This is a genomic window from Rhizobium mesoamericanum STM3625, assembly GCF_000312665.1.
Classification (GTDB): Bacteria; Pseudomonadota; Alphaproteobacteria; order Rhizobiales; family Rhizobiaceae; genus Rhizobium; species Rhizobium mesoamericanum.
This window is the reverse complement of record NZ_HF536772.1, coordinates 3,662,359-3,720,029: the sequence shown is the minus strand read 5'-3', so window position 1 is coordinate 3,720,029 and position 57,671 is coordinate 3,662,359. Positions and strand designations below refer to the sequence as shown.

The following is a 57,671-nucleotide window of genomic DNA, read 5'->3' as shown; positions in this document are numbered from 1 at the left end:
ACTGTACCCGCCTTGCGAGCGAGCCGCGATGCTCCGTTATGATCGAGGCGTGGTCCATGCCCAAATCCATCGCCACCATCATCGCTTGGCCGATAAATCCCTCGGTGCCGGCGATATAGAGCCTCGTGCCCATGTGAGCCGTCGAAAGCGAGCCTCTCAGGCGGAAGAGCAACGTGGCGATCGTCGGCGCCGTGAAGAACATGTCGGCGCCAAGATTGCGCAAGGAAGCATCATGCCCCTTGCCCTGCGAGCCGCGTGCAACGTAAAGGATCTCGCTACGCGACAGCGTTGCGTCATCGAGCACGGCGCCTTGATCGAGAAGAGCAAGGGCGCCTTCCCCTTCGAGAACGAAGAGGTGTCGCCGGGCATGTGGCTGAATGGAGAGACCACGGTAAGCCGGTCGGCTCTTAATGCCTTCGACAAGCATGAGCGCCTCCTTTAGCCGATGGCCGTCCTCTTCTTCTTTTCCGGATCGTCGAATGGCAGCGTATGGGCAATCGCGCTCGCCTTGCGGTTTTGGCCGCGGACTTCCAGCTTCGTGCCTTGCACAGCCTTGTCGACATCGAGACGGGCGATCGCCATCGACTTCTTGGTAAGCGTCGAATAGCAGGGGCAGGTGATGACCCCGACCTTTTTGCCCTCGTAATAGACTTCGTCGCCGAGATCGGCCGGACCGTCAGCATCAATCAGCATGCCGAAGATCTTGAATCGTTCCTTGCCCTTGAGACGTGCATGTTCCTCGGCGCCGCGGAAACCGGTCTTGCCGGGGCTAACGGTGAAATCCAGGCCGAGCTCCCACAGGCTGTCGCCGGGCGGCTGGTCGGCGAAGGGATACATTTGCGAGTTATCATAGGGATAGAAGAGCAGATAGCTTTCGACGCGCAGCATGTCGAGGACGCTGAAGCAGCAGGGAATGATCCCCATCTCTTCACCTTCCGAGACGATGCGGTCCCAGACCAAGGACGCATCTTGTCCGCGCACGAAGATCTCGTAACCGCGCTCGCCGGTATAGCCGGTGCGCGAGATCATCACAGGCGCGCCGAACAGCGTCGTTTGCATATGATGGAAGTATTTGAGATCGCGGATGCCGGGCACATATTTGGCGAGATAATCGACAGCGATCGGTCCTTGCAGTGACAGATCGTGTAGGTCATCGTCGAAGAGGACGGCGCAGTTGCGGCCGGTCGCCTGCTTGAGCACTTCCTCGTGGCCGGACCCAGAGCCATGCACCAGCATCCACGAGTTCGGACCGGTGCGATAGACGATGCAGTCGTCCGTGAAGTAGCCGCGGTCGTTGAGCATCGCGGCATAGACCGAGCGGCCGGGATAGATCTTCGACATGTCGCGCGTCGTGATATAGTCGAGAACGGCAATGGCGTGCGGCCCAACCAGATGCACCTTTTTGAGGCCGGAAACGTCCATGATGCCGGCCTTGGTGCGGATCGCGACATGCTCCTGCGAGATGTCCTTATCGTAGGTCCAAGCGGTTCCCATGCCGCTCCAGTCCTCGAGTTTCGATCCGAGAGCACGGTGCCGGTCCGCCAGGGCGGAGAAACGCCATGATAATGCCATTCGTTCCCTCTTTTTCTTCTATGGAATATTTATTTCCTGAGTATAATTATCTTTCACGCCTTGGCAAGCCGATCCGAAGGGTTTTTCTCACTCTCGAGATAGCATTTCGCTCAAAACTTCGGCGGCCTTTTGCCGGCGGCGCGATGGGCTGCGATAACGGTATTGGCCATCAACATGGCAATCGTCATCGGCCCGACACCGCCAGGAACCGGCGTGATCGCGGCAGCTACATCGGCAGCCTCTCCATAGGCGACGTCGCCGACCAGCCGGCTCTTGCCCTCGCCCCGCTCCGGCGCATCGATCCGGTTGATGCCGACATCGATAACGGTGGCGCCCGGCTTCACCCAATCCGCTTTCACCATTTCCGGGCGGCCGACGGCCGCCACCAGAATATCGGCACCTCTTGCGACGGAGGCGAGATCCTTGGTGCGCGAATGCGCCGTCGTAACCGTCGCATTGGCAGAAAGCAGCAATTGCGCCATGGGCTTGCCGAACAGGTTGGAGCGGCCGATGACCACAGCATTCAGACCTGACAGATCCTCACCATGGATGGAGCGCACCAAAAGCATGGCGCCGGCCGGCGTGCAGGAGATCAGTCCGGTTGCCAGATCGCCGGTCGCCAGCTTGCCGGCATTGACGACATGCAGGCCGTCGACATCCTTCTGTGGCTGGATCGACTGAATGATCGCATCGGAATTCAGATGTTTCGGCAGCGGCAGCTGAACGAGAATGCCGTGGATCATGGGATCGTCGTTCAGCGCCGCCACCAGGCCGGCAAGCTCTTCCTGCGTCGTTTCGGTCGGCAGTGTGTGTTGGATGGAGTTGAAGCCGCATTCTTTGGCCATGCGACCCTTGGCGCCGACATAGGTGTGGCTGGCCGGATCATCGCCGACGATGACGACTGCAAGCCCGGTCTTCACCCTGGCCTCTTGCTCAAGTCCTGTCGCTGCGGCCTTTACAGCCTCGATTACCGAAGCCGCCGCTTGTCTCCCGTCGATCACTGCCGCAGACGTCATCGCTCACCCCATGCGCTCGGAGGCATAGGAACCAGGGCTTGCCGGGAAGACGACGGTACGATTGCCGTTCAGGAAGGTGCGGAAGTGGATATGCGCATGGATGGCGCGGGCCAGCACCTGGCTCTCCACATCGCGGCCGATCGAGACATAGTCGTCGGCCGACTGCGCATGGGTGATGCGCGCCGTGTCCTGCTCGATGATCGGACCCTCGTCGAGATCGGCCGTCACATAATGCGCCGTCGCCCCGATCAGCTTCACGCCGCGCTCGTAGGCCTGCTTGTAGGGGTTCGCTCCCTTGAAGGACGGCAGGAAGGAATGATGGATGTTGATGATCCGGCCCGACATCTTCCGGCACAGCGCATCCGACAAAACCTGCATGTAGCGCGCCAGAACGACGAGTTCGGTGCCGGTCTGGTCGACGATTTCCATCAGCTGAGCTTCGGCCTGCGGCTTGTTGTCCTTCGTCACCTTGATGTGGTGGAAGGGGATATCGTGATTGACGACAACCTTTTGGTAATCGAAATGATTGGAGACGACCCCGACGATGTCGATCGGCAGCGCGCCGATCTTCCAGCGATAGAGCAGGTCGTTCAAGCAATGGCCGAAGCGCGAGACCATGAGCAGCACCTTTATGCGCTTCTTGGCATCGTGGATTTCGGCATCCATGGCGAACTTGCCGGCGATCGGCTTGAAACCTTCGACAAGCGCTGGGCCGCCGATGCCTTCTTCTGAGATGAAGGAGACGCGCATGAAGAACTTGCCGGTATCGAGATCGTCGAACTGGCTGGAATCGACGATGTTGCAGCCCTGCTCGGCCAGATAGTTCGAGATCGCCGCAACGATCCCACGCGTCGATTTGCACGTCACTGTCAATACATAGCTCGTCATGCTGATCTTGATCCGCCGTCCATGGTTGGAAATCCGCCTCTGCGCCGGGTATGTCCCGGCGCATTGGTCATTTCAGGCATCTTTTGGCTCTGCACTCAGATATCGAGCGTGCTGTCGCGCTCCCACTGCGTGAAATGCGAACAGTAGGCGTTCCATTCCTGATGCTTCAGCTTCAGATAGGCTTCGGAGAACTCCAAACCGATCGCCTGCTTCAGACCCTCGTCCTCGTCATAGGCTCGCAGGGCGTCGAGCAGATTGAGCGGAAGGCGCGGTGCATTCTTTACCAGGTGGCCCTCCGCATACATGTCGATATCATGATGAGGTCCCGGATCGGCCCGGCTGCGCAAGCCGTCGAGGCCTGCAGCGATAATGACCGCCTGCAAGAGGTAGGGATTGACCGCGCCATCTGGCAGGCGCAGCTCGAAGCGGCCCGGGCCCGGCACACGCACCATATGGGTCCGGTTGTTGCCGGTCCATGTCACGGTATTGGGGGACCAGGTAGCACCCGATGTCGTGCGCGGCGCGTTGATGCGCTTATAGGAATTGACCGTCGGGTTGGTGATCGCCGCCAGTGATGAAGCATGCTTCATGATGCCGCCGAGGAAATGCTTACCCTGGGCCGACAGACCGAATTCGGCCTCTCTATCTGCAAAGACGTTGATCCTGCCGTCATTGTCCCACACTGAGATATGGCAATGGCAGCCATTGCCTGTGAGGCCCTTGAAGGGTTTGGGCATGAAGGTGGCGCGAAGCCCGTGCTTCTCAGCGATCGACTTGACCATGAATTTGAAGAAGGAATGCTTGTCGGCCGTCTTCAGTGCATCGTCGAACTCCCAGTTCATCTCGAACTGGCCGTTGGCGTCCTCGTGGTCGTTCTGATAGGCGCCCCAGCCGAGTTCCAGCATATAGTCGCAGATTTCCGAGATGACGTCGTAGCGCCGCATAACGGCCTGCTGGTCATAGCATGGCTTTTCCGCCGTGTCGTATTCGTCGGATATCTTGCTGCCATCGGGAGTGATCAGGAAGAATTCCGCTTCGACGCCGGTCTTGACCCGCTTGCCTTCGGCCGCGGCCTGCCTGACGAGCTTCTTCAACACATTGCGCGGCGCCTGGCCGACGAGTTCGCCTTCCATCATGCAATCGGCCGCGACCCAGGCAACATCCTTCTTCCACGGGAGCTGGATGACGGAGGATGCATCAGGCACGGCGAAAAGATCGGGATGGGCGGGCGTCATGTCGAGCCAGGTCGCAAAGCCGGCAAAGCCGGCGCCCTCTTCCTGCATACCGGCAATCGCCTGGGCCGGCACCAGTTTGGCGCGCTGAGCGGAAAAAAGATCCGTATAACTGATCATGAAATATTTGATGCCTTTGTCTTTTGCAAAGGCAGCAAGATCCAGTGTCATTCTCGTTCCCCTTTGGATTTCTTCGAGACACTTCGATGATGCATGCAGCGGCCGGGCCCCTCGGCCCGGCCGGAATCTTAAAAGCCTCCCTTACCTGGATACCAGTTGGTGCCGGCAAGTGGAATCTGCGCCATGGCGGCAGCTTCCATTGTTAGCGCACACAAGTCCTCCGGCTCCAGGTTGTGCAGATGATTTTTGCCGCAAGCGCGCGCGATCGTCTGCGCCTCCAGGGTCATCACCTTGAGATAATTGGCAAGGCGCCTGCCGGCCGCAACAGGATCGAGGCGCTTGGCAAGCTCCGGATCCTGCGTCGTGATGCCAGCCGGGTCCTTGCCCTCGTGCCAGTCATCATAGGCACCGGCCGTCGTGCCGAGTTTCTGATACTCTTCCTCCCATTTGGGATCGTTGTCGCCGATTGCGACGAGCGCCGCCGTGCCGATGGCAACTGCATCCGCGCCAAGCGCAAGCGCCTTTGCCACATCCGCACCGGAGCGGATGCCACCGGAAATGATGAGCTGCACCTTACGATGCATGCCGAGATCCTGCAGCGCCTGGACGGCGGGTCGAATACAGGCGAGCGTCGGCATGCCGACATTCTCGATGAAGACGTCCTGTGTCGCAGCGGTGCCACCCTGCATGCCATCGAGCACGACGACATCGGCACCGGCCTTGACAGCGAGGGCCGTGTCATAATAGGGCCGCGCACCGCCGACCTTGACGTAGATCGGCTTCTCCCAATCGGTGATTTCGCGCAATTCCATGATCTTGATTTCGAGATCGTCCGGGCCGGTCCAGTCTGGATGGCGGCAGGCCGAGCGCTGATCAATGCCTTTCGGCAGATTGCGCATGTTGGCGACGCGATCCGAGATCTTCTGGCCGAGCAGCATGCCGCCGCCGCCAGGCTTTGCCCCCTGCCCGACGACCACTTCGATCGCATCGGCGCGGCGCAAGTCTTTTGGATTCATGCCGTAGCGCGAGGGGAGATACTGATAGACCAGTGTCTGCGAATGGCCGCGCTCCTCGTCCGTCATGCCACCGTCGCCTGTCGTGGTCGACGTGCCGGCAAGCGTTGCGCCCCGCCCGAGCGCTTCCTTGGCGTTGCCCGAAAGAGCACCGAAGCTCATGCCGGCGATAGTAATCGGGGTCTTCAACGTGATTGGCTTCTTGGCGAAACGGCTGCCGAGGACGACGGTGGTATCGCATTTCTCGCGATAGCCTTCGAGCGGATAGCGTGAGATCGAAGCGCCGAGGAACAGCAGATCATCGAAATGGGGCACCTTGCGCTTGGTGCCGGCGCCGCGAATATCGTAGATGCCGGTCGCCGCCGCACGGCGGATTTCAGCGAGCGTATGATCGTCGAAGGTGGCCGACTTGCGCGGCGGCGTGTATGGATTGTGGTAGCTCATGGGGTCCCCTTCGTCTCAATACGCGTCGGCATTATCGATGTTGAAATTATAAAGTTTGCGGGCTGATCCGTAGCGCTTGAACTCCCTGGGCGCGATGCCACGCACGCCGGCCTTTTCGAGAAGCTCAGAGAGCTTTGCCAGATGCTCCGGACGCATTTCCTTTTCGACGCAGTCTGAACCGAGGCTTTTGACCGAGCCACGAACAAAGAGCTTGGCTTCATAAAGGCTATCGCCCAGCGCATCGCCGGCGTCACCGAGCACGACCAGATGGCCGGACTGCCCCATGAAGGCGGACATATGGCCGATATTGCCGTAGACGACGATATCGATGCCCTTCATCGAGATGCCACAGCGCGACGCTGCGTTGCCCTTGATGACGAGCAAGCCTCCGCGGCCGGTCGCCCCCGCATATTGGCTGGCGTCACCTTCGATGATGACGCTGCCGGACATCATGTTCTCGGCGACACCAGGACCCGCCGAGCCATGCACGGTGACGATACCGCCATCGTTCATGCCGGCGCAGTAATAGCCGACGGACCCTTTGATATCGACGGTGACCGGCGCGTCGATGCCGGCGGCGACAGCATGGTGGCCGCGCGGATTGATGACTTCGAAGGCCGTGTCGTTGGCGCCTGCCGCAAGGCCATGGAGTGTGCTGTTGAGTTCGCGCAGCGGCGTGACGGATAGGTCGAAAACTGGCATGAAAAACTCTCTCGATTGCAGCGCGCCGATCAGGCAGCCTTTTCGTGATCCCAGAAATAGACGGTTGCCGGCTCCGGCTCCCATATGCGGGCATTCTCGATGCCCGGGAGATTGACCAACGCGCGATATTCGGAGCCGAAGGCGACATATTGATCGGTTTCCGCCATGACCGCCGGCTTGCAGGCAATTGGATCGCGGACGACACCGAAGCCCGACTTGGTGCCGACGACGAAAGTAAAGAAGCCATCGAGATCGTCGACCGCGCTTTCAAGCGCCGCCCCGAGATCCTTGCCTTTGGCCATCTCTGCCGTGAGATAGGCGGCGGCGACTTCGGTGTCGTTTTCCGTTTCGAAGATCATGCCCTCGCGCTTCAGCTCGCGGCGCAGGTTATTGTGGTTCGACAGAGAACCGTTGTGAACAAGGCACTGGTCCGCGCCGGTGGAGAAGGGATGCGCACCGAGCGTGGTAACGGCCGATTCCGTCGCCATGCGGGTATGCCCAATGCCGTGCGTGCCGGACATGTCGGTCACGCCAAAGCGCGAGACCACATCTTTCGGCAGGCCGACTTCCTTGTAGATCTCGACGGTATCACCGCTGCTCATGACGCGGATCTCCGGCCGCAGTGCCGTCAGGGCCGCCCTGCCCTCGTCGAGCTTGTCCTTGGCAAGGGTGATGACCGCGTGCGTGTACTTGACCACCACGGTCACCGGGACCTCGAGCGCCCGCCGCAGTGCATGTTCCAGCCCCTCGAAATCCTTGGCCGGATCGGCCGACTGAACGGTTATCTTCGCTGTATTGCCAATATCGTTGCCGTAGATCGCAATGCCCGCGCTGTCAGGTCCGCGATCGGTCATCTTGATCAGCATGGAAGACAGAAGCGCGCCGAGTTTCGGCTCCAGCGCCTTATCCTTCAGGAAAAGACCGACAATTCCGCACATGCCCGAACCCTCCGTTTTTGCATCTGCAAAATGGCTATCAGGTCCGCCGCCGTCTTTCAACTCAAAAGAATATTTTTTTCTTTTAAGGCAAGTCAGTCGGTCTTGCCGCGTTGTGGGTAACTGATGATCGACAGATATTTTGCCGGGAGTTTCACCAGCACTTCCGGTCCATGCGGCGCGTCGGCATCGAAGAAGAGACTGTCGCCCGGCTGCATGGGATAGAGCTGATCGCCGTGTCGGTACATCACCTCGCCCTCGAGCATATAGAGGAACTCCATGCCCTCATGCTGGAAGGTGGGGAAGACATCCGAATCTGCCGTCAGGGTGATGAGATAGGGCTCGACGATGACGCCGCTCGAATTATTGTCGATATGCCCAAGCAGATTATATTGATGACCCGCGCGCGTGCCCCGCCGCTCAAGCTCCACACCCTGGCCGGCCTTGACGAAGACGGCATTGTGCGGCTCCTCGTAGCGGCGGAAGAAGGCTGTCAGCGGAACGCCGAGCGCGCGCGACAACGATTGCAGCGTCGTCAGCGACGCCGATATATTGCCGTTCTCGATCTTCGACAGCATGCCGAGCGAGATACCCGTCGCGGCTGCGAGATCCGTCACGGTGATGCCGAGCTTCTTGCGATAGGCGCGGACCTCGTGGCCGATCGCCATTTCGAGATTGTTTTCTTTTGGTTCGCGAAGCGCATGTGGATTCTGCGAGAAGGCCGTGCGTCCGGTGTGGGATTGGTCGTCGGTTGCTATCTGGTCTGCCTTGGTTTTCATTCTTTATCCTTTTGCCGGCAGGGCTTGCATGGAAGAACTCTATCCTCGCAGTGAAATTATCTCAACTGCCGCGAAAATCAGGCGCGACGGGTTTCGCCGGGCGTAATCCCATACAAAGAGCGATAGGCTCGGGCAAAATGTGCGCCACTGGAAAAGCCCGTAGCAATGGCAATTTCTGAAATCGAAAGCGGGCCCTGTTCCAGAAGCCGCCTGGCATGCCGTAGCCTTATTTGCCGATATTGCTCAAGGAATGTCGAGCCGAGATGACTGGCAAACAGTCGGTCGAGGTGACGCGGCGTGACCCCGGCAATTCGCGCCATGGCCGTGCGGTCGAGCGGCATCTCGATCGTTTCCTCCATTTTTTCAAGCACGCTCAGCAAACCCGGGTGATACACGCCATAGCGTTCGGCGAGCGAGCCGCGCTGCGGCGCCGTCGGTTCGCCAACTTCGGTGTGCAGATACCAGTCGCTGACGCGCCGGGCAAAATCAGCGCCCATGCGCTCGGATATCAGCACATGCAGCATGTCAAGGGGTGCAACGCCACCGCCGCAGGTGATTCGATTACCGTCGATGACAAAGCGTGCCTGACGCGGTGACAGCGCGGGAAAAGCTTCAAGCAGCGCCGGCGCGTGCTCCCAGTGGATGGTGAAATCGCGCTCGGCCAGAAGGCCGGCCGCGGCAAGCAGATAAGGTCCCCCGGAAATACCCCCGATACGCACGCCCTCACGCGCGAGTTGGCGTAGGCAGGCAAGTACCGAAGGGTATTGCCAATCGCGCGGCGATCCGCCGGCGCAGACGAAGACCGTCCCGAGACCAGAGCCGCGACCCGGAAGCGGCTCGGCCGGCACCGGCACGCCTCCTGACGAGACCGCCGAGGTGCCGTCCGGCGAAAACGTCGACAATCGATAGATTTCCCGCCCGGCCAAGAGGTTGGCGGCGCGCAACGGCTCGCTTGCCGACGCAAAGGACATCAATGCGAAGCCCGGGATCAGAATGAAGCCTATCGCCTGGGTATTTCTTGGGTCGATCGAGATCATGTCCTTTTTTTATTGAAGTAGGTCCCAATTAGGCAAGTCGGTATTTTTCACTCTGTCATCATGAGTGGAATTCAAGCGGACCTGACCATGCGCTATTCGGCTTTCTCAGTTTTCCTAAATGGCCTTCGCGGCAATAGCGGCTGGGGGCCTGCATGGCGGCAGCCACAACCGAAGCCGCATTATGATGTTATCATCATTGGTGGTGGGGGCCACGGACTAGCGACAGCCTATTATCTGGCCAAGACCTTCGGCATCACCAATGTCGCCGTTCTGGAAAGGGGCTATCTCGGCTCGGGCAATATCGGCCGCAATACCACAATCATCCGCTCCAATTACCTGCTGCCCGGCAACAATCCTTTCTACGAACTCTCTATGAAGCTCTGGGAAGGACTGGAACAGGACTTCAACTTCAACGCCATGGTCTCGCAGCGCGGCGTACTCAATCTCTTTCATTCCGATGCGCAGCGCGATGCCTATACCCGCCGAGGCAATGCCATGCGCCTGCACGGCGTCGATGCCGAGTTGCTTGATCGCGAAGCTGTGCGCAAGAAGCTGCCCTTCCTCGATTTTGAGAATGCTCGCTTCCCGATCATGGGCGGCCTGCTGCAGGCGCGCGGCGGCACGGTTCGCCATGATGCTGTTGCCTGGGGTTATGCCCGCGGCGCAGACAGCCGCGGCGTCGACATCATCACTGGCTGTGAAGTCACAGGCATCCGCACCGACCAAGGCCGCGTCACTGGTGTTGAAACCACCAAGGGCTTCATCGGCTGCGGCAAGCTGGCGCTTGCGGCCGCCGGCAATTCCACCGTCGTCGCCAACCTGGCTGGCCTGCGCCTGCCGATCGAGAGCCATGTGCTGCAGGCATTCGTCTCAGAGAGCCTGAAGCCTTTCATAGACTGCGTCGTCACTTTCGGTGCTGGACATTTCTACGTCTCGCAATCCGACAAGGGCGGCCTCGTCTTCGGGGGCGATATCGACGGCTACAATTCCTATGCCCAGCGCGGCAACCTCGCGACCGTCGAACATGTCGCCGAAGCAGGCGTGGCGATGATCCCGGCACTGACCCGCGTGCGCTATCTGCGCAGCTGGGGCGGCGTCATGGACATGAGCATGGACGGTTCCCCTATCATCGACCGAACCCATCTCGATAATCTCTATCTGAACGCCGGCTGGTGCTACGGAGGCTTCAAGGCGACACCCGCGTCGGGCTACTGCTACGCCCATCTCATCGCCCGCAACGAGCCGCATGAGACGGCAAGACAATTGCGCCTCGACCGGTTTCAGCGCGGCTATCAGATCGACGAAAAGGGTGTCGGCGCCCAACCGAACCTGCATTGAGGACATGAGACGATGGCAAGCCTGATTTCCTGCCCTCACTGCGGCACGCGTCCCAAGGAAGAGTTCACTATCAAAGGAGATGCAAGCCTTAGCCGCCCGGCCGCGGATGCCGGCACGCATGATTGGTTCGATTACGTCTATCTACGCGACAACCCGAAAGGGCAGCACAAGGAATATTGGCATCATTCCTCCGGGTGCCGCCGCTGGCTGATCGTCGAACGGGATACCGTCAGCCACAAGGTCCATAGCGTGCGCGATGCGGCACTGGCCAAGCTTGGAGGTGGCGCATGAGCAGCTATCGTCTCTCATCCGGCGGTCTGATCGACCGCTCCAAAACCATTGCCTTCAGTTTCGACGGCAAGGGCCTGACTGGCCATCCCGGCGACACGCTTGCTTCCGCCCTGCTTGCCAATGGCATCCAGCTCGTCGGCCGCAGCTTCAAATATCACCGGCCGCGCGGCATCCTGACAGCGGGTGCCGCCGAACCCAATGCGCTTGTTACCACGGGCATGGGCGGGCGAACGGAGGCCAATAGCCGCGCCACGATGATCGAGCTCCATGATGGGCTGATCGCGCGCAGTCAGAACCGCTGGCCTTCGCTTGCCTTCGATTTCGGCGCAGTCAACGGGCTGCTCTCGCCCTTTCTGAGTGCCGGTTTCTACTACAAGACCTTCATGTGGCCGGCAGCCTTCTGGGAGAAGGTCTACGAACCGCTGATCCGCAAGGCAGCCGGTCTCGGCAAGGCGTCCTATGAAGCCGATCCCGACTCCTACGAGAAATGCTGGGCCCATTGCGATTTGCTTGTGATCGGTGCTGGACCTGCAGGACTTGCCGCAGCATTGACGGCGGGTCGCGCCGGAGCGCGAGTTCTTCTCGCGGACGAAGGCTTCGCTCTCGGCGGCAGCTTGCTTCTGGAGGACGGCTCGACCCTTGACAGCATTTTGAACGAGCTTGCCGGCTTACCGAACGTGCAATGCCTTGCGCGCACGACCGTGATCGGCTGGTACGACGATAACGTCTTCGGCGCAGTCGAACGCGTCCAAAAGCATGTGGCAATGCCTAACCCGCGTCAGCCGATCGAACGCCTTTGGCGCATCATCGCCAAGCAGGCGATCCTCGCCACCGGTGCCGAAGAACGGCCGATTGTATTCGGCGGCAACGACATTCCAGGCGTCATGATGGCCGGCGCCATGCGCAGCTATCTAAACCGGCAGGCAATCGCTCCCGGCAAGCGCACCGTGGTCTTCACGACCAACAATTCCGGCTACCGGACCGCCGCTGACCTCGAAGCGGCAGGCGTCGAAGTGTTCGCCATCGTCGATACGCGCGCTGATGGCGAACAATGGAACGGCAATGCGCGGGTCCTTCCCGGCGCATGCATCATCGATGCGATTGGCACCAAACAAGTCCGCGGGGTCAGCATTGCGAGCGGGTCGGTCACCAAGAAGATCGATGCGGATGCTTTGGCCATGTCCGGCGGCTGGAGCCCGATCATCCATCTTGCCTGCCATCGCGGTGCCAAGCCGATCTGGTCCGAACGGCACGCAGCCTTCCTCGCGCCGGAAAGACAGGATGGCCTACTGATTGCGGGCTCCGCGGCAGCTCTTGCTTCCACGAATAGCTGCCTTGGTGACGGAGCGCTCAAGGCTGCCGAGGCATTAAAGGCAATCGGTTTTGGCAAGGTTGAACCCGCCTTTGCTTCAACAGAGGAAACATCGGCTGCCGCCGCGCCGCTCTGGCATGTCAAAGGCGGCGAGGGAAAGGCCTTCATCGATTATCAAAATGACGTGCATTTGAAGGATCTCGGCCTTGCTGTGCGCGAGGGCTACGGAGATGTGGAGCTTGCCAAGCGCTATACGACCAACGGCATGGCGACCGACCAAGGCAAGCTTTCCAATATCAACGCCATCGGCCTGCTGGCAGAGGCTCGCCGCGTCTCGCCGGCCGAAGTCGGGACCACGACGTTCCGGCCCTTCTATACACCCGTCTCCTTCGGGGCATTGACAGGTACCTCGCGGGCTAAGCACTTTCAACCAGTGCGCAAATCTCCCTTGCATGAATGGGCAAAGAAGAACGGTGCGGTCTTCGTCGAGACCGGCCTCTGGTACCGCTCCTCCTGGTTTCCCCGCGATGGCGAAAAGACCTGGCGAGAAAGCGTCGATCGTGAGGTCCTGAACGTGCGCAAGAATGCCGGCATCTGCGATGTCTCGACGCTCGGCAAGATCGAAATTTTCGGCAAGGACGCCGCCACCTTTCTCGACCGCGTCTATTGCAACGGTTTCGCCAAGCTGCCCGTCGGCAAAGCACGCTATGGCATCATGCTGCGCGAAGACGGCATGATCTATGACGACGGCACCACCAGCCGCCTGAGCGAGGATCATTTCTTCATGACCACGACAACGGCGCTTGCAGCCGGCGTGCTGACGCATCTGGAATTCTGCGCCCAGACGCTGTGGCCCGAGCTGGACGTCTATTTCGCATCGTCGACCGACCAATGGGCGCAGATGGCGGTGGCAGGCCCGAGATCCCGCGTCATCCTTTCCGAGATTGTCGATGAAGACATTTCCGATACGGCCTTCCCGTTCATGAGCGCACGTTCGGTCTCCCTGTTCGGCGGCACGCTCACGGGCCGTCTCTTTCGCATCTCCTTTTCTGGCGAGCTTGCCTACGAGCTTGGTGTGCCCGCGGCCTATGGCGAGTTCGTTGCCGACGCAATCATGCAGGCGGGTCAGAAGCATGAGATCTCTGCCTATGGCACAGAAGCGCTCGGCGTCATGCGCATCGAAAAGGGTCATGTCACCCATGCGGAGATCAACGGCACGGTAACCCCCGCCGATCTTGGTTTTGCCCGCATGATTTCGACGACCAAACCAGATTTCATCGGCAAGGCGATGCTCCGGCGCGAAGGTCTGCAGGTGGCCGACCGCCCCCGCCTCGTGGGCGTCAAACCTGTGAACCCGGCAACGAGTTTCCGCACCGGCGCCCACATCCTGGCGGAAGGTGCGGCCGCTACGCTTGAAAACGATCAAGGCTATGTAACATCGAGCGCCTTTTCCCCGAGCCTTGGCCATACAATCGGCCTGGCGCTGGTCAAGCGCGGGCCCGAGCGCATCGGCGAGACCGTGATCGTCTGGAATGGCCTCAGAAGCGAATTCACCGAAGCCGTGCTCTGCAACCCCGTCTTCATCGATCCTGAAAACGAGAAGCTCCATGCCTGACCTTCCCGAACTAAGGCCTGCCCTTGCCGGCAAGGCGATCTTCGAAGGGCCGGGCATCCGGCTGGAGCCCCTGCCGGAAGGCCACCTCCTGCATATTATGGGGGCCGTCAATGCCGAAAGCCTCGCCGGCTATCTCTCCGCTGCCGGGCTTCCGGCCAGCGCCGTCCGACCCGCCGGCTACCAGCAATGGTACATAGCTGGAGATGAAGACCTTTCGCCCCCATACATCGCCGCGCTCGCTGAGCACTTAAAAGGCAAAGCCTTCGTCTCGGACCAGAGCCATGGACGCATCCGGATCGGCCTTTCCGGCGTGAAAGCCGCAGATCTGCTCTCTAGGGGGACATCGGTCGATCTCGATCCCGCGATCTTCCCCGTCGGTCATTCCGCCGTCACGCTCTTCGGGCATGTCTCCGTCCAGTTGACGCACACGCAGACGGATCGCTTCGAGCTGACGGTGTTGCGCAGCTATGCCGAAGATCTCTACGAGGCGCTCGAGCACATTGCCGGCACAGCCATGCCAATAAAAGAGCCTCGGGGTTAGCCAGATTCGCGCTGTTGGCAGGCACGAGAGTCTCGAAACTCGACACTAATCTTATCTATTCACCGGAGTGAAACTCCGATCCACCTCACCTTGCCGCCTTGAACGCCTCCCACCGCTGTTGGCGTTCCTCAGCGTAGGCAGGATTAAGATCGGCGCGCAGATCCTCTCGCTCCAGAGGCACGCCGCAACTTTCGCACGTCGGGCCAAGTCCGGCAGACCCGCCACAGGAGAGATGCGTGTAGCTGATCGCCCGTCCCTCGTCGGGCGATTTCATCCAGCTCTCTCCCCAGGCCCGAAGCGCGAGCATCACCGGATGAAAGGCGTTGCCTTTTTCAGTCAGGTAGTACTCGTACCGGGGCGGTCGCTCGTTGTAGCGGCGACGCTCGACCAATCCGTCTGCCTCTAGGGACTTCAGGCGCCCCGCGATCATCTGAGGAGTGCCTCCGGTCTGCGCCTGAATCTCCTCGAAGCGGTGATTGCGCATGAACAGCTCGCGCAGGATCAGCACGGTCCATCGGTCGCCGACGACCAACTCCGAGCGGGCTACCGGGCACAGGGTTTGATTGGCAGGTTCGATCTTGTCCATAGTAACTTTCTTTTTCATAGGTACTTGTAGATATGATTTTCATAGCTAATATACAGTCTCGTTGAAGCCAGTTCAACTACCGCGTTGCAAGCCAAGGAGATGATCAATGGTTGCCGCATATCCCAGAAAGAGAACCGCATTCCTTCTCGTAGATCCATTTAATGACTTCCTGTCCGAGGGCGGAAAGGTTTATCCGCGCCTCAAGCCAATCGCCGATGAGGTCGGGCTTCTCGATAACCTCCGCCGGTTGAACGGCGCCGTACGCGCCGCGGACATCCAGGTGGCTATTGTCCCCCACCGTCGGTGGGAGCCAGGCGATTATGAAGACTGGGATCACCCAAATCCCACCCAACAGCGGATCATGCACCAACACCAGTTCGCGCGCGGCGAATGGGGCGGCGAATGGCATCCCGACTTTGCGCCGAAGCCCGGCGACATCGTCGCCCAAGAGCATTGGGGGCAAAGCGGGTTTGCCAACACCGATCTGGACATGCGGCTGAAGCAGAAGGGGATCACCCATGTGATCGTTGCCGGATTGCTCGCCAATACCTGCATCGATACCACTGCCCGCTATGCCATGGAGCTCGGCTATCACGTGACCCTGGTACGCGATGCGACTGCCGCCTTCTCGCACGAGTTGATGCATGCCGCACACGAACTGAGCGCGCCCACCTTCGCGCACGCAATCCTCACGACAGCGGAAGTGATCGCGGCTTTGCAAGAGGCGCAAGGCTAACTCTCGAACGGACCCGGAAAGGTACGACAATGAACGAATTAGCAAAGACCGAAAGCGGCGTCATATCGGCAACACTGCTAGCGCCCACACGGCGCCAGTTACTGACCGCTACGGCGGCCGTCGGCGCCGTCAGCTTGCTTCCCGGAACGCTGCGTGCGGCGGTGACAGACGATGCAATCCAGCCCTTCCGCGTCAACATTGCGGACGACCAGCTTGACGACCTCCGCCAGCGCATCCTTGCCACGCGCTGGCCGGAGAAGGAGACAGTCGCGGATCAGTCACAGGGCGTGCAGCTCGCGACGATGCAGACACTCGCTCGCTATTGGGCAACCGATTACGACTGGCGCAAGGGCGAGGCAAAGCTCAACGCCTACCCGCAATTCATCACCAAAATCGACGGGCTGGACATTCACTTCCTCCACGTTCGTTCCAAACACGAGCATGCATTGCCGCTGATCGTCACGCATGGATGGCCAGGCTCTGTCTTTGAGCAATTGAAGATCATCGAGCCGCTCACCGATCCCACCCGCGCATGGCGGCAGCGCATCGGACGCGTTTCATGTCGTGATTCCATCGATGGCGGGCTACGGTTTCTCTGGCAAGCCAACGACCACCGGCTGGGGTCCTGAGCGCATGGCACGAGCCTGGGCAGACCTGATGAAACGCCTCGGCTATAACCGATACGTCGCCCAAGGCGGCGACTGGGGTGCATTTGTAGTCGACCAGATGGGGTTGCAGCAACCGGCCGGACTGCTTGCGATACACAGTAACATGCCGGCCACCGTTCCCGCAGATGTCGATAAGGCTCTGCAGGCCGGCAGCCTTCCTCCATCGGGCCTTTCTACCGAGGAGCAACGCGCCTACGAGCAGCTGGTGCGGACGTTCAAGCAGGTCGCATACGCAAGGATGATGGCCGCGCGTCCGCAAACTTTGTACGGCATTGCGGATTCCCCGATCGGACTGGCGGCCTGGCTACTCGACCACAATGATGCCGACGCACAGCCGGCGGCCGCGGTCACTGCGGGTCTGAACCGCACGACAAGTGCGGCGGGTGAACTGACGCGGGACGAAATCCTCGACGACATCACGCTCTATTGGCTGACGAACACCGGCGTCTCCGCGTCTCGTCTCTACTGGGAATACAAGGGAGGGTTTTTCAACGCCAAGGGCGTCACAGTTCCGGTGGCCGTGACTGTCTTCCCCGGGGAGCAGTATCAAGCTCCTCGGAGCTGGACCGAGCGGGCCTATCCCAACCTCATCTACTACAACACGGTCGACAAGGGTGGCCACTACGCGGCCTGGGAACAACCGATGATCTTCGCCCAGGAACTCAGGACGGCATTCGGATCAGTCCGCTAGCCAGCAAAGGAAAAGCCATGACAGCAGCAATCGAAACCAAACGAGAGCCGACGGTCGACATGAAGCTGGAGGTCGTCGTCATTCCCGTTGTCGACGTGTCCCGTGCCAAAGCCTTTTACAGCAATCTTGGTTGGCGGCTCGACGCCGACTTTGTCGGCCCCGATGACTATCGCGTGATCCAATTTACGCCACCGGGCTCCGGGGCCTCAGTCATTTTCGGCAAGAACGTGACCGCCGCCACACCTGGCTCTGCCCAAGGCCTCTATCTCATTGTCTCCGACATTGAAACCGCACGTGACGACCTGCTCAGGCATGGCGTCGAGGTCAGCGAAGTGTTCCACGACGCCGGGGACAATCACACCGGTTCAGACGAGCCCTACTTGTTTGGACGGTTTCGATTACCGGGTGCTGACCCCGAACGACGTAGCTATCGCTCCTACGCCTCGTTCAACGATCCGGACGGCAATGGCTGGTTGCTTCAAGAGGTGACGGCGCGCCTGCCTGGACGAGTGGACGGGAGCGATACGGCATTCACCTCGTCGTCTGAACTCGCTGGCGCACTCCGACGTGCCGAAGCGGCCCACGGGCAGCATGAGAAGCGAACCGGCCAGCGCGATGCCGACTGGCCGAGTTGGTATGCCGAGTACATCGTGAACGAGAAGGCCGGCAATTCGCTGCCGTTATGACCGCACGAACTGCAATAGGGCTGCAGAGCCCGCGAGCGGATGTGCAGCCCCTTCCTGCAAGACGTCATTATATTAAACCCAGGAGTTTCGCCATGAGCGACTATGAGATCGTCGATTCAAGCTTCACCGCAATCGTCAACGCACCGTTGGACAAGATCGACATCCCCAAATGGTGCTTCACGCTTCGCGAAAGCGAATATCAGGGATGTTCCCCAGCACATATCGCAGCTGGCTTCACCGCGGCGCCGGACGGCAAACGCATGTCAATCAATGTTGAAACCATCGGCGGAAGCCTGATGGTGCAGCACTATGTCGAGACACTCGGCGAGAAGGATCATTTGATCCTGGAATCGGTCTCCGACGTCTTCACTCCCACCGGCCGCACCACAATCCACGTCCTCTGGGAGCTGAGCGTCAAGGCCATCGATGACCAGAAATGCGAATTTACGAACCACGTCCGCTCCAGGGCGACGGACGAGATGAGGACCTTTCTCGACCGTCAAGGTATTCCTTTCGACGTGTTCCGGGCCCAGCGACAGCCCATGTCGATCGCCCACAACAAGGGAGAGACGCCGCTCTTCGCAGCAAGCATCGAGCGGGCGGCCCTCAAGAACTAGCCGGACAGGCCAAAAAAATCGACTGGAGAAGCAAAATGTCGAAACCAAACTACAAGGCGGATTCACCCGTGCAGCTCATCGATCCATACAACGACTTCCTCTCCAAAAACGGCAAAACCTTGCCAGGGAACTCAGCGATCATGTCACGCCGGTCCCGGATGCAACGGCTCCCCTCTCGTACAATGCGCCTCCCTGCACCGGCAAAAAATGAGGAGGACGTCAAATGAACAGGCATCCGAACCGCAGGGCGAGCAATGACCCGATGGGAACCCCGATCCGCACCCGGGAAATCGTCGAAACGGTCGATAGGGAGCGACGCAAGATCGTAATATCCGCGGCCATGGGGATTGCCGCCGCCAGCGTCGGCGGCCTGATGCCCGGGCGTCCAGCAGCTGCGGCTGTCGCTACTCCTGCTGGCATCGGCGCCCCCATCCTGTCCTTCAGCGCCCATGTGCCTGATGAAGATCTCGCCGATCTTCGCCGACGACTGCTCATGACCCGCTGGCCCGACCGCGAAACAGTTAACGACCAGTCTCAGGGGATACCCCTGGCCAGGATAGAATCGCTCGTCGACTATTGGAGTTCAGGCTACGACTGGCGCGAGGGCGAAGCCAAACTCAATGCCCTGCCGCAATTCATGACAGAGATCGACGGCATTAACATCCACTTTATCCACGTGCGCTCAAAACATGAAAACGCGCTTCCGGTCATCATCACACATGGCTGGCCGGGTTCGATCTTCGAGAACCTCAAGGTGATCGGGCCGCTCACGGATCCGACCGCCTATGGCGGGCGCCCCGAAGACGCCTTCGACGTGGTTATTCCCTCAATGCCCGGTTACGGCTTCTCCGGCAAACCGACGGAGACGGGCTGGGGGCCCGATCGGATCGCCGCGACCTGGGCAAAACTGATGCAGCGCCTCGGCTATACGCATTATGTCGCTCAGGGCGGCGACTGGGGCTCCCCGGTTTCACAATCCATGGCACGACTGGCACCCGACGGTCTTGCTGGCATCCATATCAACCTGCCAGCGATCGTGCCGCCGGAGGTGGCAGCGATGCTTGCTGCCGGCGAACCGGCCCCGGCGAATCTCACGGATCAAGAGCGCGCCACCTTCGACGCACTGGCTGCTGCGGCGAAGATGGGAAACCGCACCTATGCGGTAATGATGGGGACGCGTCCCCAGACCATCGGCTACGCGCTCACGGATTCTCCGGCCGGCCTCGCCGCCTGGATGCTTGGTCATCCAGGCTTTTCGCACTGGACTTATAGCAACAACGATCCTGAGAAGTCGGTAGACGACGTGCTCGATGACATCACGCTCTACTGGCTGACAAACAGCGCGGTGTCTGCGGCCCGGCTTTACTGGGAAACCGGCGGCATCAGCCCCGCCATCTCGGCGCAGCAGAAGACTAGCGAAATCGCGCTGCCGGTCGCCATCACAGTCTTTCCGGGCGAAAGCTATCGAGCACCTGAAAGCTGGGCGCGGCGCGCCTATCGCAATCTCAGCTATTTTCACGAGGTCGACAAAGGCGGCCACTTCGCCGCTTGGGAAGAGCCGGAACTCTTTGCTGCCGAATTGCGGGCAGCCTTCCGGCCGATGCGCTGAAAAAGGAGGTGGCGCCGAGCTTCGCAGGCGCCACCGGCCCTCTGTACCAAAAACGTGAAGGAAAGATCATGTCCACGCTTGCAGTTATCGGCATCATTGAAGCCGTCGCCGGCCACAGGGAACAACTCATTCCCCTGCTGGAAGAGCATCGGGCACGCTGTCTGCGCGACGAGAGCGGAACGCTAGGCTTCAATATCCTAAAGTCCAACGATGACGAGACGAAGATCTACATCTATGAAATCTATCGCGACGCGGCCGCCTTCGAGCTACACCTGAAGAGCCCTTCCCTAAAGCGATGGCGCGAAGAGACCGCCGGCCTGGTGGCAAACGTTATCGTCCAAAAGGCAACGCCGCTCGAATAGACGCTGAACCAGCAAACGAAGCGGCTGCGCAACGCCCGGGGTTGGTGGTCCCGATGGCGAGAATTTTGGTCGTCGGCGTCACATACATAGCAGTTCCTTGTGCGGTTGCGGAGAAGCCGACAAGGCAGCCAGTAAGTGCCAATGCGGCGGCACTAAAGAAATTCATGTCATCGCCCCTCTGTTTGTGGCGTCAACGGACTATGGCTTGCTTCCTTGAGAGGATAGAACGTTGTCACCGGAACGAGGCGCGAATTTCCTCAACCGTTTGGCTCTTCGCCTGCAGGTGCGGGTAGTGTCCGATGCGGGGAAGAAGTTTGAGATCTGCCTGGAGTCGTTCAGCGAGTTCGATCCCCATGTCCTTGCTGATGTAGAGATCTTCAGTACCCCAGACCACAACCACTGGAACGACGAGTTTTGCCAGATTCGCTTCGAAACTGTCCTGGTCGCGCGTGAATTGAGAATAATAGTGGTAGAAGGCGTCGACGCATGTCATGTGGCCGTGGTCCCAGCCACGGTCCATGTCGTTCATGAATTCGCGTGAGATTTCGTAACGTTCCGGAAGACCCCGGAAGAAGGTGTTCGCAAGAATTTCCTCGCGGTTGGCATTCATGAAGGCTCGCACCTGATCGGCTGCCGGCTTCGACTTGAGAGCCTGAAGGTTGTCCCACATATAAGCCGGTCGATTGAAGGGCGCGAAGTCACCGACGATGAGCGATCTGGCGATGTCGGGCTCTTCCTGTGCCAGCAGGAGAGCCGGCAGGGCTCCGATGTCGGTCGCATAGATGGTAAGTGTCGACCGGTCGATGCCGGCCCGATCGATATAACCATTCAGGATTCGTGCGTAGTCCTGGGGCGAATAGCAGAAACGTTGGACCGAGGGGCGCGACGAGAGCCCGAAGCCCGGCCAATCGAAGGCGTGAACTTCGAAATCGTCAGCAAGCGACAGCGCAATATCCTTGAACGCAAAGAGGGTTTCCGGAAAGCCGTGTAGAAGAAGCACCGTCCCTTTCGGCGCCCAAGAGCCGACGACCATTCTTCTGAGCGTGATGTCGTCATCGACCGCAATGACGCCGATATCGACCATCGGCTTGGGTGTTTGCTGCGCCATGTCATCGTTCCTCCTTATTCACCCTTACGGTTAGGCTGACCTCTGCTTCTCTCTGCAGGTCCCCTGGTGATGCATGGGAATATGCCGTCTTGCCGAAACAGCCGGTAGAGCGAGAATGTAAGAGTCAGCCTCTCGAATCCGATAAGCACCAGCGGCTCGGCTACTCCCGGCAGCACACGGCGCGCAGCCGTGGGGCGACAAAATCGATGAAAGCTCGCACCTTCAACGGAAGCAGCCCCTGACGCGAATAGACGATGTGCACCGGCCGCGCTTCACCGTCGTATTCGGTGAGGATCGGAACGAGGGTGCCCAAGCGGAATTCGTCCTGCAATTGGTAATCGAACAGCCGAGCGACCCCAATGCCGTCCAGGGCTGCCAACCGATTGGTCGCGGCTGTCGAGACCGAAAGCCTCGTGCGCGGCATGGCGACCACGTCCTCTCCGCCGATATGGTATGTCCAGAATTTCGAGGGATTGCCAAAGAGGATGCCATCGTGGTGGGCAAGGTCGAGCGGCTTCAACGGCGTCCCACACCGTCCAAGATAGCGCGGACTGGCACAGGTCAGCATGCGATAGTCGCCGGCCCTGACGGCATAGAGCGCGGTATCGGCGAGTGGCCCGAGGCGAATTGCGACGTCGACTTGCTCATCGATCAGGTGGACCATACGGTCGGCGGCGAGGAAGCGGACGGTGACCTCAGGATATTGTTCCATGAAGGCAAACACGATTGGCAAGGCAATATGCGCACCGAACTCGACGGGGGTGGTAATCGCGAGCTCGCCCCGTGGCGCTTGGTATTCGCCCGAGGCCCGTCTCTCGGCCTCGTCGAGATCGGCGACGATCCGCCGCGCGGCGTCGACATAATCGCGCCCTGCGTTGGTCAACAGGACTCGCCGGTTTGTGCGAACGATCAGCATCGTGCCGAGATGCCGTTCGAGCTCGTTGACCTTTCGGCTGACGCTGGGAAGCGGTGCATTGAGCTTGCGGCTTGCCGCCGACAAACTGCCCGCATCAACGACCGCGAGAAGGACACGCATTGCGTCAAGACGATCCATTTCGCTCCCCCGCGGACATTGAGCATGGCGCACCTCTCGATCTTGAACGAAAATTCCGTCATCGTCGACATATGGGCAGTTTCCGGGCGAAGTGGGATCCGCAACGCCGGCTAGCTCCCAAATAGCGTTGGTATCCGAGCGATTTCACTCGATCGACAGAGCAACCTGGGGAGAGCGGGCAAGCACATCGTCGAAGATACGGCTATACGAGATTACCCAGGGCCAACCCTGGCAGACGGGGGCCGAGCCGTCAGGGATTAGCCGAACACGGCTGCCCTCACCGCCCTGGCCGTGCCAGCGACCGGGCGATATCGACGATGTCGTCGCGCGCGGCGGTCGGATCCTCCCGGTTCCATGCGACGCCGAGCCCGATCCGAAAGTCGATGCCTCTGACCTTCTTCAGCTCGAAGGCGCGGTTCGGAAGCTCGCGCGTCCATTCCGGGACAAAGCCAATGCCAAGCCCGGCTGAAACGAGCGACACCAAGGACCAGGTGTCGTCGCAAGTGTAGGCGATGTTCTTCACCAGGTCGTAGGCCTCGAACTTCTCCTGGAAGTAGCGCTCGGAAAACGACAGGTTCTGTCGGGAAAAGGCGATGAGCTTCTGATCGCTGAGATCGTCGATCGTGATCTCGTCGCGCTCGGCCAGCGGATTGCCATGGCCAACCGCCAGATAGTAGCGCTCGTGCGCAATCGAGAAGAAGCGCAGCGAGCCGATGTTTTCCACCGGGCGGATGAAGCCGAGATTGATCTGGCCGCTTTCCAGGTTGCGGATGATCTCGCCGGTGTTGCCGGCAGCGATATGGATCTTCACGTCCGGGAACTTGCGGGCGATCTTCGCAAGGAAGGTCGGCAGCATGCCGATGGTGGCCGGATAGACGGTGCCGATCTTGATCTGGCGCATGCGGCTGCCGCCAGCCGCCCGCGTCAGCTCGGTGGTCAGATCGACCTCGCTGAGGATGCGCACACAGCGATCGTAGAACGTTTCCCCTGCCCTGGTCAGTTCCACCCGCCTCGTCGAGCGGATGAACAGCGCACAGCCGAGCTCCCTTTCCAGTGCCATGACGTGATTGCTGAGCGCCGGCTGGGCAATCCGCACCCGCGCTGCCGCCCGGCCGAAGTGCAGTTCCTCGGCCACCGCCTTGAAATAGGAGAGTTGGCGCAATTCCATGGATTTAGCAACCTCGCGATCCAAAATATCTGAATTTAAGATAACTGAAAATCAGATATAACGAAAGATCCCATCTCTTCAAAGGTGGGTTTCCGGTGGCAAAGACCCTGGGTAGCGAAAGACACAAGGCACTTATCGCGTTGCTAACAACAAAACGCGAGGCAGCTGGTCTGACACAAGTCGACCTTGCGGCGAAGCTCGGAGAATATCAGTCGTTTGTTGCTCGATTGGAGAGCGGCCAGCGCCGAGTCGACGTAGTGGAATTCCTTCAGTTATCCGAGCTCCTCGGATTTGATGCTGTTGAGGCACTTGAAAGTATCGCGCAAATTCCCTCGCCTTGACCGGAATTGAACGCCCGACGCACCGATCCGGATCGGCAGCATGCCGATGGTGGCCGGATAGACGGTACCGATCTTGATCTGGCGCATGCGGCTGCCGCCGGCCGCCCGCGTCAGCTCGGTGGTCAGATCGACCTCGCTGAGGATGCGCACGCAGCGATCATAGAACGTTTCCCCTGCCCTGGTCAGTTCCACCCGCCTGGTCGAGCGGATGAACAGCGCACAGCCGAGCTCCCTTTCCAGCGCCATGACATGATTGCTGAGCGCCGGCTGGGCAATCCGCACCCGCGCTGCCGCCCGGCCGAAGTGCAGTTCCTCGGCCACCGCTTTGAAATAGGAGAGTTGGCGCAGTTCCATGAAGAACACCCACGAGTGAAGGTCGAAACACAACATGTGCCGCGCGACGATTCACGCTTAGATTGCTTTCATAGTTCTATAATACGTGGTTTCATAGACTATCAAGTGTTGTGTTTCCCGCCATGGATGCACGGCAGAGAGTTGCAATGAATCTCAGGCGCTTGCGAGTTTTGAAAGGGATCTCGCAGGACGATCTTGCGCTTACAGCAGATATTGAGCGTTCTTATGCGGGCCACCTCGAGCGCGGCAGCAAGAACCCGACCGTCGTCACGCTCGAGAAAATCGCGACGGCACTTTCATGTGACATCTCCGAGCTTTTCGCTCCCGTGCCTGATGGGACAAAGCCAATCGAACCACTACGAAGCGGACGACGAGCTCCAGACCGAGATTGACCGGCGACAGGAGCTGAGAGGGCCTGTACCCTTTTTCCAATGGGCTTTCTGGACGATGACAGATAAGTCAGCGTGCACATGCGTTAGATACCGCTAGCGCCGGAGCCCCAGATGTCGAAGCGCGAGCTCGACGTCGCGCACGAGGTCGGCGTTTGATGATGCCAGATGACCGTTAACCCGGTAAAGATTGTTCTCGAAACCGACACGGGCGTGCCCTCCCAGAAGCGCTCCGGTGGTGACACATGCTGCTTCGTTCCGGCCGAATGCGCAGACGCTCCAGTGGGAAAAACGGGGCGCGTCCAGAGCAAGAAAGGGCAAAAGGTCTGTTGGCGCCGAAGTCTGCCCAACGGAGTAGCGTCCCAGCACGTAGAGCACGGGCACATCATCGAACGCCAACAGACCGCGCTGACGATATTCGGCCAGGCGGATCGCCTCCGCAGGCTCATAGAGGATGATCTGCGGCAGCACGTTTTCGCGCCGCATCCAGGCGAGCAGGTCCGCAAAGGCCGCTTCGTGCGACGCATCCGGAACAAGCTCACGCAGCGCAAGCGATGCGGCTTGCGGCCGCACGGCCTTCACGACGGCAATCTGTTCGGCGGGCGAATAAACTCCCAATGCCTCGCTGGTGATCTGGATTATCATCCTGTCTGCCACCTCGGCGCGGATCGCGGCGATCGCGGCCCGATAGGCATCAGCATCCAACAGATGCATGCCCTCCGAATTGCGGACATGGACATGGATCATCGACGCGCCTGCTTCCAGGCATTCGCGGGCGGTGCGTGCCAGTTCCGCATCCGTTAAGGGAATGGCGGGATGATCCTGTTTCGTGCGGCGCCCTCCATTCGGGGCCACGGCGATAGTTGTCTCCGGCATGCGCTCTCCATTGACTCATATGTTTCATATAGATCATAATGAAACATGTGTTGCAATAACTCCTCCCAAGGGATACAACGCCGACATGGAAAAAAATCCTCTTGAAGAGGCGATCCTTGCAGCCTTCGAAGGCATGTCCGCGCAGTTGCAGGCTGCTGCCCGCTATATTCTCGACCACCCTCGCGACATAGCCCTGCTTTCGATGCGCGAGCAGGCGCGACAGGCAGGTCTACAACCGGCTACGATGACGCGGCTCGCCAAGCATCTCGGCTTTGATGGTTACGAGGACATTCGGTCGCTCTATCGGGCTGCGGTTCGAGGCCACGCGCCAAACTTTGCCGGACGCGTGAGAGAGCAGGCGCAACACCAGAAGCTGAAGGGCGACCAGTTTCTCGCCGGCGAGATGCTGATGACATTCGGCAGACAAGCGGCCTTACTTGCCGAACCCGATTCACTCGCCTGCATCGCCGACGCCAGCACCCGCATTTCAGCGGCGCGCGACGTTTATTGCCTGGGCTTACGGTCAAGCCATGCCGTGGCCTGGCACCTACACTACATCCTCTCGCTCATCGGCAAACGTTCGACGTTGCTGGACGGGATCGGCGGAACAGGGGCCGATCCGATTGGCCGGGCCGGACCGCAAGACGTACTGGTGGCAGTAAGCGTCCTTCCCTATACGCGCGCTGCCATCGAAATCGCCGACTACGCCCGCGCGCGCGGCGTTTGCCTGGTCGCCATCACCGACAGCCCAGTCGCGCCGCTGGCGCAGTCCGCCGACATGGCCGTCATTATCCCAACCGACAGTCCTTCCTTCTTCCACAGCATGGTGCCGGCTTTCGCGGCTGCCGAAAGTATAGGCGCGCTCGTTGCCGGGCACGGCGGCGACGGGACGCTTTCGGCGCTCCGCGAATTCGACGAACGCCTTGCCGCCCTAGGCACACATCTCACATCACGCACTGTCAGGAAAACACCATGACCAACCTGCTTCATCGATCCATTCATGCCAGCCTGCCGGTCGCCGTTCGCGGCGAAGGCATTCATCTGTTCGATGCAACCGGCAAAGCCTATATAGACGCCTCCGGAGGTGCAGCCGTTTCCTGTTTGGGTCACGCCCATCCTGAAGTGCTTGCCGCACTTCATGCACAGCTCGACCGGATCGCCTATGCCCATACCGGCTTCTTCACGACAGAGGCGGCCGAAGAACTGGCGGACAGGCTCGTCGCCGACGCACCGCAAGGTCTCGACCATGTCTATCTCGTCAGCGGGGGGTCGGAGGCAGTGGAAGCGGCGCTGAAGATGGCGCGGCAATATTTTGTCGAGAAGGGTGAGCCGCAGCGTCGTCACATCATCGCTCGTCGACAAAGCTATCATGGCAACACGCTGGGCGCGCTCGCGACCGGCGGCAACGAGTGGCGGCGATCACAGTTCAAGCCGCTGCTGATCGAAACGCATCATATCGATCCATGTTATGCCTATCGCCACCAAATGCCCGAGGAAAGCGACGAGGCTTATGCGGCGCGTGCCGCCGGTGAACTGGAAGCGAAGATCCTCGAACTCGGCACCGACCAGGTCATCGCCTTCGTCGCCGAAACGGTCGTGGGTGCAACGGCGGGCGCCGTTCCGCCAGTCGCCGACTACCTGAAACGCATCCGTGCCATCTGCGATAGATATGGCGTGCTGTTGATTCTCGACGAGGTGATGTGCGGCATGGGCCGCACCGGCACGCTGCACGCCTGCGAGCAGGATGGTGTCTCGCCCGACCTCATGACCATCGCCAAGGGTCTAGGAGGCGGGTATCAGCCAGTCGGCGCGGTACTGCTGTCGAAGCGCATCTTCGATGCCTTCGCGCAAGGATCAGGCTTCTTTCAGCACGGCCATACCTATATGGGCCATCCAATGGCTGCCGCCGCAGGGCTTGCAGTCCAAACCATCCTGAAGCGGGACGATCTGCTCGGCAATGTCAGGGACATGGGCAACCATCTGGAAACATGCCTTGTCGAGCGGCTGGGTAATCACCACCATGTAGGGGACATTCGCGGCCGCGGTTTGTTCCGTGGCGTGGAACTCGTGAAGGACCGGGCGACGAAGAAACCATTCGACGCTGGGCTGAAACTCAATGCGCGGATCAAGAAGGAAGCCATGACGCGTGGCCTGATGGTTTATCCGATGGGCGGCACCATCGATGGACAGAACGGCGACCACGTTCTGCTTGCCCCGCCTTTCATCATCGTGAAAAACGACGTCGAGAAGATTGTCGAAAAATTGGCAGACGCCATCGAGGCAGCAATTTCCTCCATCTGAGGGCTGCGGAAAAGACCGATGACCTCTGGAGAAGGCCCCCGCGCTCCCGAAGCGCGGGTTTCTGTATGTTCGGCATAATCCATGGATGCGTGAACTGTGTTTTCTTGTCTATCTGTTGCGCAAATGCATCACAGGATCCGTTTGTCTTAAAGCTAGGCAACTCGCCTTTATTTTGAACAAGGTGAGCATTCCGAAAGAGACATTATTCAAGTGCCCCCTCCGCCAAGGCCCTGATTTGAGATTATTTTTGCTGATTTTGCCGCTTCATCAGGCTTGAAGCCGACCAGCAAAACTATGACTCGTCGCCTCTTTCATATGCATTCGTTTCAATGCACAAAATTATATTCTGCAAATTTTCAATGCGACAAATCTCAGAAAGCATTCTATATTTGCTGACAGCGTATCTGAGCAAACTTCAGACGCATCAACGATAAAGGGAACTTCCATGAAACAGCGTATTCGTCACTTGCTGATTGGCGCTTTTGCCGCCGCCCTCTCCTTCAGCCCGGTTCTGGCCAAGGATCTTGTCGTTGCCACCGACACCGCCTTCGTGCCGTTCGAATTCAAGCAAGGCGATCAGTATGTCGGCTTCGATATCGATCTATGGGACGCCGTGGCCAAGGATATCGGCGTCAGTTACTCGCTTCAGCCGATGGACTTCAACGGCATTATCCCGGCTCTGCAGACCAAGCAGGTCGATGTCGGCCTTGCCGGCATCACCATCAAGGACGAACGCAAGAAGGTCATCGACTTTTCAGACGGTTATTATGACAGCGGTTTCCTGCTGATGGTCCCGACCGACAGCAAGATCGCAGGCCCGGCAGACCTGAAGGGCAAGACGCTGGCGATAAAGACCGGGACGTCGGCTGCCGACTATGCCAAGGCCAATTTCAAGGACACCGAACTGCGCCAGTTCCCGAATGTCGATAACGCCTACATGGAACTTCAGACCGGCCGTGTCGACGCCGCCATGCATGATACGCCGAACGTGCTCTACTACATCAAGACAGCTGGCGCCGGAAAGGTGAAGGCTGTCGGCGAGCAGATGATGGCGCAGCAATACGGCATCGCCTTTCCGAAAGGCAGTGAGCTCGTCGCCAAGGTGAATGCCTCGCTCGCCAAGCTCAAGGACAATGGCACCTACACGGCCATCTACAAGAAGTGGTTCGGCGCCGAGCCGAAGCTCTGATCGCCAGGTAGCCTCATGCGCGTCGGTCCCGCCGGCGCGCAGTCCACGGGAGTATTCCAATGCAATTCGACTGGTCGGTGGTCATCGATGCCCTGCCTGCTCTTCTCGGCGGTGCTCGCTTGACCGTTCTCATCGCTTTTGCGGGTCTCGTCGGCGGGATCGCCGTCGGCGCTATCGCGGGCTTCATGCGCGCCTATGGCAACTGGCTGCTCAACGCCATCGCCTTCGTCTATGTGGAGATCATTCGCGGCACGCCCATCGTCGTGCAGGTGATGTTCATCTATTTCGCCCTGCCGCTACTGGCTGACATCCGCGTCAATCCCATGACGGCGGCCATCACAGCCATCATCGTCAATGCGGGCGCGTACATAGCGGAAATCGTTCGCGGCACGCTGCTTTCCGTCAGCAAGGGTCTCAAAGAGGCCGGGCTCGCGCTTGGGCTGCCGATGTGGAAGGTCCTGGCCTATGTCGTCGGGCCGATTGCGTTTCGCCGTATGATCCCGCCGCTCGGCAATCAATTCATCGTCAGCCTGAAGGACACGTCGCTCTTCATCGTCATTGGTGTCGGCGAATTGACGCGGCAAGGACAGGAGATCATGGCGGCCAATTTCCGTGCCGTCGAGATCTGGACCGCTGTCGCCATTCTCTACCTCATCATGACCGGCGTCCTGACTTTCTCTCTCCGCTTCACCGAAAAAAGGATGCGCATTCTATGAGCATCGTTGAATTCAGAAACGTCACCAAAACGTTCAGCTCAATCACCGTCCTCAAAAATGTCAATCTCAACATCGAGGCGGGCCAGGTTGTGGTGTTGATCGGTCCGTCCGGCTCGGGCAAGTCCACCCTTCTGCGCTGCATCAATGCGCTAGAGGAAATCGATGGCGGCGATCTCGTTGTCGACAATATCAGTGTGCGCGAGGGACGCTCGCGCGTGCGCCTCATCCGCCAGGAAGCCGGCATGGTTTTCCAGCAGTTCAATCTTTTCCCGCAGATGACGGCGCTCGAAAACGTCGCCTTCGGCCCTCGGCGCGTCCGTGGCCTGGGTAAGGCCGAAGCAACCGCGCAGGCCAAAACACTCCTCGCAAAGGTAGGGCTAGCGGATCGAGGCCATCACTACCCCTCCGAATTGTCGGGCGGCCAGCAACAGCGCGTGGCCATAGCGCGCGCGCTTGCGGTCAAGCCGAAGCTGATGCTCTTCGACGAGCCGACCTCGGCACTCGATCCGGAACTTCGCCAGGAAGTGCTGAAGGTCATGCAGTCGCTCGCCGAAGAAGGCATGACGATGATCGTCGTTACCCACGAGATCGCGTTTGCCCGACAGGTCGGCACGCGCCTAATCTTCATGGAGGGCGGAAAGATCACGGTCGACGGCAATCCTGCCACCCTGCTCGACAATCCTGAAAATCCCCGCCTTCGTGAGTTCCTTCAGCATGTCCATTGATAAATCCCATCGGCTTTCCCGCGTTGAGATAGCCGGCGAGCCGTTCGAAATCGGTCTCCAGCTCGGCCGCCACGGCGCGGACACAGTGCATTCGCATCTGATCCACACTTATGCCTGGGCACATGTGACCGAATCTAGGAACCATGATCGCGTGCAGGCGGCAAGAAGGCTGACCGAGACGCTCTTTCCACGTTATCTCGAGGAATTGCGCGGGCTGGCAGCCGGCCTGGAACTGCCGCTGGAGGATGTTTTCGCCTGGAACTGCCGCGGCGACATCCGGGCGACGAGCCCGGATGGCTGCACGACAGTACAAATCCCCGGCTCCGAACCCGTCGTCGCCCACAATGAGGACGGCGATCCCGGTCTTCGGCGCGGCTGCGCGCTCGCGACCGTGCGCCCGTCCAAGGGTCGAGCCTATACCGCATTCATCTATCCGGCGTCCCTTCCCGGTCACACCTTTGCCGTCAACGACGCCGGCTTGGTAATGACGGTCAACAATATCCGATCCCGCGAGACCGGAACGGGCCTGCCGCGCATGATCGTGACCCGCGCGCTTCTCGATTGCGGCTCGCTGGACGAGGCCGTTGAACGAGTAAAGACCGCGCCCCGCGCCGGTGCTTTTCATCTGACGCTTGCCAGGTCTGGAGAGGCCGCTATCCTCAGCTTGGAGTTCACCCACAAACATCTGTCCGTTCACACCGTGCAAAGCCCCTCCAGCCATGCCAATCATCTGATCCATGAGGGTATCCGCGCGGAACAGCAGCTCATTACCAGTTCTTCGAATGCGCGCCAGGAGCGGGCAGATGCAATGATTGCGGAAGCCGACGGCAGCGTCGATCCTCTCGCTATCCTTCGCGATAGGGCACAGAAGGCCTTGCCGATCTATCGCCAGCAGCCCGACGATCCGGATAACGAAAACACGCTGGCAACCGCCTGCTTCAAGATCTGTACGGACAAGGTCGATTGCACGATCTATGATGGAAGCGAGACTTCTCCGCGTTTCCGCTTTAAGAGCGATGCGCTCGATCCCGCATGAGGCAAGATGAATGATCACGATAAGCGCATTGAAAAGCTCCCCGCGTCCGAAAACACTTGAGGAGCTTCGAGCGCTGACGGTCGACATCAGACGCGGCAACACAGACCTTTCGCTGGGAGGCAAGGCGCTTGGAGTTCTCTCCCGGCTTGTCGATACGCCTGAACAGACGGCGGTCCGCACGATTTCCGAATTGGCCGAAGGGCTCGGCGTCAACCCATCCACGCTGACCCGACTCGCCAAGCGTCTAGGTTATGGCGGCTTTGGGGATCTTCAGGATATTTTCCGGGAAGCGATTTCCGACGACGGACGCTATTTCTACAGCCGCCAGGCTGGCCGGCTAATCTCGATCAAGGAGGAAGCCGACGAGGAAATCCATGTTTTCGAGAAGCTGGCGGCTGAATCGAAAGCCAATATTGACGGCTTTCTCGCGCAGCTAGACGGTCCCGAACTGCGGGCGGCGGCAGGCAGGCTCGCGCATGCGAGACGCGTGCGCGTTTACGGCGTGCGCCAGTTCCACGCTTTTGCGAGCTTTTTAACCTACGGGTTGGCTATGTTGAGAAACGATGTCGCTCTGCTCGATGCACCGCGCCTTGGTGAAGCGGAAGGACTTGCCCAGCTGGAGCCCGGCGATGTCCTTGTCGTCGCAAGTTGCGCGCCCTATACGCGCAATGTCGCGGAGGTCGCAGCCCTTGGCGCTCGCCGGGGGCTTGATGTTATCACTGTGACGGATACTCGATCTTCTCCCCTCGTCCCACCTGCCCAGCACGCATTTCTGGTCCCGCACGCAAGCAGCTTTTTCAGCAACAGCATGGGCGCCTACGTTGTCTTCTGCGAGGGCCTTCTTAACCTCGTTGCCCGCGCGCTCGCCGATTGCGCCATCGATGCGCTCGCCAAGCGCGAGGCTCTGATCCGGGATCTCCATATCGAAATCGATTAAGACACCCCTCGAACAGGATCAGTCTGCAGCAGCTCTCACAGCTTCGCTTGTTCGACCGCGCTAAAGCGCAACGCCCTACCGTCCGCAGCAACTATGGCGTCCATGTCCTCTGCGAGCGCATCGCGATCATCGATACCACGCAAGAGACGGCCGGCAAGGGTATCGAAACGTCCGGCGGCGATGTCGGCAATCAAGAGTGCAGCCCGCGACGGCTCGATGTCGACACCATCATCGAAGAGCTTCTGGATACCGGGTAGGTAGGTCTTCCCTGCCTCCGATGAAAGCTGCATTTCGGTCATCGCACTACGAACAAGACCGGGATCGACCGCGAACGCGCGCACCCCATGAATGACGGTCGTGTCGTTCAGGCATTCCGTAAGGCGCATGATGGCGGCTTTGCTGGACGCGTAGCCAGAGCCATGCGGAAAGCTGTTGCCCGTTCCACCACCAACGAGGTTTACGATCCGGCCCCTGCTCCGCGCCAACATCATAGGGGCCGCCGAGCGGCAAGCATTGAATGTGCCTCGCAGGTTGATCTCTACATCTCGCCACCACACAAGAGGGTCACAATCCCAAATCGGACCGAAGCCCTGAAACGACCCGTGATTATTGATCAAAATGTCGATCGCGCCCAATTGGGCGGCAATGCGAGTGAAGGCATTTTCAACCGCAGCAAGGTCTATCATGTCCGTCGAAATCGCGACCGCTTGCCCGCCCTCGCCCTCAATGAGCGAGACTGTTTCTTCAATCTCCGTCACCGTTCGTGCCAGCACAGCGACTTTCGCACCTTCCCTCGCTTGCTGCAGAGCGATCTCTCGACCTATTCCTCTGCCACCGCCAGTTACGACGGCGACTGTGTTCGAAAGGCGGGTCATTGTAACTCCATGTAGCATCGTTAGATTTCTATCTGGTTGAGGCACTATGTGTACGGCGTTGGCTGATGACAATGCCGCGCCGTATCTTTTTGGACTTCGCGCGAAGGACAATTGTCGTCCACGCGCTACCCCGCGCCGCGCGCGCGTGAGGGGATAGGCTTAAGCCTCTGAATTCATTTACGTTCCCAGTCCAAGCCCCTGACCACGAGTTAGCGAGCGCTTCAGCTCAAACTCCTGCGTCAGTTCCGCACGGTGGCTAAGATCGGCAAGACGGGCGACTTGCCTGATGTATCCTATGTCGCAGGTCTGACCAGGACTTGTGCGCTTCAGTTGTTCTGCGAGATCCGATGGATTGGCACGCGCGAACCGTTTTTCGATCGCCGTCGTAATGTCCTTCGCCTCGTCAAGAGCCTGGCGTCCCTCAAGGGTCGTCTTCATCTGTTCGACGAACCTCCCCCGCTCCGTAATCGATAACGTCTCGAGGTTCTGAAGCATTGCTTCGCTCTGTTTACTGAAACCGCGGATTTCGATGACGTCCCGCTTTTCGCGCTGCCACGTTTCGGAGTTGTACTCGGCGGCTAAACGGCGGTGCCAAGTCTTGCCGCAATGTTCGACGTGAAATGCGAGCGCGCTGGCCAGATTGATCGCCTGCCGGCGCTCGGCATTGTTTCCAAGTAAACCGGTCCTTCCAACCAGGGCGCCAAACTTTTCCGGCGTCGAGCTAAGTTGTTTCGCCAGCTCCGTTGGATCCGCGTTCCGATCAACGATACTCTTGCGAAGCTCCTCCATCACCGCCCGGGCGTTTGAGAAAATGCGCGGCGCCCATGATTTGGGGACTTCCCATTCACGTTCGAATGCCGGCGTTGCGTGCGAGCGCGCCGCCGCTTCGACGCTTGACTGATATGTCGCAATTGCAGGAACGAGCACTGGACGACGATCGTCGTCGTGTCGACCGCCGTGGCCGTTATTCAGGGAAACGCCAGGGGTCGGAGCCAACTGTTCATGGCGCTTTGGTTCGGCAACAGGATCACGTCGGCTGCCTGGATCCTCCCTCGTCGTCGCGACGGATGCTAACTCCAGCCGACTGTTGGTGCCGTGCAAGTCAAGGCCGCGCCGATTGGCAAAGGCGCGCGTATAGTCGAGTGTTGTCTCCTTTGCCCCTGACCGACCAAGGGTCTCCGTCAGAGATCGCATCGTCTTGAAATCATCCAGCCCTGCATAGAGCTTTACCTCATCGCGATGACGGGTCATCGCAACGTAAGTCAGATGCCGATCCATCGTCGTCGAAGCCAAAACGAAGCCTCGATCAACCGTGGTGCCCTGCGTTTTGTGAATGGTAGTTGCATAGCCATGGTCAAAGGCCTGGTAAGTCTTTACGGGAATGGTGACGTGGCGTTGCCCATCCGAGCCTCGTGTCTTGCCGTCCAGCCGAACTTGGATTGTGTCCGGCTCGACGGAGACGACTTCACCCAGCATGCCATTCTTGACGTTCAGATCACGGTCATTGGCAAGGAAAACGATGCGGTCGCCCGGGGCAAAGGCACGTGTGCCATCGTTGGTCTGATAGGTGAGCTCCCGGCCCAAATCATCCGAACCATCCATCCCCTTCGCCAGTTCGCCCTGCTCCTGCAGGACGGTGCGGATGCCGGCATTGATGGCGTGAACATCCTTGCGTCGGTGAGCCATTGCGATACGCGTTTTGTCAGGACTGCTGGCCCGATCCATGACGTAGTCCGCGACGATTGACTTCAGCGCCTCGCGACGATCGGCTTTGAAGTGGACATGTCCATGTGCCTGGTAGGCGGACAGCCCGGCTTTGGTGCGATGAGATGCAAAGTCGATCGATGCTTGTTTCTGCCAGTCTGCTCTCTGGCGGCGCACTTCCGACAGTTGCGCGTAGCCCACGGCTTCTACGATTGCCCGAAATGGCGCCCCCGCACCGATTGCCTGCAACTGTTCATCATCACCGACAAGAACGAGCTTGCCTCCGGCCTTTTTGATCTCTTCAACAAAGCGGGCGAGTTGCCGACTTCCGACCATTCCGGCCTCGTCGATGACGAAGACATCGCTGCGGTTCAGCCGGTTCCGGTCGGCCTGCCAGCTGTACTCCCAGGACGCCAGCGTGCGGCTCAAGATCCCGGACGATTGTTCCAGACCCTCGGCCGCTTTGCCCGACAAGGCAGCGCCGTGCACGCGATACCCTTGAGCTTCCCAGGCCTGTCGCGCAGCAGACAGCATCGAGCTCTTGCCAGCACCTGCAAAGCCGACCACCACTGCGATTTGTCTCGACCCGGTCACGTGTTCGATCGCCCACCGTTGCTGCGCAGACAAGCCCTGGCCTGGTGACGACCCATTGCCACTGATCGCTCTGTCCTGATCGGCGATCGCGGTTTCGACATGGCGCCTCAGGACACCATGTTTATCTCTGGCATTCATGGCAGCGACGTTGTCTGCAATCGCAGCCTCGATGGCGATCATCTCCGCCGTCGAGTAGCGTGCTTCGCCGGAGCGCCCGTGAACGTCAAGCTGTTCGGGTTGAAGTTCCACCAACGCCTTCGAAGCCATGACCGACGCAAATGCGTTCTGGAACGTCTGGGAATCGTTGATATAGCGGTGCAGAGCCTGGGCAATGTCAAAGCGGTCGAAGACGCTTTTCTCGTAGGTAATAAGCGTCAGTACCTGTTCGGGCTTGTTGCAGATAAGATCGGCATTGCGCCTCGCCGCAGCCTCGTCGAGCTTGGTTCGCAACACGGCGATACCCCGGCGCTCCAGCCGTGTCGCAAGAACACCCACGGGCTTGGTTGGCTTTATTTTCAGACCTCGCTCCCGAAGCGAGCGATGGTCGATGCGTATATCAAGGCCTGCGATCGCAAGATGCCTGTTAGCGAGATCCTCCCAGGCCTGACGCAGTTCCTTCAGCCGCCGGCGCGATGTCGGCATGTGGTTCGCAATGAGCCATTCGTTGTTTCGCTCGAGCTGGGTCTTCTCACTGAGACCCCGCTCCGATACCACGCGCGTGGTCATCATCACATGCGCGTGGGTGTTGCGAGCGTCGCCTCCGACATCCGCTCGATGGATGGCGAAGTCGACCGCTGCGCCATAACGCTCGGCGAGATTCCGGGCGAACTCTCGCGTCAACGCCAAACGCTGCTCAGCCGTCAGTTCATGCGGGAGCGCAATCCCGAATTCGCGGGCAACGCGCGCATCAATTCGTCTTTCCGCTCGCTCTGCGGCATTCCATAATGCCGAACGGTCCCGCGCCCAATCGGCATTGGCGCCATCCGGCAGAGCGATCTCGGTATGTTCGACGCCGCGCTTCCAAGTGAAGTCATAAGTCAGACCGTCGCGTTCGTTCGTCAGGCGCTCGGCAGCAATGTAGGCAGCGTGGACGACAGCACTGCCGCCGCTTCTGCGGGCGATCAATCTCATTTGGAAATAGTAGATCGCCAATGCGCCATCCTTCCTGCAGATCTGCGCTTCAGCACGCAGAGTTGCGTGAGCAGCAACCCTCGTGCCGCCATCGGCCTCGTCTCTTCGGGCCGGGGACCAAGCGGCGATAACTGCGACCAGCTTTCATTTTTCGATTGCTGGCATCTACTCGCAGAAGTGCGAGTTGCCGGAGCGAGCACGTTCGACCAGCCTCATAGCCACGCAACCTGCGGGCTGGCGGGCCGGGTGGCTCCGGTCAGGCGAATGCGCGAGAGGAGTGATCATTGTGATAGGCAAGGCAATCAGCCAACGGCTTGCAGAGCTTGGGGCGGGGAAGACGCTGCAGTTCCGTCTCAGCAAGCAGGAGCGCGCAATCGATACCCGCCGAAAGGTCCTGACCAGAGAGAATGGCAACCGCGCATCATCGTCGCGACCCCTCTCGAATGGCACCGATGCAAGTTGCCAAAGTACCCTGTTCGCAAGGGCGACTGGGAATCGTTCGATGACCTCCTGAAGCCAGGCTGCGATGACCCGGTCTCGAACCACGAGGGCACGCCTTTATGATCTATTCCCGTCAAATCAGAAACGCCGCCGCCAATATGATGCGCATGGCAGCCCGCGATCCACTATGGGCAGCCGTCGCACTTCTCACCCTTCCTCTTCGGACAGCAAAGCGATTTGCGATGGGCGCGGCAGCTTACGCGATCACGGTCATGATTGCCGCCTTCATCATTCAGTATGTCGTCGAAAGCTTGGGGGCCGTGAAAGGCGATCTCATCTGGATCATCGGCAATTGGGTGTTCTCCGCCTTTGCGATCATCCTGCTCATCAGGATGTTGTCGGCCCCTCTGATCCTGCACTTCGGATCGGCAAGCGAGGACAGCCACGGATCCGCCCGCTTCGCCGACAAACGTGAAATCGCACCACTCGTTCGCTCACGCAGCGGCCTGCTCATTGGCCGTGATCTGCGCACCGGAAAGCTGCTTAGGTATGGGGGGGCGGCGCACCTTCTAACAATGGCGCCGACCAGAAGTGGCAAGGGCGTCGGGACGATCATCCCAAACCTCCTCATGGCCGACCGCTCTGTTATCTGCATCGATCCGAAGGGCGAAAATGCAATGATCGCCGGTGAAGCCAGATCGCGCTTCGGACCGGTCCACATCCTCGATCCTTTTGGTGCAACGTCCTTGTCGTCCGCTGCATTCAACCCGCTCGACAACCTGGATCCTGAAAGCGTGGATGTCGCTGAAGACGCCGCGACCCTCGCTGATGCGCTGGTGTTTGATGAGCCGGGCCATTCGGGGGACGCGCATTGGAACGAAGAGGCCAAGGCACTGATCGCCGGTTTGCTTCTTCACTCCCTCGCAGCAGAGCCAAGCGGCGGGCCCACTCTCTCGACGCTACGGCACTATCTTACAATGCCACCTGAGGCATTCCATTCCCTGCTTCACGAAATGCAGGCGAGCGATCAGGTCAATGGCTTGATTGCGCGGGCTGCCAATCGTCATCTTGGCAAATCGGATCGCGAGGCAAGCGGCGTTCTGTCGGCGGCACAGCGCCATACGCACTTCCTCGACAGTCCACGCATGACGAAGGTACTTGCCGGTTCAGATTTTCGCTTTGCGGATCTAAAGGCGGGTAAGGCAACGGTGTTTCTGGTGCTGCCGCCGGATCGACTTGCGGTCTATTCCAGATGGCTTCGTTTGCTGATCACCCAGAGCCTGATCGACATGGCAAGAACGGCGTCCTCGGCGGCGCAATCTGAGCCGCCCGTCCTCTATCTGCTCGACGAGTTTGCAGCGCTTGGTTACCTTGCCCCCGTCGAAAGAGCGATGGGATTGATGGCGGGCTATGGCGTGCAGCTCTGGCCCATCCTACAAGACGTCCATCAACTGCGCGCGACCTACGGGCACCACGCTGGTACATTTTTATCGAATGCTGGTGTACTTCAGGTATTCGGCGTCAATGATCACGAGGGTGCCCGCCTTGTTTCCGACCTCCTCGGTCAGGAGACCGTGATTTTCAAAACAGAGGCACGCGCGCTCGATTCGGAAAAGACCGGCCTTTCCTTCGCCGAGCAGCATGTCGGACGTCCCCTCCTGACGCCCGACGAAGTTCGCAATCTGCCTGCGTCCCATGAACTTCTGTTTGTCGCGGGTCAGCGGCCGATCATCGCCCGGAAACTTCGATACTTTGCCGATCCGGAATTTGCTTTGTTGTTCAATCGGGCGAAGGCGTGATCCCGCCCGATATACCTAACGTGAATCAGTCGGTCCCGATCGATTCGGAAAAGTCGTTGGAAGCCTCGGACAAAAACACCGCGATTGTTCCGCCATGACCGTACAGCCCCACATATCCTTCCAACCCTTGCCGGCAACCCGTGGTGCCCCACCTCCTCTATCTCTTCATCAACCCGTGCTTGATCCACGCAAACAAGACGAAAGGATAAGATATGACTCTCAAGGATATTTTGCCGAGCAAGCTCGGTTTTGGCGCAGCCCCGCTCGGCAACATGTTCCGTGAGATTCCGGAGGAAGAGGCGCTGGCAACGGTCGAGGCCGCCTGGAATGATGGCATTCGCTATTACGACAATGCACCGTTCTATGGCGCCGGCCTCGCCGAGATCCGCATGGGCGAGGCGCTTGCGAGTAAGCCGCGCGACCAATATGTGATCAGCACCAAGGTTGGCCGGGTCATCCTCGACGAGATCGAGGATGTCAGCGCCCGAAACCTCGGTGAGAAGAGCGATGTCTTCAAATACGGCCGCCCCAACAAGATCGTCAACGACTACTCGGAAGACGCCACCCTACGCTCGATCGAGGACAGCCTGAAGCGGCTGAACACTGATCACATCGAGATCGCCTTTGTCCATGACGTCGCCCAGGATTTCTACGGCGACGAGTGGCTCAGTGTTTTCGAGAGCGCGCGCAAGGGCGCCTTCAAAGCGCTCGACCGGTTGCGAGACGAAGGCGTAATCAAGGCCTGGGGGCTCGGCGTCAATCGTGTCGAGCCGATCGAACTGCTGCTCGCGCTGGAGGGCCCGCGCCCGGACGGCTTCCTGCTCGCCGGCCGCTACACATTGCTCGACCATGACCGTGCCCTTCAGCGCGTCATGCCAAAAGTTGCCGAACGTGGACTCCGTATCGTTGTCGGCGGCCCTTACAGTTCCGGCGCGCTGGTGGGCGGCCCCAACTTCGAGTATGCCCCGGCAACACCTGCAATCCTCGACAGGGTGGCACGGATTAAGGCAATCGCCGATCGCCAAGGCGTGAGCATGAAGGCGGCTGGGCTGCAATTCTCCCTCGGCCATCCGGCGGTCGCAGCCGTCATTCCCGGTGCGAGCAAGCCGGAGCGCATCGCGGAGGACCGCGCAGCTCTTGCAGAGATGATCCCGGCCGATTTCTGGCGCGAGATTCGTCAGGCCGGCCTGGTCAATCCGGACGCGCCACTGCCTGTCGCGGACTGAAGACGTGAGATTGATCAAGAGCCTCCTTCATTCAGTGAAGGGTATCTGCAAAGTGTATGGCCTCCGCGAGGTCCATGCCGTTTGATCAAAGGCTCACTTAGTGGCGAAGATCGAGGAACTCCCCGGCTGCTCGTCGTCCGCTTTCCCACGCACCGTGGGCGGTGGAGAAATCCGTCTCGCATGTCCCCTCACCAGCGAAGAATATTCGCCCCTCAATGGGCCGGGCGAGTGTTTGCCTTTCAGCAGCTTGTCCCGGTAGCGCATGGCTGTAGGAGCCCAGTATGTAATCGGTATGTCGCCAGGACGAGGCGGCCAAGGGGCGCAGATGGCCGCGTATTCGGCTTCCCAGCAGGGACGACAACTGTTCCAAGCCGTATGCAAATGCGTCGAGCAGCCCACCACTCTCCAAGGAAAACGCACCCGAACCGCCAAAAAAACCTTCGACGAGAGGCCTACCTAGCGGTCGAATGTAGTAGCTACCAGTCTTGGTGTCATCTGGGTTGCCGAGGAGGTGCGTCTCGGCCTCCAGTCCATGCTCGCCATGAAGCTCGAAAAACAGCTTATCGGCCAGACCAAGCGGCAGCCGGGCGGCAGCCTGGATGTGGTCGTCGGCTTGAGGATCGAATGCAATGACTTCGCTGGCGAGGACCGCTGTTGAAACCGTCACAATGGCCGCCCGTGCTTTCACATGGCCCCCATCGGTGTACAGTTCGACACCGTTCGCAGTGATTGCGACTCGACGGACTGGGCAAGACAAATATAACGGAACTTGAGGCAGAGAACTCGCTAGGAGTTTGCCATATCCCTCGCGCACGCGCCAATTTGAGTCGCTTGCGGCGATGTCATATCGAGTAAAGTCCTCCGCCGAAAGGCCTTCGAGATCCACGCCATTCAGATAACCGCTCAACGATTGGCAGAATGCGTTCCAACGACCATTCGGCTCCAGGGAGTCCGCGGCGCAATCGCTTTGCGGCGGCGTCTCGCGTAAGCGCTTCGTCAAAGTCTTCCACGCATCAAATGCGGCAATCCTGTCCGCGGCGGGGAAACCTAGATCCCGCCACTGCTGCTGCCAGGCTGTTCGGCCTTCAACGAGCTTGAAATCGTTTTCGCGCGCGATCGCAATTAGAGGATTGCGTTCTGCCGAATGCAGCCACCCGCATCCGATATCGAGTGGTAATCCTTTCATTTCTACTGTCCAGGCCCGACCGCCAACCCGACTGCTTGCCTCAAGGAGAATGACACCCCGGCCAGCAGCCTGCAAAGCGCGGGCCGCGGATATTCCAGCTGCTCCTGCTCCGATAATCGCAACGTCGCAATCCATAAAAATACCCTGCCAAGCTGGCCTGTTGTTTGTGGAAAAATGCGGTAACAGACTATCAAGAACGGCTTCGACAGGCTCGAAAAATTGCTACTATTCCTCATGAGCTTTTTCGAAACCCTCGTCGCACTTCTTGCCGTGGCCGTGCTTTTGCTGCAGGTCACACGCCGTCTGAATCTGCCCTACCCCGGGATACTGGCGGCCGCGGGCGTAGCCGTCGCGATGCTGCCAGGCGCTCCGACCATTCCAATCGATCCGCACACCGCTCTCGCACTGTTCATAGCGCCCGTCCTCCTCGACTCGGCATATGATTTTCCTTTGAGCGCCGCGAAGCGGATGCTAGTGCCCATCCTTGTCTACTCGGTCGTTGCCGTCCTGTTCACCACCGGAGTCGTCGTTTGCATCGGCGTCTTGACTGTCGGACTTCCAATCGCGGTCGCAGTGACCCTGGGTGCGATTGTCGCACCTCCGGACGCGGCCGCAGCCACCGCGGTAATGGCAAACCTTCCCGTCGACCGCCGTGTTGACACTTTGTTGAAAGGCGAGAGCCTGTTCAACGATGCGACCGCTCTCCTGCTATTTAGCGCAGCTCTAACAGTGCAGACCGGTGGCGGGGTCAGTGCCCCGGTAGTGGCGCAGATCGCAATCGCCGCTCCGGGTGGCATACTGTTTGGCCTCGCTTTCGGAGTGCTGCTTTCGCGACTTCGGCCAGTGGCCGACAACACCGTGGGCGGCACCCTGCTCCAGTTCGTATACGCGTTCGCGACTTGGCTGATTGCCGAGCGCCTGCACCTCTCGGCTGTCCTGGCAACGGTCTCCGGTGCGATGACCCTCGCCACGCTCGCAACCGTCAACGACTCCCCGCGAATGCGAGTTCATTCATTCGCAGTCTGGACGACAATCGTCTTTCTCTTAAACGTGGTGGCATTCTTGCTGATGGGGCTGCAGGCCCGTAGTATCCTGACAGCAATGTCGTCTCTGGAGTTCGAGCGAGCGCTGGCGTTCGCCACCATCATCGTTGTCGGTGTCATCACGTCTCGTCTGGCAATTGCCTTCGTCTTTCACTGGATCGTCATTCACTATCATCGACGTGGCGGTTTTCTGGCCCCCTTTCAGCACAGCGAGACTCTGCTCGTCGGATGGGCAGGCATGAGAGGCCTTGTAACGCTCGCTACCGCATTCGTTTTGCCGGCCGACTTTCCGGAACGAGATCTTGTCGTGCTGACAGCGTTCGCGGTTGTCCTCGCCACGCTGATAATCCAGGGTGCGACGCTGGCTCCCATGATCCATTTTTTCAGGTTAGGACGGCAGGACCTTTTCCGGCAGGAAGTTGACGATGCCAGGAGATCCCTTGCGGAGGCGGCCGTGGTGCGGTTGAAGAACGAGATGGGGCCGGAAGCCGAACAATTGCGGCGGGTCTTCTCCCTCAGCGCCGATGATCCGGCTAGTCCATCGGTCATGCGACGCCGTGAGTTATCGCTTGCAGTTACTCTTGCTCAACGGGAGAAGCTCGAAGAGCTCAGGGATTCCGATCTTATTGGGCCGACGCAGTATCTCGAACTGCAGGAAGATCTCGACTGGCAGCAATTGGCTGCCGAAAGCGAGAAGCGCAGGCGCATTACCGAAAGCTGACGCTACGGCCGAGGCGTTGGCATTGCTAGGCTATGCTACGGGCTAGTCGCACATGTTCCAACGCTACGGCCGACGACCATGAGGATGATTTTTTAGAAGACAAGACTTCGATAAATTAAGCGGGTCTTCACGAACATTCCAGGGTGGAGACCTTGATCGCAGCTAGCTCGCACCCCTCAACCGAGCGATGAGCCTCCCGCTTTTGGTAATTCCGCACGCAGCAGTTTACGCCGCCGATAGAGGCTACGTGATGCTACGGGCGTCATCACGCAGGAAATGCTAGCATCTAGTCTCGAATACTCCATGCTTTGGCGATAGTTGGAAGGCCTGCATGTTACTCGTATCCCCTTGCTTTGCGCCGTCTGGCGAGCGGCCGACATTGGATGACCGCTCCATCCACTTCCCTGACGACGAAGATGCTGGTTGCGCCCACACGCGAGCATTCTGGCAAGCCCATGCTGTTCATTATGGGCAAGCGCAGTCTCAAGGACGCCGATAGGATTACCGATGAGAATAGCAGTCTTCAGTGCTCATACCTATGACAAGGATTTCTTCGACGAAGCAAATCGACGCGAACCGGCGCCTTTCGACCTGATTTACCAGGAAGCCAGTTTGTCCTTGCAGACGGTAGCCTTTGCGCAGGGCTGTGACGCCATATGCGTCTTCGTCAACGACGTTGTGAATGCGTCCGTGCTTGAGGGTTTGCACAAGCTCGGTGTGAAGGGCGTCTTTCTTCGATGCGCAGGCTTCAACAATGTCGATATCGATGCGGCCCAAAAGCTTGGTATCCTCGTCGCCCGCGTGCCTGCCTATGCGCCGGAGGCCGTCGCGGAACACACGATAGCGCTGATCATGACGCTTAACCGGCATACACATCGCGCCTATAACCGCGTTCGGGAAGGCAATTTCATGCTCAACGGCCTTTTGGGTATGACCCTTCACGGAAAGACGGTCGGCATCATTGGTACCGGCAAGATCGGACTCGCTGTCGCGAGGATCTTGAACGGTTTTGGTTGCCGTGTTCTTGGGTTCGATCCAATGCCTTCCACCGAATTTACAGCCATAGGCGAAATGGTGGACCTGGATAGCCTGCTGGCACGGTCTGACATCGTCACGCTCCATTGCCCGCTCTTTGAAGGCAACCGACACCTAATCGACAGACACAAACTGGGTTTGATGAAACCTGGCGCGATGCTGATCAATACGTCCCGCGGAGCGCTAATCGATACGCGCGCGGTCATTCTGGCATTGAAGTCCCGTCGCTTGGGTGCTCTTGGTATCGATGTTTATGAAGAGGAGAACGAGCTTTTCTTTCATGATCGGTCGTCCGATATCATTGATGACGATGTCTTTCAGCGGCTGATGACTTTTCCCAATGTCCTGGTGACGGGGCATCAGGGCTTTTTTACCACCGATGCCTTGCGCGAGATTGCAGACGTGACGTTTCAGAACCTGAATTGCCTGGCCAATGGGACAAGCTGTCCGAACGCCGTTATGAACGCATGAAGTCTTCCTTCCGGCGCTATATCCGAAATCGAGCAAGCCAGAAATGCCGATGTCATTGCGGGTTTTATGACAAGTACGCCTTCACACTGCTGGTCAACGAGGCGCACTAAAGAACACCAAGATCGATGGTCGTGTTTTATGAGACTGAGATGGTAGAATGCCTTCGCAAGCCCAACTCATTTTTGCCTGCAGCGCAGCGATAATTTGTAAAACCCAATCCCGAGATCGTGACCGTTAGGTTTGGAGGTATGGAATGGAGGAGAACCAGAAAACACCAACCCACCGTCCTGAGCCGGATGTGGCGAATTCCATACCACCGCAGTATGACTGCGGTTGCTTGTTCAGCGGCAGCGACAACGCGCTCTACGAACGTCATCTCCTTTTCGACAACGTGCTTGCGTCAAGCGAGATAGGAAACCGCGAGCGGTATGAGGCAGTCGCCCACTCTGTTCGGGATATTCTTTCCCAGCGCTGGGAAAAGACAGAAGAGATCTATGATCGGGAGAACCCGAAGCTTATTGGCTATCTCTCCATGGAGTTCTTGATCGGCCGCTCCCTCAGCAACAACATTGTCAACCTGGGGCTTGACCGTCTTGCCAGACGATTTTTTCATGAACATCAACTGGACGAATTGGCCCTGCTTTCAGAAGAGCCGGACGCCGGGCTCGGCAATGGCGGTCTTGGGCGCCTGGCAGCATGCTTTCTAGAATCCATGGCGACGATGCAATTGCCTGGAATGGGCTATGGATTGCGCTATGAGTACGGGATGTTCAAACAGTCGATTGTCGATGGCTGGCAACGCGAGCAACCGGACAATTGGTTGCGCAGACCCGATCCCTGGGAAGTCGCCCGACCTCACCTGGCGGTGCCGGTCGAGCTTGGATGTTCGTTCGAAGTGCGTGAGGGAAGCCTAAGAGCCATCGCCGGAGTGCCTTCAAGCTTGCTCGGGATCCCTTACGACAGACCCGTCGTCGGTTATGGCGGAAAAAACATCAACACGTTGCGGCTTTGGGCTTCCGCAACACCTCATGTATTCGACTTCCAGGAATTCAGTGCCGGCGACTTTGTCGGCGCACTGGCCGAGCGGCTAACCGCAGAAACGGTAACACGCGTTCTTTATCCGGACGATTCCACAAGCATGGGCCAGGGTCTTCGTTTCGTGCAGGAATATTTTCTTGTAGCGTGCTCGCTGGCCGACCTGGTTCGACGTTTCCAAAAAAACAACAGCAGTTGGGACGACCTGCCGGAAAAGGTGGCTATTCAGCTCAATGACACCCATCCAAGCCTCGCCGTTGCGGAGCTCATGCGCATCCTCCTGGATGTGGCAAAACTTGACTGGGAGCGTTCATGGGACATCACCAAAAGGACGCTTGCCTACACAAACCACACGCTCCTTCCGGAGGCGTTGGAGAAGTGGCCGCTGCGCTGGTTCGAGTTGATGCTTCCCCGGCATCTGCAAATCATCCTGGAAATCGATCGCCGCTTGGGCGAAGAGGTGCAAACCCGCTGGCCGGGCGACAATGGCCGCATCGAGCGCATAGCCATTGTCGAGCAAGGCAGTCACCTGGTCAGGATGGCGCACCTTGCAATAGCCGGCTCCCACAGTACTAACGGTGTCGCAGAGATACACTCCAATCTGCTCCGAAACGTCACCGTGAGCGACCTCGCAGAACTCTATCCCGACCGTTTCAACAACAAGACAAACGGGGTCACCCCACGCCGCTGGCTGTTGCTCTCAAATCCCGGTCTTGCCGAATGTATTTCTGAGGCTATCGGCGACCGCTGGAAAACAGACGCGACGGACCTCAAACATCTGAAATCACTTGCCGATGACAGCGGGTTCACTTCCGCAGTCCAAACAGCAAAACGTAGGGCTAAGGTCCGTTTCGCCGATTGGCTCAAGGCGCAGGCGGGTATCCAAGTCGATCCTGACACGATTTTCGATAGCCAAGTGAAGCGCATCCACGAATACAAGCGGCAATTCCTAAATGGACTACGGATCGTCGCTCTGTACCATCGGCTGCGGCAAAACCCCGATCTCGATACGCCGCCACGCACCTTCTTCTTCGCAGGAAAGGCGGCGCCCGCCTACCACGCGGCCAAACTGATTATAAAGTTCTTGAACAATCTTGCCGCCACGATTGACGGCGATCCATTGGTGCGCGGCCGCCTTCGGGTAGTATTTTTGCCCGATTATTGCGTGTCACTCGCCGAGCAGCTTATTCCTGCTAGCGACGTATCCAACCAGATATCAACGGCCGGATACGAGGCAAGTGGCACCAGCAACATGAAGTTCATGATGAACGGAGCCTTGACAATCGGCACGCGTGACGGCGCAACTATCGAAATGGCCGAGGCCGCCGGCGAGGAGAATTTTTTCCTATTCGGGCTAACCGCAGACCAAGTTGCCAAGAGCCGTGGCTGGTATAGCCCCGGCTGGCACTATGAGCATGAGGCCGAGATACGAGCTGTCCTTGATATGATCTTCTCAGGCGAATTTTCGCGAAATGAGCCGGCAGTCACCGACGCGATGCGCAACATACTTCTCCTTGGCGGCGACACCTACATGCATCTGGCCGATTTCACCTCCTACATGGAGGCAGATTCCCGCCTTCAATCACTCTACCGCGAACCGGAAGCGTGGCACCGCAAGGCGATCCTGAATATCGCGGCTTCAGGAAGGTTCTCTAGCGATCGCACCATCGGTGAATATGCCCGCGACATCTGGGAGGTAAGACCATGTCCGGTGCCATCGAATTAGTGGAGGGACGTTAGCAACGGTGGAAGATCCAGTTGATCTCTGTCGGCTCGTACGTGGGAACAACACTCTACGCCCCGGTTATTGGCTGCCGGCGAACTTCGCCTCGGCTGCTGAGCGCGACCGGGATCTTCCCCCTGCTCTAATTCGGGCTCAGGATCGCCACGCTGGTTGGCGACATCACCGAACGGGCCTCGGCGATGCCGGGCGCGCCGATTGATGAGAGCGACCTCATTTCTGCTAGCCGAAACCAGGCCATAACCAACTTCATGCCGGATAGGAGAACCCATACCGGTCGCGTATCGTCCGCCCCTCGTATTGGCGCGGATATACGTTCCGATCCTGAAGGATCGGGATGACTTTATCGACGAACTCGATGATATCATCCGGCGCCCGAGGCGGTTGCAGCGTATAGCCATCTACCGTGCCGTCTTCCCACAGGTCGATCATCTCGTCGGCCACCTCTTGCGCCGTGCCAAGCAGAAGCCGGTGGTGACCTTCGGAACGGCGCACCGCCTGACGCGCCGTCAGCTTCTCATGCTGCAACAGGTCGGAAAGCCCAAGCCCCATCCCCACGGCCTGCTGCCTGTTTTGGTCGGGCACGAAACGTTCGTAGTCCAGCACGGCATCAGGATCGAAACCGTCACGGTCCAATCCATGCTCGCGCACGAAACGTTCCAGCAGACCGTCTTCCGATCCCGTCCCACTGTAGAGTTCATGCTTGCGCAGCGCCTCCTTGCGGGATTCCCCCAAAATGACCACAAGGCCAGGGACGATGCGGATACCAGATGGATCCCTGCCGAGCGAAACGGCCCTCTCCCGAACCTTGTTGCCGAAGGCTTTCCCTGCCGGTTTGGAAAGGATGTTGCAGTAGATGATTTCGCCATGCCGTGCCGCAAGATCGATGCCGCCATCCGATGCGCCGGCCTGGGCGATGACGGGATGGCCCTGCGGGCCGCGTGGCACATTGAGCGGACCGCGCACCTGAAAGAAGGCGCCGTCGTGATCGACGGCAGCGGCGCTGGTGCTATCCCAGAAGCGGTCCGACGGAACTTCGCTCTCACGGCGCGGATCCCAGCTCGACCACAGCTTCTTCGCCAGGTCGAGGAATTCGATCGCGCGGGCATAGCGCTCGTTGCGCGGCGGAAGCGCTGCACTGCCGAAGTTGGCAGCGACATTGGGATTGAACGACGAGACGATATTGACAATCAGGCGCCCACCCGAAACGATATCGAGCGACTGGACCCGCCGCGCGAAGTTATAGGGTGAATTGTAGGTGGAGGAGACCGTAACGACAAAGCCGATATCTGGCACCTGCGCAGCCAATGCCGTGCATAGGATCAGCGGATCGATCGTATGGAATGGACGCCCCAGCGGTTCCGTCATCAGCGCCGGATGGTCGGAAAAGAACACGGCGTCGAACAGCCCCTTGTGGGCGATTTCCGCCAGGTGCCGATAATAGGCGGGATCGTTGATATCATGGCGATCTCCGCTTCGGTATTTCCATGCATTCGCGAGATAGCCGGTGGAATTTAGCCCAACATTGAGGTTCATGCGACGTTTTTGAATACTCATGCACCAGTCCGTTCTGCCTGCTCTTGTTTTGCGACACCCACGCCCGCCTGCGGGCCTGGGATCGTGCCGTTGACAGCGAAATCGCCGACGATGCGATCGTGGTAGATGCGCGGATTATGCGACGCGATCGTGCGGGCGTTGCGCCAATGGCGGTCAAGACCGTGGGCGCGCTTGGCGGCTGATGCTCCGAGCGCATCAAACAGCACCGTGCTGGCATCGAGGATCAGCGAGGTGACGACCGTGACGGACTGGCTGACCTCAAGCTCGGCATTGCGGCCGGCCAGCGCAATCTGCTTCTCATCACCACTCTGATTGGCCTCGCAGGCGCGCTGCAGCGCCCGTGCCGCCTGAAGCACGATCGCGCCGGCGCTATAGGCGGCGCCCCTCACTTTGCCCACTACCTGCTGGACCTGCGCATCCTGGGCCGATCGCAATGCATTGCCGCGGCTGTAGACCCTCTTCCTTGCTGCCACATGCCGCGCCAGATCGTTGGCCGCAGCGCGACCGATGCCGGCGAGCGAGGCGAGATGGACCAGCTGGAAGAACCCGCCGGAATAGCTGAAGCGCACCGCGCTTGGCTTGATCAGCTCGTCGGCAATTTCGACATCCTGGAAGCGTGCCGTACCGCTGGCTGTCAGCGATTGGCCAAAGCCGTCCCAATCGTCGATGATCTCGACACCGGGCGCCGAAGTCGGCACCAGCGCGCCGATCGGTTGCCCGTCGCCATCGATCGCGCCGAGCGTGATCCAGTCCGCATACAGCGAGCCAGTCGTGTAGAATTTTTCGCCATCGAGGCGCCAGTTGGCGCCGTTGCGGACGAGACGCGTCGAATAACTGCCGAGCGGCGTGTCGCCAAGTTCGGAAAACCCGCTTCCGACCGTCTCACCCTGCCCCAGCCTATTCAGCCAACTATCACGCCAGGCGCTCTCAGGTGCGTTCAGCAGATCCTCCGTGAAACCGAAGTGGCTGCGATAGGCGTTGGTGAGGTTCGGATCGGCCGCAGCCAGCTCGATGATAAGGCCGAAAAGCTCAGGCAGGGTCACGCCGAAACCGCCTTGGGCGACCGGCAACCGCAATCGCGAAAAGCCTGAGGTCTTTAGCCACTCATAGGCCTCGAACGGCAATTCATGAGCAAGATCGCGGTCGACCGCACGCTCGCCTATACGGGCGAACACGGGCCTGAAGGTCTCCGCCAGACGCTCGAAGCGCTCGCTCGGCGGTGCGCCCCACACCCCATTGATATCAGTCATGGTGTTGCTTCCTGTTGACAGCCGCAATACCGCCGGCCGAGGACGGCGGTATCAGGAACTCGGTTCTCCTTCAGTCAAGGACAGGGCGCGCTTTAAGCGGCTGCCCGTTCCTGTGCCTGAAAATCGTGAAGCAGGATCGCGATTTCGAAACCGCGGCGGGCAAGCCAGTGGGCAACGATGCGGGCACGCGAACCCAGGAGATCGTCGACAAGGACAACGCGGGCGCCACGCACGGCGATCGTCCTGTAGGACACGCCGAGCAGCTGCCCGCCCTCAGAGGAAATCGACCCCGGAAGATGGGAAGAAACAAACTCTTCCGGGGTGCGAACATCAAGGAGATAGGTCGTGCGCGCCGGATCTGCGTTCCATCTCTCGGCAGTCTGCCGATCGATGAATGTCAGGTCGTCCTTCACAGAAAGGCTCTCGCCGCGCTCGCGTGCGAAGCGGCGCGCCTCTTCCGTTGCCTCACCGTAGGATGCGGTGCGCCCAGTCTCCAGTTCGAAACCCGCATCCGTCCAGCCACGTGTGCCGTCATCGAGATAGGAGACGGCATTGGCAACGCCTGCATCGATCAGCGTCTGGGCGCCGAGAATGGCGCGTGGCAAGCCGGCGCAGGAAACGACGACCTTCGTCTCCGTGGAGGGGACGAGGTCCTTGAAGCGCAGCAGCAATTCGGCACCGGGTACGGCTACGGCGCCCGGCACATGCGCCTTTTCGTATTCGGCGAGGGTGCGCGTATCAAGGACAACGACATCCTGTCCCTGATCACGCCATGCCTTCAATTCGACCGCCGAGACGACGGGCGTCCCTCTCTCGTCGCGAACCTTTGTGACGAAAGGAACCCCGGGAATATCGAAGGTCGGAAGCGTCTCTGTGCCACCCTCAATCCAGGCCGGTATCCCACCCTTCAGGAAATGTATGTCCGTCCAGCCTGCCTGCGCCAGTCGAGCTGCTGCCGCCTCGGCTGCGCCACCGCCTCCATCGACGAGAACGGTGCGCACGACACGACGCGGCACGAAGCGGTCGACCTCGGTTTCCAGTCGTTCGACGGGCAGGTTCGTCGCAATAAGCGGCGAGGCGTAGCCGACGTCCTCGGTCGGGCGGATATCGAGCACCGCCAGTTCCAGCCCGTCGCCCAGCCAATCAACCAGTGTTGCCTTGTCTATCGTATATTTCGTCATGTCGCTGCTCCTCGATATCAAGCGTTCGGATCGAGCCACAGGTCGCCAAAACTCCAGTTGAGCCCCTGCGATCCGGTGACGTAGTTCTTGACCCGCTTGTTGGCGACGATCTGGGCGCCCGCGGCAACGAGGTCGACAGACGCCACCTCGTCGTGGATGAAATGCTGGAACTTGCTCCAGATCTCCCAGCGCTTTTTCGCGTCCGGCTCGATGGCCGCCGCTTCGAGCAGCGCGTCCGCCTTTTCGTTCGAGTAGTGGCTGGCATTCGAGAACGGCAAGCCGATCTTGAAGTTCTTGCTCCAATAGGCGCGCTGTATGCCGAGCGACGGATCGAAGGTGTTGGAAAGCGACTCCACGACCAGGTCAAAGGCGCGATCGGTGTAGACGGTCTTCAGATAGGTCGGCAGGTCGTATTTCTTGATCTCGATCCCGACACCGACCTTTTCCAGCTGGCTTTTCAGGACGTCGGCATAGCCTTGCGGCAGGTAGGAATTATAGGTCAGCCGGAGATCGAACCGCTTGCCGTCGGCCCTGCGCGGATAGCCGGCCTCATCGAGCAGCTTTTCGGCCGCAGCCGTATCATAGGGATGCGCCACGACGGTTTTGTCGTACCACTGTGGCAGAGCGGTACTGACCGGGCTCGGGGAAGCCTGCCCGTAGCCATAGAGCGCAACGTCGACGATCTCCTGAAGGTTGATCGCCTGAGCGATCGCGAGCCTGACCTCGCGCTTGGCAAAGAGCGGGTTGTCGTAGTTGAAGAAGAGCTGCTGCTGCGGGCCCGAATATGCATAGGTCGTCGTGTCGACGATAAGATTGGGGATCTGCTTCAGCCGGTCGAGATCGGCAAGCGGAACCGGATTGTCGCCGATGTCGGCTTCACCGGTCTCAAGCGCCGCAGACCGGGCGGCCGGGTCGGTGACGACGCGCAGGATGATCCGGTCGAGATAAGGCTTGCCTGCATCCCAATAATCGCGGTTTCGCTCGAAGATCAGGTGGCTGCCGGCCACCCACTCCGTCAGCTTGAAGGGGCCGGTCCCGATCGCGGTCTGCAGCGTCTGACCGTCGCCGGGTGCCAGCTTCTCAAAGATGTGCTTCGGAACAATCGGCGACTCCGAGCTCGACTGCGCCGAGAGCAGGAAGGGAGCCGGCTTCGACAACACGATAACGGCGGTGAGCGGATCCGGCGTCTCGACCGCCACCACGTTCTGGTAGGTGATGCGGCCGCGCGGATGCGCTTCCTTCAGCCTGAGGATCGAGAAGGCGACGTCGTCGGAGGTGAAGTCCACCCCGTCATGCCATTTCACACCCTTGCGCAGCTTGAAGGTGTAGCGAAGATTGTCATCCGAAACAGACCATTCCGTTGCCAGCAAGGGCTGCGGCCTGACGTCGAGATCGAAGGTCAGCAATCCCTCGACGATCTTCGGGCCGATCGCCTGGCCGGTACCCGACGACGTGTTGATGGCAAAGAGAGCATTGCCCGGGTCCACCCGGTAGAGCCAGTTCAAGGTGCCACCGGCCGTTGGCGCGGCGCCTTGTCCAAAGGAGATCGACGGGAAGAAGGTGCTGGCGCTTGCAAGCAATATCAGCTGGTTGAAACTGCGACGGTTGATGGACACGCGAAGAGCTCCTCTTTGGTTGGGATTGTGGTCCGCTAAAGGGGAGCTTCAGGGCTGTATCCGAAAAGGCGAAGTCAAAGTTTCTTCGCGATCGGGAAAGAATAATTGCGTCCGAACGATTGTTCGTAGGTAACGCGACGCGAAGGAACAGCTGCTCAATTTCCGGGCTCTGACAGGATGATGTTTCCGCTGATGAGCACGCCGACGAAACGCTAAAATCGGGCGCACCGGCGAAAGAATTTCTTTTCGTGAAATCAAACAGATATTTCTGGACTTGAATGGCCGGCCAGCCAACCGTTGACGACAAATGCCGGGGCAGGTCCCCTTCACCATCATTCCCGGGAGGCGAAATGCCGTTCGCAACAGATGCTGATGACACGCTTCTGGCAAAGGCCGCCGAGCTGCGCCAGGCGTTTCACCTCGATGCCGTCGAGAGAGACAAACAGGGCGGCAGGCCCGTCGAACAGATCAGGAGGCTCCTGAAGGAAAGCGGACTGGCATCCGCGCAGATCGCCAGAAAGTACGGCGGTCAAGGCGCCTCATGGCTCACGATCCTGCGCATCGTCAGGGAGTTCGCCAAGACGGACGGATCGCTTGCCCATCTCTTCGGCTATCACCATCTGCCCCTCAACCTCATCCTGTTTCGCGGCTCGGCTGCACAGAAGGAAAAGTGGCTGATCGGTACGGCGGCCGGCAACTGGATCTGGAGCAATTCCGGAAACGCCTTGTCGAAGACGTCGAGCGGCGAAAGAACGGCGACGGGGTGGATCATCAATGGCAGCCGCCCTTACTCCTCCGGCTCGCACATCGCCGACTATATCCAGATCTCCTGGGAAAACGATGGCGCGCGACTGACCGCAGCCGTCCCCGCCGACCGCGACGGCATCGTCATCGAGAACGACTGGGACGGCATAGGCCAGCGGCAGACCGGAAGCGGCACCGTGCGCTTCGTTAACCTTGAGATCTACAACGACGAGCTGATCAGCTCGCCCGACGTGCCGCTGACGCCCTATTCCTCACTCACATCGCTGCTTCAGCAGAGCGTCCTCCTCAACGTCTTCGTCGGCAGTGCGCAAGGCATACTGGAAGAAGGCCGCGCCTACACGACGACGAGTTCGCGGCCCTGGATCTACTCCGGTGTCGAGCGGCACATCGACGATCCCTGGATCAAGCGCCAGTATGGCGACCTCTATATCAACACGCTCGCGGCAACCGAGCTCGCGGACAAGGCGGCCCGCAGCCTTGACGCGGCCTACGCTCAAGGCCCCTCGCTGACCGCCGCGGAACGCGGCGCGGCCGCGATCGATATCGCGACCGCCAATGTCTACGCCGGCGAGGTCGGGCTGGCCGTTTCCAGCGACGTCTTCGAGGTCATGGGCGCCCGTTCGGCCACCACCGCCAACGGCTTCGACCGCTTCTGGCGCAATGTCAGGACTCACACTCTACACAATCCCGCCGAGTACAAGAAGCGCACCGTCGGCACATGGCTGCTGACAGGCGAATTCCCCGTGCCGGCCATCTATCGCTGAAAGGAACCCGCAGTGGCGAAACGCAAGGACAAGATCAAGCTCGGCGCATTTCTGCTCTTTACCGGGCACCATGTCGCCGCATGGCGTCACCCAAAGGCTTCCGTCGGCACTGAGTTCGAGAACTATGTGGAACTCGCCAAACTGGCCGAAGTGGCGAAGTTCGATACGATTTTCTTTGCCGATGGCGTTGCCGCGCGCATCAAGGATGTCGAGGCGGCAAGCCGCAAGGCCCATAGCGGCGTCTATCCCTTCGAGCCGATCACGCTACTGTCTGCGCTGTCATCCGTCACCCGCAACATCGGGCTGATTGCCACCGCCTCCACCAGCTACTCCGATCCCTACAATCTCGCCCGGCAGTTCGCTTCGCTCGACCGGCTGAGCGGCGGTCGGGCCGGCTGGAATCTGGTGACCTCCTCCGATCCCGACGCGGCCTTCAACTTCGGCCATGAGGCGCAGATCCTCCATTCCGACCGCTATGAACGGGCGGAGGAATTCGCCGATGTCGTGCTCGGCCTTTGGGACAGCTGGGATGACGATGCTTTCCTTCGAGACCGCGAAAGCGGCCGGTACTTCGACCCTTCCAAGTTGCATCGCCTCGATCACAGCGGAAAGCATTTCAAGGTGCGCGGTCCGCTCAACATTCCGCGCTCGCCGCAGGGCCGCCCGGTCGTCGTCCAGGCCGGCGCCTCAGAGCCCGGCAAGGAGCTTGCAGCCCGCACCGCCGAAGCCATCTTCGCCGCCCAGATCACGCTCGAGGAAGCGACCGGCTTCTACGCCGACGTCAAGGGACGGCTTGCCAAATACGGCCGCTCGCATGACGACCTGAAGATCCTGCCCGGCATTTTCCCTGTCATTGGCCGCACGCGGTCGGAAGCAGAGGAAAAGTTCGAATCTTTGCAGGAGCTCATCCAGCCCGAGGTCGGCCTGAACCTGATTTCGCAGCTGTCGGGTGTCGACCTCAGGGATTATCCGCTCGATGGCCCGGTACCCGAAAATCCGCCCGCGACGAATGCCGGCAAGAGCCGGCAGGCGCTGGTTCTGGACCTTGCGCGGCGTGAGAACCTGACGATCAGGCAGCTCTATCTTCGCATTGCCGGCGCGCGCGGCCATTGGCAGGTCGTCGGCACGCCGGACGATATCGCCGATGCGCTGGAAGAGCGCTTCGAGAACTACGGCGCCGACGGCTTCAACATCATGTCGCCGATCATGCCCGGCGGCCTGTCCGATTTCATCGAGCTCGTGATTCCAAAGTTGCGCCGACGCGGTCTCTTCCGCCACGAATACGAAGGTACGACGTTGCGTGAGAATCTTGGCCTCAAGCGCCCCGAAAACAGCCTTGCCGCCAATCGCAATGCGGTCGCGGCCGAGTAAGGAAAAAGACATGAGCCGCGATACGCTTTTTCTCATCGCCCCCGGGTTCTTAGACCCGAAACAGCCCGGCCAGATCTTCGTCTGCCCCCATTGCAACGCGATCGAGGGACTGCTTGCGAGCTTTCCGGAGCTTGCCAGCAGGCTCGACGTGCACCGCGTTCCCTTTCCCCGTCCGCGCACGCGCGTGATCGAGGCTGTAGGAGAGGAAAACCAGTCATTGCCGGTGCTGGTGCTTGCCTCCAACCCGCCGCCCGATGCCGCAGACTGGAAAGGCAAGCGCTTCGTTTCCAAGACCAGTCGCATTCTCGAGCTGCTTGCCGAGCGGCATGGTTTTCCGCGACTTCACGACTGACGGAGAAGGACGATGACCGTAAAGCCAGCAGGCTTCGAACCTGCCCTGCCTCCCCTCCTCTTCGAACCGGACCAGACCAATCCCTATTTCGCTAAGGCGGTCGAACTCAGGAACATCTTTGCCGTCGACGCCGTCGAGCGGGATCAACAGGGCGGGCGTCCGACCGAGCAGGTCCGGCTTCTCAAGGAAAGCGGCCTGGTTAATCTGCTCATTCCCAAAGAATTCGGTGGCGAGGGACAGCCCTACTCCACGGCGCTTCGCATCGTGCGTGAACTCGCCAAGGCCGATGGCTCGCTCGGCCATCTCTTCGGCTATCACTTCAGCCCGATCCAGAACGCCCTGACGAGCGCCAACGAAGAGCGATCCGCCGCAATCCTGCGGCAATCGGCCAAGGGCCGGTGGTTCTGGGGCAACACGACGAATAGCTTTTCCAAGAGCCTCTTCGGCAAAAGGATCGAAGGCGGCGTCATCTTGAACGGTTATCGCCCATTCGCCTCCGGCTCACACGTCGCTGACTATCTAATGGTCGCATGGGAGGACGAGGAGACGAACGCGCGCAGCTTCGCCTACATTCCTGCCAACCGGCCCGGTATCACGATCGCCGACGACTGGGACGGCATCGGTCAACGCCAGACGGGCAGCGGCCGCGTCTTCTACAAGGACGTCACAATCAAGGATGCCGAAATCCTGCCGGAACGCCCGAAGGACCCCATATCGCTCCTCGCGCCCCAACAACAGCAGAGCGTTCTTCTCAACGTCTTTATCGGAAGCGCCCAGGGCGCCCTCATTGCCGCACGAGACTACACCATCACGAAATCGCGTCCGTGGA

49 protein-coding genes and 2 pseudogenes (2 of these 51 only partly in view) are annotated in these 57,671 nt (G+C 59.5%); 28 read left to right on the top strand and 23 right to left on the bottom strand.

The features are described from left to right. The 10 genes from BN77_RS18120 to BN77_RS18075 form a co-directional block, all read right to left on the bottom strand. Positions 1-427 carry the 5' portion of a dimethylamine monooxygenase subunit DmmA family protein gene (locus BN77_RS18120; protein ID WP_007534547.1) on the bottom strand. It extends 179 nt beyond the left edge of the window, so only the first 427 of its 606 coding nucleotides appear in the window; it begins with the start codon at positions 425-427; the stop codon falls past the left edge of the window. An 11-nt stretch (positions 428-438) separates the two neighbouring features. After that, entirely contained in the window at positions 439-1,572 is a 1,134-nt protein-coding gene (locus BN77_RS18115) for an aminomethyl transferase family protein (protein WP_007534545.1), read from the bottom strand. Positions 1,573-1,682: 110 nt separating this feature from the next. Then, complete coding sequence (locus BN77_RS18110) at positions 1,683-2,588, bottom strand: bifunctional methylenetetrahydrofolate dehydrogenase/methenyltetrahydrofolate cyclohydrolase (protein WP_007534543.1); 906 nt, start codon at positions 2,586-2,588, stop codon at positions 1,683-1,685. A 3-nt stretch (positions 2,589-2,591) separates the two neighbouring features. Next, positions 2,592-3,476, bottom strand: a complete 885-nt coding sequence (purU, locus tag BN77_RS18105; RefSeq protein WP_007534541.1) for a formyltetrahydrofolate deformylase — start codon at positions 3,474-3,476, stop codon at positions 2,592-2,594. Positions 3,477-3,571: 95 nt separating this feature from the next. Beyond that, positions 3,572-4,879: a type III glutamate--ammonia ligase gene (glnT, locus tag BN77_RS18100; protein WP_007534539.1), complete on the bottom strand. Its 1,308-nt coding sequence runs from the start codon at positions 4,877-4,879 to the stop codon at positions 3,572-3,574. 77 nt (positions 4,880-4,956) lie between these two features. Then, complete coding sequence (locus tag BN77_RS18095) at positions 4,957-6,285, bottom strand: FMN-binding glutamate synthase family protein (RefSeq protein ID WP_007534537.1); 1,329 nt, start codon at positions 6,283-6,285, stop codon at positions 4,957-4,959. Between the two features lie 15 nt (positions 6,286-6,300). Further along, positions 6,301-6,987 carry a GltB/FmdC/FwdC-like GXGXG domain-containing protein gene (locus BN77_RS18090; protein ID WP_007534535.1) on the bottom strand — a complete coding sequence of 229 codons (687 nt, stop codon included), beginning with the start codon at positions 6,985-6,987 and terminating at the stop codon, positions 6,301-6,303. A 29-nt stretch (positions 6,988-7,016) separates the two neighbouring features. Further along, positions 7,017-7,925 (bottom strand): class II glutamine amidotransferase, encoded by a 909-nt coding sequence (locus BN77_RS18085; RefSeq protein WP_007534533.1) that lies wholly within the window; start codon positions 7,923-7,925, stop codon positions 7,017-7,019. Between the two features lie 92 nt (positions 7,926-8,017). After that, positions 8,018-8,701, bottom strand: coding sequence for a helix-turn-helix domain-containing protein (locus tag BN77_RS18080; RefSeq protein ID WP_007534531.1), 684 nt, complete (start codon positions 8,699-8,701; stop codon positions 8,018-8,020). Positions 8,702-8,778: 77 nt separating this feature from the next. Beyond that, on the bottom strand, positions 8,779-9,738 hold the full coding sequence (locus BN77_RS18075) for a GlxA family transcriptional regulator (protein WP_007534529.1): 960 nt from the start codon (positions 9,736-9,738) through the stop codon (positions 8,779-8,781). Between the two features lie 87 nt (positions 9,739-9,825). Here BN77_RS18075 and BN77_RS18070 point away from each other — a divergent pair, with 87 nt between their 5' ends. The 4 genes from BN77_RS18070 to BN77_RS18055 are packed head-to-tail and all read left to right on the top strand — an operon-like array spanning position 9,826 to position 14,835. Continuing rightward, positions 9,826-11,076, top strand: coding sequence for a sarcosine oxidase subunit beta family protein (locus BN77_RS18070; RefSeq protein ID WP_007534528.1), 1,251 nt, complete (start codon positions 9,826-9,828; stop codon positions 11,074-11,076). Between the two features lie 12 nt (positions 11,077-11,088). Further along, on the top strand, positions 11,089-11,367 hold the full coding sequence (locus BN77_RS18065; protein ID WP_007534526.1) for a sarcosine oxidase subunit delta: 279 nt from the start codon (positions 11,089-11,091) through the stop codon (positions 11,365-11,367). After that, positions 11,364-14,294: a sarcosine oxidase subunit alpha family protein gene (locus tag BN77_RS18060; protein ID WP_007534524.1), complete on the top strand. Its 2,931-nt coding sequence runs from the start codon at positions 11,364-11,366 to the stop codon at positions 14,292-14,294. The genes BN77_RS18065 and BN77_RS18060 overlap by 4 nt, the downstream gene beginning before the upstream one ends. Beyond that, a complete protein-coding gene (locus BN77_RS18055) occupies positions 14,287-14,835 on the top strand; it encodes a sarcosine oxidase subunit gamma (RefSeq protein ID WP_007534522.1) in 549 nt (182 codons plus the stop codon). Before BN77_RS18060 ends, BN77_RS18055 begins: the two co-directional genes overlap by 8 nt. 85 nt (positions 14,836-14,920) lie before the next feature. On the opposite strand, the gene BN77_RS18050 is transcribed toward BN77_RS18055, so the two are convergent. Further along, a complete protein-coding gene (locus tag BN77_RS18050; RefSeq protein WP_007534520.1) occupies positions 14,921-15,421 on the bottom strand; it encodes a winged helix-turn-helix transcriptional regulator in 501 nt (166 codons plus the stop codon). Positions 15,422-15,527: 106 nt separating this feature from the next. Between BN77_RS18050 and BN77_RS18045 the strand changes: the two genes are divergently transcribed. The 6 genes and pseudogenes from BN77_RS18045 (at position 15,528) to BN77_RS18015 (ending at position 20,790) form a co-directional block, all read left to right on the top strand. Then, positions 15,528-16,157 (top strand): cysteine hydrolase family protein, encoded by a 630-nt coding sequence (locus tag BN77_RS18045; protein ID WP_007534518.1) that lies wholly within the window; start codon positions 15,528-15,530, stop codon positions 16,155-16,157. A gap of 29 nt (positions 16,158-16,186) precedes the next feature. Continuing rightward, positions 16,187-17,516 (top strand): annotated as a pseudogene (locus BN77_RS18040) (epoxide hydrolase family protein). Positions 17,517-17,533: 17 nt separating this feature from the next. After that, positions 17,534-18,202, top strand: a complete 669-nt coding sequence (locus BN77_RS18035; RefSeq protein ID WP_007534512.1) for a VOC family protein — start codon at positions 17,534-17,536, stop codon at positions 18,200-18,202. Positions 18,203-18,294: 92 nt separating this feature from the next. Next, positions 18,295-18,819 (top strand): hypothetical protein, encoded by a 525-nt coding sequence (locus BN77_RS18030; RefSeq protein ID WP_007534510.1) that lies wholly within the window; start codon positions 18,295-18,297, stop codon positions 18,817-18,819. A gap of 262 nt (positions 18,820-19,081) precedes the next feature. After that, positions 19,082-20,428, top strand: a complete 1,347-nt coding sequence (locus tag BN77_RS18020) for an epoxide hydrolase family protein (protein WP_040677907.1) — start codon at positions 19,082-19,084, stop codon at positions 20,426-20,428. Positions 20,429-20,496: 68 nt separating this feature from the next. After that, on the top strand, positions 20,497-20,790 hold the full coding sequence (locus tag BN77_RS18015; RefSeq protein WP_007534504.1) for a putative quinol monooxygenase: 294 nt from the start codon (positions 20,497-20,499) through the stop codon (positions 20,788-20,790). A 232-nt stretch (positions 20,791-21,022) separates the two neighbouring features. Here the strand turns inward: BN77_RS18015 and BN77_RS18010 are convergent, their stop codons facing one another. The 3 genes from BN77_RS18010 to BN77_RS18000 all read right to left on the bottom strand — a co-directional run bounded on the left by BN77_RS18010 (position 21,023) and on the right by BN77_RS18000 (position 24,120). Continuing rightward, the gene (locus tag BN77_RS18010) at positions 21,023-21,898 is read right to left on the bottom strand and encodes an alpha/beta fold hydrolase (protein WP_007534499.1); all 876 of its coding nucleotides are present in this window, start codon (positions 21,896-21,898) and stop codon (positions 21,023-21,025) included. Positions 21,899-22,058: 160 nt separating this feature from the next. Further along, positions 22,059-22,952: a LysR family transcriptional regulator gene (locus BN77_RS18005; RefSeq protein WP_007534498.1), complete on the bottom strand. Its 894-nt coding sequence runs from the start codon at positions 22,950-22,952 to the stop codon at positions 22,059-22,061. Positions 22,953-23,229: 277 nt separating this feature from the next. Then, a complete protein-coding gene (locus tag BN77_RS18000; protein ID WP_007534497.1) occupies positions 23,230-24,120 on the bottom strand; it encodes a LysR family transcriptional regulator in 891 nt (296 codons plus the stop codon). Between the two features lie 95 nt (positions 24,121-24,215). On the opposite strand from BN77_RS18000, the gene BN77_RS32255 reads away from it, so the two are divergent. After that, positions 24,216-24,461, top strand: coding sequence for a helix-turn-helix domain-containing protein (locus BN77_RS32255; protein ID WP_081593559.1), 246 nt, complete (start codon positions 24,216-24,218; stop codon positions 24,459-24,461). 33 nt (positions 24,462-24,494) lie between these two features. On the opposite strand, the pseudogene BN77_RS35555 reads toward BN77_RS32255, so the two are convergent. Next, positions 24,495-24,815 (bottom strand): annotated as a pseudogene (locus tag BN77_RS35555) (LysR family transcriptional regulator); the annotation flags it as partial. A gap of 122 nt (positions 24,816-24,937) precedes the next feature. On the opposite strand from BN77_RS35555, the gene BN77_RS17990 reads away from it, so the two are divergent. After that, complete coding sequence (locus tag BN77_RS17990) at positions 24,938-25,207, top strand: helix-turn-helix domain-containing protein (RefSeq protein ID WP_040677372.1); 270 nt, start codon at positions 24,938-24,940, stop codon at positions 25,205-25,207. Between the two features lie 93 nt (positions 25,208-25,300). Here the strand turns inward: BN77_RS17990 and BN77_RS17985 are convergent, their stop codons facing one another. After that, positions 25,301-26,080: a beta-keto acid cleavage family enzyme gene (locus BN77_RS17985; protein ID WP_007534494.1), complete on the bottom strand. Its 780-nt coding sequence runs from the start codon at positions 26,078-26,080 to the stop codon at positions 25,301-25,303. Positions 26,081-26,165: 85 nt separating this feature from the next. Here BN77_RS17985 and BN77_RS17980 point away from each other — a divergent pair, with 85 nt between their 5' ends. The 7 genes from BN77_RS17980 (at position 26,166) to BN77_RS17950 (ending at position 32,984) form a co-directional block, all read left to right on the top strand. Next, positions 26,166-27,056 (top strand): MurR/RpiR family transcriptional regulator, encoded by an 891-nt coding sequence (locus tag BN77_RS17980; RefSeq protein ID WP_007534492.1) that lies wholly within the window; start codon positions 26,166-26,168, stop codon positions 27,054-27,056. Further along, a complete protein-coding gene (locus BN77_RS17975; RefSeq protein WP_007534490.1) occupies positions 27,053-28,381 on the top strand; it encodes an aspartate aminotransferase family protein in 1,329 nt (442 codons plus the stop codon). Before BN77_RS17980 ends, BN77_RS17975 begins: the two co-directional genes overlap by 4 nt. A 445-nt stretch (positions 28,382-28,826) precedes the next feature. Beyond that, positions 28,827-29,570 (top strand): glutamine ABC transporter substrate-binding protein GlnH, encoded by a 744-nt coding sequence (gene glnH / locus BN77_RS17970; protein ID WP_007534489.1) that lies wholly within the window; start codon positions 28,827-28,829, stop codon positions 29,568-29,570. 59 nt (positions 29,571-29,629) lie between these two features. Further along, positions 29,630-30,286 (top strand): glutamine ABC transporter permease GlnP, encoded by a 657-nt coding sequence (gene glnP / locus BN77_RS17965; protein WP_007534488.1) that lies wholly within the window; start codon positions 29,630-29,632, stop codon positions 30,284-30,286. After that, a complete protein-coding gene (gene glnQ, locus BN77_RS17960; protein WP_007534487.1) occupies positions 30,283-31,011 on the top strand; it encodes a glutamine ABC transporter ATP-binding protein GlnQ in 729 nt (242 codons plus the stop codon). Before glnP ends, glnQ begins: the two co-directional genes overlap by 4 nt. Further along, positions 31,001-32,047 (top strand): C45 family autoproteolytic acyltransferase/hydrolase, encoded by a 1,047-nt coding sequence (locus tag BN77_RS17955; protein ID WP_007534486.1) that lies wholly within the window; start codon positions 31,001-31,003, stop codon positions 32,045-32,047. Before glnQ ends, BN77_RS17955 begins: the two co-directional genes overlap by 11 nt. 10 nt (positions 32,048-32,057) lie before the next feature. Beyond that, positions 32,058-32,984 (top strand): MurR/RpiR family transcriptional regulator, encoded by a 927-nt coding sequence (locus BN77_RS17950; RefSeq protein WP_007534485.1) that lies wholly within the window; start codon positions 32,058-32,060, stop codon positions 32,982-32,984. A 35-nt stretch (positions 32,985-33,019) separates the two neighbouring features. On the opposite strand, the gene BN77_RS17945 is transcribed toward BN77_RS17950, so the two are convergent. Both BN77_RS17945 and traA read right to left on the bottom strand, forming a co-directional pair. Beyond that, positions 33,020-33,859: an SDR family NAD(P)-dependent oxidoreductase gene (locus tag BN77_RS17945; protein ID WP_007534484.1), complete on the bottom strand. Its 840-nt coding sequence runs from the start codon at positions 33,857-33,859 to the stop codon at positions 33,020-33,022. 177 nt (positions 33,860-34,036) lie between these two features. After that, a complete protein-coding gene (traA, locus tag BN77_RS17940) occupies positions 34,037-37,309 on the bottom strand; it encodes a Ti-type conjugative transfer relaxase TraA (protein WP_007534482.1) in 3,273 nt (1,090 codons plus the stop codon). Between the two features lie 539 nt (positions 37,310-37,848). Here traA and BN77_RS17930 point away from each other — a divergent pair. Beyond that, entirely contained in the window at positions 37,849-39,528 is a 1,680-nt protein-coding gene (locus tag BN77_RS17930) for a type IV secretory system conjugative DNA transfer family protein (protein ID WP_007534478.1), read from the top strand. 212 nt (positions 39,529-39,740) lie between these two features. Next, entirely contained in the window at positions 39,741-40,754 is a 1,014-nt protein-coding gene (locus BN77_RS17925; protein WP_007534475.1) for an aldo/keto reductase, read from the top strand. Positions 40,755-40,851: 97 nt separating this feature from the next. Here BN77_RS17925 and BN77_RS17920 read toward each other — a convergent pair whose 3' ends face one another. After that, positions 40,852-42,075, bottom strand: a complete 1,224-nt coding sequence (locus BN77_RS17920) for a flavin monoamine oxidase family protein (protein WP_040677369.1) — start codon at positions 42,073-42,075, stop codon at positions 40,852-40,854. Positions 42,076-42,174: 99 nt separating this feature from the next. On the opposite strand from BN77_RS17920, the gene BN77_RS17915 reads away from it, so the two are divergent. The 3 genes from BN77_RS17915 to BN77_RS17905 all read left to right on the top strand — a co-directional run bounded on the left by BN77_RS17915 (position 42,175) and on the right by BN77_RS17905 (position 47,971). Continuing rightward, positions 42,175-43,704, top strand: a complete 1,530-nt coding sequence (locus tag BN77_RS17915; RefSeq protein WP_007534471.1) for a cation:proton antiporter — start codon at positions 42,175-42,177, stop codon at positions 43,702-43,704. A 507-nt stretch (positions 43,705-44,211) separates the two neighbouring features. Next, complete coding sequence (locus BN77_RS17910; RefSeq protein ID WP_007534469.1) at positions 44,212-45,210, top strand: 2-hydroxyacid dehydrogenase; 999 nt, start codon at positions 44,212-44,214, stop codon at positions 45,208-45,210. A 253-nt stretch (positions 45,211-45,463) separates the two neighbouring features. After that, complete coding sequence (locus tag BN77_RS17905; RefSeq protein ID WP_007534467.1) at positions 45,464-47,971, top strand: glycogen/starch/alpha-glucan phosphorylase; 2,508 nt, start codon at positions 45,464-45,466, stop codon at positions 47,969-47,971. A gap of 264 nt (positions 47,972-48,235) precedes the next feature. Here the strand turns inward: BN77_RS17905 and BN77_RS17900 are convergent, their stop codons facing one another. The 4 genes from BN77_RS17900 to BN77_RS17885 all read right to left on the bottom strand — a co-directional run bounded on the left by BN77_RS17900 (position 48,236) and on the right by BN77_RS17885 (position 53,590). Continuing rightward, complete coding sequence (locus tag BN77_RS17900) at positions 48,236-49,543, bottom strand: NtaA/DmoA family FMN-dependent monooxygenase (protein WP_040677365.1); 1,308 nt, start codon at positions 49,541-49,543, stop codon at positions 48,236-48,238. Next, positions 49,540-50,793 carry an acyl-CoA dehydrogenase family protein gene (locus BN77_RS17895; protein ID WP_007534461.1) on the bottom strand — a complete coding sequence of 418 codons (1,254 nt, stop codon included), beginning with the start codon at positions 50,791-50,793 and terminating at the stop codon, positions 49,540-49,542. Before BN77_RS17895 ends, BN77_RS17900 begins: the two co-directional genes overlap by 4 nt. Positions 50,794-50,885: 92 nt before the next feature. Beyond that, complete coding sequence (locus BN77_RS17890) at positions 50,886-51,974, bottom strand: rhodanese-like domain-containing protein (RefSeq protein ID WP_007534459.1); 1,089 nt, start codon at positions 51,972-51,974, stop codon at positions 50,886-50,888. A 17-nt stretch (positions 51,975-51,991) separates the two neighbouring features. After that, positions 51,992-53,590 (bottom strand): ABC transporter substrate-binding protein, encoded by a 1,599-nt coding sequence (locus BN77_RS17885; protein ID WP_007534457.1) that lies wholly within the window; start codon positions 53,588-53,590, stop codon positions 51,992-51,994. Between the two features lie 350 nt (positions 53,591-53,940). Here BN77_RS17885 and BN77_RS17880 point away from each other — a divergent pair, with 350 nt between their 5' ends. The 4 genes in view from BN77_RS17880 to BN77_RS17865 are tightly spaced (at most 12 nt apart) and all read left to right on the top strand, a layout consistent with a single transcriptional unit that may run on beyond the window. Then, a complete protein-coding gene (locus tag BN77_RS17880) occupies positions 53,941-55,119 on the top strand; it encodes an acyl-CoA dehydrogenase family protein (protein ID WP_007534455.1) in 1,179 nt (392 codons plus the stop codon). 12 nt (positions 55,120-55,131) lie between these two features. Continuing rightward, positions 55,132-56,490: an LLM class flavin-dependent oxidoreductase gene (locus BN77_RS17875; RefSeq protein WP_007534453.1), complete on the top strand. Its 1,359-nt coding sequence runs from the start codon at positions 55,132-55,134 to the stop codon at positions 56,488-56,490. Between the two features lie 10 nt (positions 56,491-56,500). Further along, complete coding sequence (locus tag BN77_RS17870; protein WP_007534451.1) at positions 56,501-56,842, top strand: DUF3088 domain-containing protein; 342 nt, start codon at positions 56,501-56,503, stop codon at positions 56,840-56,842. 12 nt (positions 56,843-56,854) lie between these two features. After that, a protein-coding gene (locus tag BN77_RS17865; RefSeq protein ID WP_007534448.1) for an acyl-CoA dehydrogenase family protein crosses the window boundary here: on the top strand, positions 56,855-57,671 show its 5' portion. It continues 401 nt past the right edge of the window; 817 of the gene's 1,218 nt are visible here — the first part of the coding sequence; the start codon lies at positions 56,855-56,857; its stop codon lies off the right edge, out of view.

Excerpts from the sequence above, each read along its gene's own strand:
- BN77_RS18065 (WP_007534526.1), top strand. The coding sequence starts at position 11,089 with ATGGCAAGCCTGATTTCCTGCCCTCACTGCGGCACGCGTCCCAAGGAA.
- BN77_RS17920 (WP_040677369.1), bottom strand. The coding sequence starts at position 42,075 with ATGGATTGCGACGTTGCGATTATCGGAGCAGGAGCAGCTGGAATATCC.
- BN77_RS17955 (WP_007534486.1), top strand. The coding sequence starts at position 31,001 with ATGTCCATTGATAAATCCCATCGGCTTTCCCGCGTTGAGATAGCCGGC.
- BN77_RS18070 (WP_007534528.1), top strand. The coding sequence starts at position 9,826 with ATGCGCTATTCGGCTTTCTCAGTTTTCCTAAATGGCCTTCGCGGCAAT.
- glnP (WP_007534488.1), top strand. The coding sequence starts at position 29,630 with ATGCAATTCGACTGGTCGGTGGTCATCGATGCCCTGCCTGCTCTTCTC.
- BN77_RS18035 (WP_007534512.1), top strand. The coding sequence starts at position 17,534 with ATGACAGCAGCAATCGAAACCAAACGAGAGCCGACGGTCGACATGAAG.
- BN77_RS17975 (WP_007534490.1), top strand. The coding sequence starts at position 27,053 with ATGACCAACCTGCTTCATCGATCCATTCATGCCAGCCTGCCGGTCGCC.
- BN77_RS17900 (WP_040677365.1), bottom strand. The coding sequence starts at position 49,543 with ATGAGTATTCAAAAACGTCGCATGAACCTCAATGTTGGGCTAAATTCC.
- BN77_RS17870 (WP_007534451.1), top strand. The coding sequence starts at position 56,501 with ATGAGCCGCGATACGCTTTTTCTCATCGCCCCCGGGTTCTTAGACCCG.
- BN77_RS17985 (WP_007534494.1), bottom strand. The coding sequence starts at position 26,080 with ATGCCGGAGACAACTATCGCCGTGGCCCCGAATGGAGGGCGCCGCACG.
- glnH (WP_007534489.1), top strand. The coding sequence starts at position 28,827 with ATGAAACAGCGTATTCGTCACTTGCTGATTGGCGCTTTTGCCGCCGCC.
- BN77_RS18110 (WP_007534543.1), bottom strand. The coding sequence starts at position 2,588 with ATGACGTCTGCGGCAGTGATCGACGGGAGACAAGCGGCGGCTTCGGTA.
- BN77_RS18055 (WP_007534522.1), top strand. The coding sequence starts at position 14,287 with ATGCCTGACCTTCCCGAACTAAGGCCTGCCCTTGCCGGCAAGGCGATC.
- BN77_RS18010 (WP_007534499.1), bottom strand. The coding sequence starts at position 21,898 with ATGGCGCAGCAAACACCCAAGCCGATGGTCGATATCGGCGTCATTGCG.
- BN77_RS18045 (WP_007534518.1), top strand. The coding sequence starts at position 15,528 with ATGGTTGCCGCATATCCCAGAAAGAGAACCGCATTCCTTCTCGTAGAT.
- BN77_RS17915 (WP_007534471.1), top strand. The coding sequence starts at position 42,175 with ATGAGCTTTTTCGAAACCCTCGTCGCACTTCTTGCCGTGGCCGTGCTT.
- BN77_RS17950 (WP_007534485.1), top strand. The coding sequence starts at position 32,058 with ATGATCACGATAAGCGCATTGAAAAGCTCCCCGCGTCCGAAAACACTT.
- BN77_RS18015 (WP_007534504.1), top strand. The coding sequence starts at position 20,497 with ATGTCCACGCTTGCAGTTATCGGCATCATTGAAGCCGTCGCCGGCCAC.
- BN77_RS17880 (WP_007534455.1), top strand. The coding sequence starts at position 53,941 with ATGCCGTTCGCAACAGATGCTGATGACACGCTTCTGGCAAAGGCCGCC.
- BN77_RS18095 (WP_007534537.1), bottom strand. The coding sequence starts at position 6,285 with ATGAGCTACCACAATCCATACACGCCGCCGCGCAAGTCGGCCACCTTC.
- BN77_RS18020 (WP_040677907.1), top strand. The coding sequence starts at position 19,082 with ATGGGAACCCCGATCCGCACCCGGGAAATCGTCGAAACGGTCGATAGG.
- glnT (WP_007534539.1), bottom strand. The coding sequence starts at position 4,879 with ATGACACTGGATCTTGCTGCCTTTGCAAAAGACAAAGGCATCAAATAT.
- BN77_RS18000 (WP_007534497.1), bottom strand. The coding sequence starts at position 24,120 with ATGGAATTGCGCCAACTCTCCTATTTCAAGGCGGTGGCCGAGGAACTG.
- BN77_RS18030 (WP_007534510.1), top strand. The coding sequence starts at position 18,295 with ATGAGCGACTATGAGATCGTCGATTCAAGCTTCACCGCAATCGTCAAC.
- purU (WP_007534541.1), bottom strand. The coding sequence starts at position 3,476 with ATGACGAGCTATGTATTGACAGTGACGTGCAAATCGACGCGTGGGATC.
- BN77_RS18050 (WP_007534520.1), bottom strand. The coding sequence starts at position 15,421 with ATGGACAAGATCGAACCTGCCAATCAAACCCTGTGCCCGGTAGCCCGC.
- BN77_RS18075 (WP_007534529.1), bottom strand. The coding sequence starts at position 9,738 with ATGATCTCGATCGACCCAAGAAATACCCAGGCGATAGGCTTCATTCTG.
- BN77_RS17890 (WP_007534459.1), bottom strand. The coding sequence starts at position 51,974 with ATGACGAAATATACGATAGACAAGGCAACACTGGTTGATTGGCTGGGC.
- BN77_RS17945 (WP_007534484.1), bottom strand. The coding sequence starts at position 33,859 with ATGACCCGCCTTTCGAACACAGTCGCCGTCGTAACTGGCGGTGGCAGA.
- BN77_RS18060 (WP_007534524.1), top strand. The coding sequence starts at position 11,364 with ATGAGCAGCTATCGTCTCTCATCCGGCGGTCTGATCGACCGCTCCAAA.
- glnQ (WP_007534487.1), top strand. The coding sequence starts at position 30,283 with ATGAGCATCGTTGAATTCAGAAACGTCACCAAAACGTTCAGCTCAATC.
- BN77_RS18005 (WP_007534498.1), bottom strand. The coding sequence starts at position 22,952 with ATGGATCGTCTTGACGCAATGCGTGTCCTTCTCGCGGTCGTTGATGCG.
- BN77_RS17895 (WP_007534461.1), bottom strand. The coding sequence starts at position 50,793 with ATGACTGATATCAATGGGGTGTGGGGCGCACCGCCGAGCGAGCGCTTC.
- BN77_RS17910 (WP_007534469.1), top strand. The coding sequence starts at position 44,212 with ATGAGAATAGCAGTCTTCAGTGCTCATACCTATGACAAGGATTTCTTC.
- BN77_RS17990 (WP_040677372.1), top strand. The coding sequence starts at position 24,938 with ATGGATGCACGGCAGAGAGTTGCAATGAATCTCAGGCGCTTGCGAGTT.
- BN77_RS17980 (WP_007534492.1), top strand. The coding sequence starts at position 26,166 with ATGGAAAAAAATCCTCTTGAAGAGGCGATCCTTGCAGCCTTCGAAGGC.
- BN77_RS17930 (WP_007534478.1), top strand. The coding sequence starts at position 37,849 with ATGATCTATTCCCGTCAAATCAGAAACGCCGCCGCCAATATGATGCGC.
- BN77_RS18085 (WP_007534533.1), bottom strand. The coding sequence starts at position 7,925 with ATGTGCGGAATTGTCGGTCTTTTCCTGAAGGATAAGGCGCTGGAGCCG.
- BN77_RS18090 (WP_007534535.1), bottom strand. The coding sequence starts at position 6,987 with ATGCCAGTTTTCGACCTATCCGTCACGCCGCTGCGCGAACTCAACAGC.
- BN77_RS17925 (WP_007534475.1), top strand. The coding sequence starts at position 39,741 with ATGACTCTCAAGGATATTTTGCCGAGCAAGCTCGGTTTTGGCGCAGCC.
- BN77_RS18080 (WP_007534531.1), bottom strand. The coding sequence starts at position 8,701 with ATGAAAACCAAGGCAGACCAGATAGCAACCGACGACCAATCCCACACC.
- BN77_RS18115 (WP_007534545.1), bottom strand. The coding sequence starts at position 1,572 with ATGGCATTATCATGGCGTTTCTCCGCCCTGGCGGACCGGCACCGTGCT.
- BN77_RS17905 (WP_007534467.1), top strand. The coding sequence starts at position 45,464 with ATGGAGGAGAACCAGAAAACACCAACCCACCGTCCTGAGCCGGATGTG.